Raw genomic sequence first — 44735 nt, 5'->3', positions numbered from 1 at the left:
CTGTAGGGGCGAGCCTGCTCGCGAAAATTTCAAGCGCACCGCGTTCAATCAGGCAGTGCATGTGTTCGTTAACGTCCTTCGCGAGCAAGCTCGCTCCTACAGGGCACTTCAGTGTTCGCAAATGCCGTGTACGCCACAAAGCACTGTAGGGGCGAGCCTGCTCGCGAAAATTTCAAGCGCACCGCGTTCAATCAGGCAGTGCATGTGTTCGTTAACGTCCATCGCGAGCAAGCTCGCTCCTACAGGGCACTTCAGTGTTCGCAAATGCCGTGTACGCCACAAAAAACCGTAGGAGCGAGCCTGCTCGCGAAAATTTCAAGCACGCCGCCTTCAATCAGACAGTGCACGTCTTCGTTAACGTCCATCGCGAGCAAGCTCGCTCCTACGGGGCACTTCAGTGTTCGCAAATGCCGTGTACGCCACAAAACACTGTGGGAGCGGGCTTGCCCGCGATGGCGCCGGGACAGTCAGCTGGTTGCTGGTTGACCCACCGCTATCGCGGGCAAGCCCGCTCCCACAGGGAAAGTACTTGGCAGAAGGAATTAAACGGTCGGCAGGCCCGGCGCCAACACCGCCTGACGCTTGCGATGAACCAGGAAGTACGCGCCATAGCACAGCGCAATGAATCCAAAGCCCCAATACAGCGACGGACGCTGGGTTTCATCCAGGGCCAGGAACACGAACAGCGAGCAGCACAGTGTGATGCACATCAACGGCAATACCGGGAACCAGGGTGCGCGGTACTTCAGGTCGCTGAGTTTGCCGCCGTCACGCAAGTACGCCTTGCGGAACTTGTACTGCGCCAGCGCGATGACAATCCAGGTCACGGTGCCGGACATGCCGCTCACGGCCATCAGCACCATGAACAAGGTATCGGCGGCGACGAAGCTGGTCATCAACGACACCAGCGCGAAGCACAAGGTGATGCTCAAGGCACGCAACGGCACCCCACGCTTGCTCAATGGCGACAGGCTTTTCGGTGCCATGCCGGTTTTCGACATCGCCCACAGGATGCGCGTCGAGGCATACAGGCCGGAGTTGCCCACCGACAGGATCGCGGTAAGGATCACGAAGTTCATCAGGTCGGCAGCGTAGGGAATGCCGACCATGTCGAACACCTGCACGAACGGACTTTCCATCAGCCCCGCCTGCTGCCATGGCACGATGGCCGACAGCACGACAATCGCCAGCACGTAGAAGATCAGCACGCGGAACACCACGTTGCGCACGGCGCGGGGAATGCTCTTTTCCGGCTGATCGGTTTCACCGGCGGCCACGCCCATGATCTCGCAACCCTGGAACGCATAGACCACGGTCATCATCACCGCGAACACGGCTGACAGGCCGTTGGGGAACAGCGAATCGCCGATCAGGTTGGTCGCCATCGGCGCGGGTGCGCCGCTGCTCAGGGGCATCACGCCGAAGATCACCAGCACGCCGACCACGATGAAACCGAGAATCGCCGCGACCTTGATCCCCGAGAACCAGTATTCGGCTTCACCGAATGCGCGGGTCGCCAGGGCGTTGATGCCGAACAGCACCACCACGAACAGCGCCGACCAGTACCAGATCGGCACATGCGGGAACCAGCGCGTCATCAGCATGCCGGCGGCGGTGAACTCCAGACCGACAGTGGTGGCCCAGCTCATCCAGTACACCCAACCGATCATGAACCCGGTGGCCGGGCCGATGTATTTCGTGGCATGGGTCTGGAACGACCCGGACACCGGCATCTGTACCGACAGTTCGCCCAGGCAGACCATTACCAGGTACATCAGGAAACCCGCGACCAGGTAAGCCAGGATCGCCCCCACCGGGCCGCCCTGGTTGATGGTCACCCCGGAGCCCATGAACAGCCCGGTGCCGATGACGCCGCCCAGGGACAGCATGAAGATGTGCCGGCTTTTCAGGGCACGGGTCAGCTGAATGCCTTTTTGATCAGTGCTGCGCTCAGTGTTTTCGTTCATGTCGGCACCTCAGCAGTCAGTGAGGTGTACAGCGCGCGACAGGACGTCACGGCGCAGGGTGGGATCAGCTTTACGGCAATTCATTATTATTATCTCCAATAAGCTTCGAAGACCGCGCTGCGGCGGTTGCGTCGATTATTGGAAAGCCATGTAAGTTCGCGTTGACCGTAAAGATCGAAGTTGTAGAAAGTCGTAACAAACTTGTACGTCAGCTCTGCAACAGGCCTTTCAGGGTGGTCAGCGCGTGCTGCAATTTTTCATCCAGCGTGGTGGTCATGCGGTGGATCGCCGATTCATCGTTGACCAGGGCCGAAGTCTCCAGCGCCCTCAGCGTCGTGGCCAGCGAACGAAAACCCAGCGAATCACAGCTGCCGGCCAGACGGTGAGCCAGTTGCGCGACCTCTGTGCAGTCGTCGGCGGCAATGGCTTCATGCAGCGCATCGCGGTGCTGAAGAATCGAGTCGCGCAGCACCGCCAGCAGGCCCTGGACTTTTTGCTCGCCGAGCAAGTTGCGATGGGTCTGCAACAGCGACCAGTCCATCGTCTCGTCATGCACAAGCGAGTCGGCGACGGGTGTGTGCCCCTCCAGTACCTGGCGCAGGTTATCCAGCTTCAAGGGTTTGGCCAGGATGCCGTCCATGCCGGCCTCCAGATAACCGCGCACCAGTGCCGGCTGTACGCTGGCGGTCAGGGCGAAAATGCGGGTATGGCGGTTCGGCCCGTCGCCGTGGCGGATCTGTCGGCATAACTCGACACCGCTGATGCCCGGCAGATGAACGTCCAGCAGCAACAGATCGAAAGCCTGCGCTGCACAGTGCTCCAGCGCCTGTTGCGCCTCTTCAGCCAGCCACACTCGGTGGCCGTCCCGTTGCAGCAAGCCCATGGCCACCTCGCGGTTGAGCGCCACGTCTTCGACCACCAGGATATTCAGGACCGGTCCTACCGCGCGAACCGGCGCGACTGCCACCACAGCGCTGGCCGGCTGCAGGCAAAGCTCGAACCAGAAGCAACTGCCGCGCCCCACTTCACTGTCCACGCCGATGCAGCCGCCCATCTGCTCCACCAGATGTTTGCAGATCGCCAATCCCAAACCGGTGCCCCCAAAACGCTGCGCGACTTCTTCGCTGGCCTGGGTGAAGCGCTCGAAAATCTTCGCCTGCATCGCCGGAGCAATGCCGATGCCGTCGTCCGTGACACTGACCCGCAAGCGCTGCCCGGCCTGTTCGCCGGTTTCAGCGAGCAGCGCCACCTCGACGCTGACTTCGCCGCCTTCGGTGAACTTGATCGCGTTGGCCAGCAGGTTGCTCAGCACTTGACGCAGGAACTGCTCGGCGCCGTGGTGATACTCGGCAATCCGCTGATCAACGCGGCAACTCAGGATCGTGTCGTTGTTCAGCGCTCGCGGCTCCAACAATGTCAGCACCTCGTCGAGCAACTGGCGCAGCGAGAAATCCACCGGTTCAGGATGGCTGACGCCCTCCTCCAGCCTGGCGAAATACAGCACTTCGTTGAGGATAGTCAGCAAGCCTTCGCCGGCCTTGTGCAAGGCATCCAGACGTTTGCCGTCCTGTGCATCCAGACGTGCGCCGCGCAACAGTTCGGCCATGCCGAGGATGCCATTGAGGGGCGTGCGCAGTTCGTGGCTCATGGTCGCCAGAAACCGCGATTTGGCGAGGTTGGCCGCTTCCGCTTCATCCTTGGCCCGCATCAGGCTGGCGGTACGGCGCTCGACCATTTTCAGCAGTTCGTCACGGTTGTCCTGCAAGGCCAGGCGATCGCTTTCCCGGCGCTGGATGTCCCGCAGGATCGACCGGCGCATGTCATCCAGTGCGTGGGCCACGGTATCGATTTCGTCATTGCCGCGGCGCTTGTCCAGGTGCAAGGGTTCTTGCCATTCACCGGAGGCGATGCGCCGGGCAAACTCGGCCATGACTTTCAGGTGCCGGGTCACCAGTCGATAAAACAATCCCGACAGCGCAACGGCCAGGCCGCAGAGAAACACCGCCATCCACAACAGGCTGGTCAAACCGGTGGCGTAGAGACGCTGGTACACCGCCCCCAGATCCGTGCTGACTTCCAGTTCGCCAAGGTTGCGCAACGGACCGGACGGCGGTTGATAGTCCAGGGCGAACCGCTCGATGCGCAACGGCCCGACCGGCTCGGGGTTGCCCTGCACCAGGTCGAAATCGGCGCTGGTCAAGTGCACCCGGGCGACGTCGGAGAAGTCCACCAGGCCGCGCAACTGTACGTTCAGCTGTTCCTGGTTCAAGTCCCAGAGGCTGCGTTCCAGGCTGGCCAGGTAGCCGGCGCGGATCAGCTCCATGCGTGAATCGATGTCGCGCATTTCCCGTCGATACTCGATGTACAGTTGCACGCTGCTGGCCAGCACGGTGAAGCACAGGCTGAACAACAGAATGAACAGCAGCAGCCGTCGCAGCAGTCCACCGGGACGGGCGCGAATCATTGCGTATCCGCCGGCAGGTTGATCATGTCGCGGTAGGTCACTTCGCTTTCGTTGAGCCAGCGCTCGATGTCACCAGCATCGACCATGCGCTGCAACAGCGCGTTGATCTCGGGCATGCGATTGGCCAATGGCGAGCGCCGTGACACGGCGACCCGCAGGTAGTCCACGCTCAACGCCTTGGGCAAGGCGACGATGTCCTGGCCGCCGGGCAGATTTTCCACGTACAACTGGCCGGTGCGCCGCTCCTGGGTGATGAAATCGATGCGCCCGCGAATCAGCTTGCCGAAGTTCTGGTGGCTGTCGGAGACCCATTCGATGTTGTTGTAGCGCGCGACCATGCGATCGAACGCCACGCCGTAGCTCTCGCCGAACAACAGGCCGCCACGGTAATGGGCCAGGTCGTCCAGCTGTTCGAATTTCACCGGGTGCTGACGATTGATGAACAGCGCCACTTCTTCACGCAATACCGGCACCGTCGAGAACAGCATGCTCTGTTCCCGTTGCGCGGAACTGTAGGCCAGCACCACATCGACCCGGCCTTCGGCGGCGTCCAGCAGGCAGCGTTTCCAGTTGCCCAGCACGACCATCTCGACCTCATACCCCAACTGGCCGAACAAGTGCTTCACCACGCTGGGCGCCAGTCCGCGCACCTGCTTGCCGTCACTCCAGGAGATCGGCGGGTACACCGGGTAATCGCAATAGCGAACCTTGTCCGCCGCGACGGCATGGCCGGCCACAAACACCGCCAGCAGCCAAAGCCAACGCCTCATCAAGTTCAGGCCGCCACACCGGCGGTGAACAGGTAACCGGCGCCGTGAATGGTGATGATCAACTGGGGTTCGGCCGGATCGTCGTGCAGCTTGCGGCGCAGGCGCCCGACCAGCACGTCGATGGAGCGGTCGTTGGGCACCCATTCGCGGTTGCGGATCTGGTCCATCAACTGGTCGCGGCTGAGGGTGTGGCCGCTGTTGCGCAGGAACACGCTGAGCAACTGGTATTCGCCGTGGGTCAACAGCGTTTCACTGCCGGACGAATCGATCAGCCGGCGGCGGTCGGTGTCCAGCGCCCAGTCGGCGAATTGCTTGACCGGCTTGGCCACCGCGACGGCAGGCGCTGGCGTTTGCGCATGACGTACCCGGCGAATCAGGTTTTTCGCCCGGGACACCAGTTCCCTTGGATTGAGGGGTTTGATCACGTAGTCATCGGCGCCGCATTCGAGGCCGACGATGCGGTCGATTTCGTCGTTGCGCCCGGTGATCAGGATGATCCCGACTTCCGAGCGCACCCGCAGCTCGCGGGTCAGGGTCAGGCCGTCCTTGCCCGGCAGGCGGATGTCGAGCATCACCAGGTCCACGGTCTGGCTGGCCAGGAAGGTTTCCGCCAGTTCCGCCGTGGCGGCGCAATGGACGTCGTAGCCTTCCTGGGACAGGTAGGCGTGCAGCAGATCGCGAATCAGCGGATCGTCATCGACGATCAATACCCGAGGAGTCATCGCTTGGTGTCCGGCTCAGGCCCGAAGGCCAGTTTCTTATTAGAGTGTTTTCCTGCATCGGCGCCAGAGAGTATCCATTGCTGAACGACTGATCAACAGTCGCTCGTCTGCAGGCGAAAACGCTGGCGACCACCGGCCTGCAAGCCATCGACCCAGGCCTCGCAAATCTGGATGCCCTGCTCCGGGGTGAAGGTGCCGGGGTTCAGCCCGGACTCCAGCCACAAGCCGTCGAGCAATGCGCTGAGGCTGATGGCGGCAAGGTCGGCGTCGAAACTTTCCCAGCCCTCCTCCTGGGCCAGTTGCGCCAGCACCTTGCGCAGGATGCCGCGATACTCGCCATAGGAATGATCGTGGGCCTGGTTGATGGCCTCGGCGGTTTTCACCGCGCCCCAGAACGCCAGCCACGCATCGATCAGCTGCGGATCGAGCAGTTCGGCGGAAAACGACCCGCGAAAAAATGCCGACAAGCGCTCCCGGGCATTCGGCGCGGCTTGCTCCATGGCGTCGCGCAGCAGGGTCATGACCCGCCCGGTAATCGCCATGTAGGCCTCGGCCACCAGCTCATCCTTGCCGGAGTAGTGATGGCTGATCAGCCCTACCGAGACCCCGGCCTCGGCGGAAATCTTGCGGATCGACGCGCCCTGGAAGCCGTGACGCTTGAGGCACACCAGCGTCGCCTCGATCAGGTTGGCTTTGCGCAACTCCGGTTCCATTCGGGAAAAACGGGCTTCCTGATTCATGGGCGACACGCTCCTTAGGTTCAATCGTTAAAGCCCGCACGGGTAAGCGGCGGGCTGAACGACTGTACAGCAAGAGCGGGCAATACCTCCAGTCATCTGCCAGTCTGATAGACCGTGCTGTGCCCTTCGCGAGCAAGCCCGCTCCCACAGGGGATTTGCGTCGTACACAGAATTTGCGGCAACCCCGGATCAACTGTGGGAGCGGGCTTGCTCGCGAAGGGGTCAGTCTGAGCAACCGAAAAATCGAGATCAGTCGCGATAATCCGGTGCAATGCGCTCCAGCATTCGCAACAACGCCGCCCAGGCCAATTGCATGGCATCCGGGTCATTCAGCTCTCCCTCCTCCAGCGGTCGCCCCGGATCATTGAACTGGCGTTCGGTGTGCGCGCAAACCTCAGCCGATGGCAGCACCAGTTCTCCGGCAGCCATGGCCGCCAACTGGATTTCACAGGCCTTCTCCAGGTAGTACATGCGCAGGAACGCCTGGCTCACCGTCTCGCCGACGGTCAGCAATCCATGATTGCGCAGCATCAGCACCGGCTTATCGCCGATATCCTGAACCAGGCGCTCTTGCTCGCTCAGGTCCAGCGCGACTCCTTCGTAGTCGTGGTAGGCAACCCGGCCATGGAACTCCATGGAAATCTGGCTCACCGGCAACAACCCACACTTCAACGCCGCCACCGCGCACCCGGATCTGGTGTGGGTGTGCAGCACGCATTGCGCATCTTCCCGCGCGCCGTGGATGGCGCTGTGAATCACGAAACCGGCCGGGTTGACCGGGTACGGCGACGGCTCCACGGCGTGGCCATCGAGGTCGATCTTGACCAGTTTGGACGCGGTGATCTCGTCGAACATCAGCCCGTAAGGGTTGATCAGAAAGTGATGTTCCGGCCCCGGAATGCGCACCGAGATGTGGGTGAAGATCAAATCGGTCATGCGAAAGTGCGCAATCAGGCGGTAACAGGCCGCCAATTCCTCACGCAGACGCTGCTCGATTGCGCTGCGCTCAGGGGCCAGATGGCTGGCGATTTTGTTCATTGTTCTGGTTCTCCAGGCTGATCGGCTGAGGAAGACAGCAAGGCTGGACGCTTCGACACGTCCAGCCATCCGCGTTTATTTGCTGGCCCAGGCGTTGAAGCGCTCTTCGAGCTCTTCGCCATGATCGACCCAGAAACCGACGTTCATCGACAGTGCACCCTTGAGATTCTGCGGCGCAGTGGGCACCCATTGCGCCAGTTTGTCGTCCAGTCGCGCGGCGGCCTGGGTGTTGGTCGGGCCGTAAGGGATCTGCTGCACATAGTTGACCTGGGCGTCCGGCTGATTGGCGAAGGCAATGAAACGCTTGGCCTGATCCACATGTTTGGAGCCTTTGATGATCGCCCAGTAGTCCATGCCGTACAGGCTGCCGGGCCAGACCAGGCCGAGATGGCTGCCTTTCTGCGCGGCGTCGGCGATGCGTCCGCTGTAGGTCGAGGTCATCACCACGTCGCCGGCGGTCAGCCACTGTGGCGGTTGCGCGCCGGCTTCCCACCACTGGATGTAAGGCTTGAGTTCAGTGAGTTTGGCGAATGCCCGGTCCACGCCTTGCGGGGTGCCGAGGACCTTGTAGACGTCTTCGGTTTTCACGCCGTCGGCCAGCAAGGCGAACTCCAGGTTGTACACCGCGCGTTTACGCAGCCCGCGTTTGCCGGGGGTTTTCTTCACGTCCCAAAAGTCTGCCCACGAGGTCGGGGCCTGGGCCAGTTTGTCGGTGTCGTAGGCAATCGCCACGCTCCACACCAGCGCGGCGGAACCGCACTCCTGTGCCGCTTCGGGGATCAGCTGGTCGGCGTGCCCCAGGCGCGTCCAGTCCAGGCGTTCGTACATGCCCTCTTCGCAGCCGCGCATCAGGTCCGGGCCTTCGATCTGCACCACGTCCCAATCGACGTTGCCGGTGTCGACCATCACTTTGATTTTGGCCATCTCGCCGTTGTATTCGCTCTGGATCACTTTGCTTTGATCCACGGCGGCGAAAGGTTGAAAGAACGCCACGTCCTGGGCTTTTTGTCCGGCTCCGCCGTAACCGACCACCACCATGTCCGATGCTGCCTGGGCACTGCCCAGGCCCATGGCCACGGACAACACCAAGGGATAAAAACCGTGCTTGAGCGTATTCGATTTCATCAGTGGTTCCTCTGGCAGGTGCCCTGCGGACACATTCCGCCCAGGCCCTTTTTTATTGTTGTGAGGTAAGCCCCAGGAGCAGGCTCGAAGTGAAATTACTGCAAGGCGCAGTAAAAAAACAAGTTGATTTTTTACTGAAGGTAAATTTCTATAGCTGAAAATAACAACACCGAAAACCTTTTGCCTCTGTAGGAGCGAGCTTGCTCGCGATGGACCTGAGGGCGACGCGTTCATCCAGACAACACGCGTTATCGTTAACGTCCATCGCGAGCAAGCTCGCTCCTACAGAGCTCAGCCTGCCTGGAGTACCCGCACCATGCCGACCTCGACACCTGCCTTCGCGCACCTGTTCGAACCCCTGGAGATCCGCGGCAAGCGCCTGAAAAACCGCATCATGTCCAGTGGTCACGACACGTCGATGCCCACCGACAACCTGGTCAATGAGCAATTGATCGCCTATCACCGGGCGCGGGCCGAAGGCGGCGCCGGGCTGATCGTGCTGCAAGTGGCCGGTGTGCACGACAGTGCGCGCTACACCTCCCACGTATTGATGGCCACCGACGATGCGTGCATCGAGGGTTACCGCAAACTGGCGCAAACCTGCCATGCCCACGGCACCGTAGTGTTGTCCCAGGTGTTCCATCCGGGGCGGGAAATCATGGAGTCCAGCGATGGCCTGCTGGCGGTGGCCTACTCCGCCTCGTCGGTGCCCAACGAACGCTTCCGGGTGATGCCCCGCGCGCTGGATCAGGCCATGATCGACGAGATCGTCGCCGGTTATGCCGCTGCCGCCCGGCGACTGCATCAGGCCGGGATCGATGGCGTCGAGGTGGTCGCCAGCCACGGTTACCTGCCGGCGCAATTCATCAATCCGCGGGTCAACCGGCGCACCGATGGCTACAACGGTGAACTGGACCAGCGTTTGCGTTTTCTGCGCGAAGTCATCAAAGCCGTGCGCGGGGCGACCGATGAGCAGTTCATCGTCGGCCTGCGCATTTCTGCCGACGAGCGCGACCCGGAAGGCCTGACCGAAGATGAATCCCTGGCCGCCGTGCAGTCGCTGCAAGCGCAGCTCGATTATGTGCACATCGTCGCCGGCACCTCGGCGTCGCTTGGCGGCGCGGTGCACATCGTGCCGCCCATGGCGATCGAAGCAGCGTACCTGGCCCGGGAAGCCGGAACGTTCAAGGCCAGCCTGAACATTCCGTTGTTCGTCACCGGGCGCATCAACCAGCCCCAGGAAGCCGAGCTGATTCTGGCCCGGGGCCAGGCCGATGTCTGCGGCATGACCCGCGCGCTGATCTGCGACCCGCAGATGCCCAACAAGACCGATACCGGCCGCGTGGAAGACGTGCGCGCCTGTATCGCCTGCAATCAGGCGTGCATCGGGCACTTCCACAAAGGCTTGCCGATTTCCTGCATCCAGCACCCGGAAACCGGTCGCGAACTGATTTTTGGCGAACGTAAACCGACAATCAATCGCAAGCGCATCATGATCGCCGGCGGCGGCCCGGCCGGCATGAAAGCCGCCGCCGTCGCTGCCCAGCGTGGACACGACGTGACCCTGTACGAAGCCGGTTCACAACTGGGCGGTCAGGTGTTGCTTGCACAACTGCTGCCACGGCGCAGTGAATTCGGCGGTGCCAGCACCAACCTGCAGCGGGAAATGGAGCTGGCCGGGGTGCGCGTGGTGCGCAACACACGGGTCGACCGGGCACTGGTGGAACAGCAAAAACCGGACATGGTGATCGTCGCTACCGGTGCCGAGCCGTATTGGCCAGCCTTTGAGCGCGGTGGTGAGCTACAGGTGGTAGACGCCTGGCAAGTACTGCGCGATGAAGTACAGATCGGCCGTTCGGTGGTGGTGGTCGACTGGCGCTGCGACTGGATCGGCCCCGGCATCGCCGAGCGCCTGGTTCGCACCGGGCATCAGGTACAACTGGCGGTCAACGGCACCCATTGCGGGGAAAACCTGCCACTGTACGTGCGCGATCAACTGGCCGGCGAGCTGCATAAACTGGGGGTGCCGATCACGCCGTATGCGCGCCTGTATGGCTGCGATGACAACACGGTCTACCTGCAACACACCGCCAGTGGCGAACCGATGCTGATGGAGAACATCGACACCCTGGTGCTGTGCCAGGGTCACCAGCCGGTGGATACCCTGGGTGCCGAGCTGCAGGGGTTGGTTGAGTTTCGCCGCATCGGCGACTGCCTGGCGCCGCGCACTGTCGAAGAAGCGATATATGAAGGCCTGAAAGTCGCGTGGGAACTTTAAGGCTGTTTATACTCCGGGGCTTTAATGGCTAACACCAACCCTGTAGGAGCGAGCTCTGCTCGCGATGAACCCGAGAACACTGCTGGGTGTCAGGCTTCCAGCGTTATCGTTAACGACCATCGTGAGCAAGCTCGCTCCTACAAGAGACAAGGGATTTGCGCCATTCCTCCGGTTCGGAATTGATTATGAGCAACAACAGCACGACCCCGCCCGCACCCGGCAACGCCGAACCGCATTTTCTCGGCACGCGCATTCGCGGCCTGCGCAAACGTCGGGGCATGACCCTGGCGGAACTGGCGCAACAGAGCGAACTCACCGCCGGTTACATCAGCCAGCTGGAACGCAACCTCGCCTACCCGTCGATTCCGGCGCTGTTCAACATTGCCCGCAGCCTCGGTGTCACCATCCAGTGGTTCTTCGCCAGTGAAGCGGTCACCGCCCCCGAGGACGATGGCGTGGTGGTGCGCAAGAACAGCCGCCTGAACGTGCATTACGAAGACGGCATCGTCGACCAGTTGCTGACGCCGCAAGCCAACCGTCAACTGGAAATGCTCCACTCGCGTTTCCCGCCCGGCACCTACAGCCAGCAAAGCTACAGCCACGAAGGTGAAGAAGCCGGTTTCCTGCTGTCCGGCAGTTTTGAGCTGTGGGTTGGCGAGCGTCACTTCCAGCTCAATGAAGGCGACAGCTTCAGCTTTTCCAGCCAGGAACCTCACCGTTACGGTAATCCCGGCGAGGTGGACGCGGTGGTGATCTGGGTGATTACGCCGCCGACGTTCTAACGCCGGCCGCGCCCGACTGGCTGCGCGACACTCGCACGCTTGAGGGTGTCGCTCGGCAATTCCTTGAACAGCGCACGATAGCTGCTGGAAAACCGCCCCAAATGCCAGAACGACCAATGCATGGCCACTTCGGCCACGGTGGTTTGCGCGGGCGTGCGGCTCAGCAGTTCGCGGCGGGCGCTGTTGAGTCGGCGCAAGCGCAGCCATTGGGTCGGCGCCATGCCGGTGTAGGTCTTGAACGCATGCTGCAACTGGCGCAGTGAAACCCCGGCAACCTGGGACAGCTCCAGCAGGTTGAGGTGTTCTTCCGGGGTGTCCGCCGCCCATTCCCCTACCCGCTTCATGATCGCCCGCTCTCCCGCTCGGCGCTGCAATGCGCCCTGGTCGAGGCCGACACACGCGTTGTCAAGAATGAACAGACAGTCTTCCAGCAGCTGTTGGGTCAGCGCTTCGCGGCTCGGTGGGTCGAAGGTCTGTGACAGCCGCGTCAGGGTACCGCTGAGCCAACTGCAGAACAGCGCATTCTGCTGAGAATTGAGCGGTGCCATGAACAGCCCTTCGAGCCGGGCGATGTCGAGGCTATGGCGTTTTACAAACTCCGGACCGAATACCACGGCGATTTCCTGGTAGTTCTCTGGGGTAATCCAGATGTTGCGACTTTCGCCATTCAACACATACAGCGCGTTGTCGCCGCGATCGAAGCAGAACGACAGCGACCCCTGGGGCGCGCTGAAATTCTGCTCGACCCGGGTGTTCATGTGCTCTTCGTAAATCTCCACGCCCTGTAGATCCAGGTAGCGCACCCTACCTGCGAAATGCCCCGGCGACATCTGTTGGTAATGCTGGACCCAGCCCGGCGTGGCGCGGATTTGCTCGGCGACATCGGCGGTATTGAAGGCTTGGACCCGGAGTGAATTGCACGTCGACATAAGTGACCTTGCGCACTCTTTTGGTGCGCTTTGTGCTGCTTAAAGTGGATAGATGGAACTGCAAGGCTCGCCCAAGATAGACGTCAACGCGCTACAGGGGAAGTGTCCGGCGGATGAAACCGGCCTCTCCTGGCGTTAATAAAACCAATAACGAGGTCTTTATGAATGCCCCTTTCGATCAGCTGTTCACTTGGCTGAAAGATCACAAGATTACCGAAGTCGAGTGCGTCGTCAGCGACCTGACCGGCATTGCACGCGGCAAAATCGCACCCACCAACAAGTTCCTGCATGAGCGAGGCATGCGCCTGCCGGAAAGTGTGCTGTTGCAAACGGTAACCGGGGACTTTGTCGACGACGACATCTACTACGACCTGCTCGATCCGGCCGATATCGACATGGTCTGCAAGCCGGACGCCGACGCCGTCTACGTGGTGCCATGGGCCATCGAGCCGACCGCCATCGTGATCCACGACACCTTCGACAAGTTCGGCAACCCAATCGAACTGTCACCGCGCAACGTGCTGAAAAAAGTCCTGCAGTTGTACACCGACAAAGGCTGGCGGCCGATTGTCGCGCCGGAAATGGAGTTCTACCTGACCCAGCGCTGCGAAGATCCGGACTTGCCGCTCAAGGCGCCGATGGGCCGTTCGGGCCGCGCCGAAAGCGGTCGTCAGTCGTTCTCCATTGACGCGGCCAACGAATTCGATCCGCTGTTCGAAGACGTCTACGACTGGTGCGAACTGCAAGGCCTGGACCTCGACACGCTGATCCATGAAGACGGCCCGGCACAGATGGAAATCAACTTCCGTCATGGCAACGCACTGGACCTCGCCGACCAGATCACCGTGTTCAAGCGCACCATGCGTGAAGCGGCGCTCAAGCACAACGTGGCGGCAACCTTCATGGCCAAACCGGTCGGCGATGAGCCTGGCAGCGCCATGCACCTTCACCAGAGCGTGGTAGACATTGCCACCGGCCAGCCGATCTTTGCCGATGCCGATGGCAACATGAGCGAGCTGTTCCTGCATCACATCGGTGGCTTGCAGAAGTACATCCCGAAAGTGCTGCCGATGTTTGCGCCGAACGTCAACTCGTTCCGCCGCTTCCTGCCGGATACCTCGGCGCCGGTGAACGTCGAATGGGGCGAAGAAAACCGCACCGTCGGCCTGCGCGTGCCAACCTCCAGCCCGGACGCCATGCGCGTCGAGAACCGGCTGCCGGGCGCCGATGCCAACCCGTACCTGGCCATCGCCGCCAGCCTGCTGTGCGGTTACCTGGGCATGGTCGAGCGCATCGAGCCGAGCGCAGCGGTACAGGGCCGTGCCTATGAGCGTCGCAATCTGCGCCTGCCGATCACCATCGAGGATGCCCTGACCCAGATGGAAGAATGCGACACCATCAGCCGCTACCTGGGCAGCAAGTTCGTGCGGGGCTATGTCGCGGTCAAGCGCGCCGAGCACGAGAACTTCAAACGGGTGATCAGCTCCTGGGAACGTGAGTTCCTGATGCTCAGCGTCTGATAAACCAAATCCAGCCTGCAACCGCGTCCCCCTGTGGGAGCGGGCTTGCTCGCGAATGCGGTGTGTCATTCAGCAAAAATGCTGGCTGACCCGGCCCCTTCGCGAGCAAGCCCGCTCCCACAGGGAGAACGCCAACGCCTGAAAATCCAACAATTCGAAAAGGTGTCGATATGCGTCTATTGAAATCCATGGTCCCGTTCGCGCTGGCAGCGCTGTTCAGTGCCGGTGCCCAGGCTCAGGCACAAGTCAGTGTCTACAACTGGACCGACTACATCGGCGAAACCACTCTCGCCGACTTCCAGGCCAAAACCGGGATCAAGGTGATCTACGACGTATTCGATTCCAACGAAACCCTGGAGGGCAAACTGCTTGCCGGTCGTACCGGGTATGACGTGGTGGTGCCGTCGAACCACTTCCTCGCTCGCCAGGTGAAGGCCGGTGCGTTCCTCAAGCTCGATCGCGAGCAACTGCCGAATTTCAACAACCTCGACCCGAAACTGCTGACGCTGCTGGAAAAAAACGATCCGGCCAACGCGCACTCGGTGCCGTACCTGTGGGGTACCAATGGCATCGGCTATAACGTCGACAAGGTCAAGCAGGTGCTGGGCATCGATCACATCGATTCCTGGGCCGTGCTGTTCGAACCGGAAAACATCAAGAAGCTCAGCGCCTGCGGCGTGTCGATGATGGACTCGGCGGACGAAGTGTTCCCGGCGATTCTCAACTACATGGGCATGGACCCGCGCAGCGAAAACCCCGAGGACTTCAAAAAGGCCGAGGCCAAGCTGCTGCAGATCCGCCCTTACATCACCTACTTCCACTCCTCCAAGTACGTCTCGGACTTGGCCAACGGCGACATCTGCGTAGCGTTCGGTTACTCGGGCGACGTGTTCCAGGCCGCAAACCGTGCCAAGGAAGCAAAAAACGGTGTAAACATCGCCTACGCCATTCCCAAAGAAGGCGCCAACCTGTGGTTTGACCTGCTGGCCATCCCCGCCGACGCCAGCAATCCGAAAGAAGCCCACGCCTTCATCAACAACCTGCTGGACCCGCAAGTGATCGCCAAGGTCAGTGCGTCGGTCGGCTATGCCAACCCGAACCCGGCCGCCAAGCAGTACATGGACCCTGAGCTGGTCAGCAATCCCGAGGTTTATCCATCCCAGGCAGTCCTCGACAAACTCTACATCTCCACCACGCCGCCGCAGTCGATCATGCGCCTGATGACCCGCTCGTGGAGCAAAGTGAAGTCCAACAAATGAATCAGTACACCAAGGAACACGCCCTCTCCTATTACGCGGCGTCCGCCAAGGGCATGAAGCAGCGTCCCGCGCTGGCCTCGGACCTTGAAGCCGATGTCTGCGTGGTCGGCGCGGGTTTCACCGGCATCAACACCGCCATCGAACTGGCCCAGCGCGGGCTCTCGGTGGTCCTGCTGGAGGCCCGGCGGATTGGCTGGGGTGCCAGCGGGCGCAACGGCGGCCAGTTGATTCGTGGTATCGGCCATGACGTCAGCGGTTTCGCCAAACACATCGGCGCCGATGGCGTGCAATACCTGGAACACGCCGGGACCGAGTCGGTGCAAGTCGTGGCCAATCGCATCCGCGAACACGGCATCGATTGCGACCTGCGCTGGGGCTTCTGCGAACTGGCCAACACCCCGGCACACTTTGCCGGGTTGAAGGCCGAGCACGCCGAACTGCTTGAGTCCGGTTACGCTCATGAAACCCGCTTGATCGAACCTGACCAGATCCGCGAGCACGTGGTGAACTCCGGCGTTTACGCCGGCGGCCTGGTAGACATGGGCTCGGGCCACCTGCATCCGCTGAACCTGGCACTCGGCGAAGCGCAAGTCGCCGAATCCCTTGGCGTGCAGATCTTCGAGCAGAGCCCGGTGCTGGAGCTGATCCACGGCAGCACCGTGCAAGTACGCTGTGGCGGTGGCACGGTGCGTGCGGGCACGTTGGTGCTGGCGTGCAATGCCCATCTGGAAGAGCTGGAACCGAAACTCAGCGGCAAAGTGCTCCCGGCGGGCAGCTACATCATCGCCACCGAACCCCTGTCAGAAGACGCCGCCAGACAACTGATCCCTCACAACGTCGCTTTGTGCGACCAGAAAGTCGGCCTGGATTACTACCGGCTCTCGGCTGACCGGCGCTTGTTGTTCGGCGGCGCCTGTCATTACTCCGGGCGCGATCCTTCGGACATCGCTGCCTACATGCGCCCGCAGATGCTCAAGGTCTTCCCGCAACTGGCCAGTGCGCGCATCGATTTTCAGTGGGGCGGCATGATTGGCATCTCGGCCAACCGCTTCCCGCAGGTCGGGCGCTTGAGCCAGCACCCGAACGTGTACTACGCCCAGGGTTACTCCGGCCATGGCCTGAACGTGACTCACTGGTGCGCCAGGCTCTTGGGCGAAGCGATCAATGCCGGCCACAGCAAAGGCTTCGACGTGTTCAGCGCCGTGCCGCACATGACCTTCCCCGGCGGGCGTGCCCTGCGCTCGCCACTGCTGGCCCTTGGCATGTTCTGGTATCGGATGCGGGAAATGCTCGGCTGAAACAATCATCCTGTGGGATCGCCGCACCGCCGCTCCCACTCTCACTCGATTCCGTTGTTTCGACTTTCGATTTGCTCAATTGCAAGGCACTTCTATATTGAGGGGGTGCTCTGAATTTCCTGCCTTCTGTTGAGCCTGGCCCATGGCAACTACTGATCAGCTGATCATCTGCGAGCACTGCGACAGCGTGTACCAGAAAGTAACGCTCGCAAAACATCAGAAAACCCTGTGTACGCGCTGCGGCGGTGTGCTTCAACGCTATAACGGCCTCACGGTCGAACAGCGTCTTGCGCTGACCTTCACGGCGTTGATGCTATGGCTGTTCACCAATTTCTATCCGGTGATGAGCATCAGCCTAAAAGGCATGAAAAACAGTGCGACCCTGTGGGACTCGGTGTTGGCCCTGAGCCTGGGGCCCATCACATTCATCGCCATGGTGGCGGCGATCGCCATGATCATTGCGCCGATCTTCCAGTTGTTGCTGCTGATCTGGGTGTTGGGCTTCGCCCTCGCCCGGCAACGCTCGCCCGGGTTCAAATTCTGCATGCGCTGGCTGGAAGCCTTGCGGCCCTGGAGCATGCTCGAAGTCTGCCTGCTGGGCGCCATGGTTGCCGTGATCAAACTCGCCGGACTGCTTGATGTGCTGCCCGGCATAGGGCTGTTTGCCCTGGCTGCGCTGAGTCTGATGATGATCCGCATCGCCGGGCGCGATATCCGCGACTTATGGGACATTTTATGAGCACGCCTCCGTACGCCGACGAGCTCAACCTGTGCCTGTGTCACAGCTGCGGGCTGGCCTGCGACATGACTGACGACCCTCACGAATGCGAACGCTGCGGCGCACCTTTGCACCGACGCAAAACCAATTCGCTGGCCCGGACCTGGGCCTACATGATCGCCGCCCTGGTGTTTTACATCCCGGCCAATTTGCTGCCGGTGATGAACACCGAAATGGTCGGCAACGGTTCCGACAGCACGATCATGAGCGGCGTGCTGGAGTTCTGGGAAGCCGGCGCCTGGGACATTGCCCTGATCATTTTCATTGCCAGTATCGCGGTGCCGGGCGTCAAGTTCGTCGCCATCACCTTGCTGCTGGTCACCGTGCACCGCGACAGCGAGTGGGCGCGCATGGAACGATCGAAGCTGTACCGGTTCGTCGAGGTCATCGGCTACTGGTCGATGCTCGATGTGATCGTTGTCGCCCTGGTGGCCTCGCTGGTGAAATTCCAGGCCCTGGCCGACATCGAACCGCGTCCGGGCATTCTGTTTTTTGGTCTGGTTGTGGTGTTCACCATGCTGTCGGCGATGAGTTTCGATCCACGCATGATCTGGGATAAAGAACGCGAAAACCCAAACAATGAGGAGGTCACGGATGAAGTCACAAGCCACTGACGGGCCGCAAGCCCCCGGGCCGGCGCCGATCAAGACCCGCCGCTTCAGTGTCTCGCTGGTCTGGATCGTCCCGATCGTGGCGGTGCTGGTGGGTATTTCGCTGGTGGTTCACAGCATGCTGCAGGAAGGCCCGACCATCATTGTCACGTTCAAGACCGGGGACGGCCTGACCGCGAATAAAACCGAGGTCAAATACCGTAATGTCGTGATCGGTCATGTCTCCGATGTGGAATTGAGCGATGACCAGAAGAGTGTCAACGCCACCATCAAACTGGCCAAGCAGGCCGAAAGCTTTACCCGCGAAGATTCGCAATTCTGGGTCGTGCGACCGCGAATTGGCGCTGGCGGTGTATCCGGTATCGATACGCTGCTATCGGGAGATTACATCGGTGCCGATATCGGCCAGGCCAACGGCCGGGCAAAAAACTTCAAGGGGCTGGAAAACCCGCCGCCCATCACCTACGGCGAGCCGGGCAAGCGTTTCACCCTGTTCACACAGGACCTGGGGTCGCTGGATATCGGCTCTCCGGTTTACTACCGCAAGATCCCGGTGGGTCAAGTGGTGGCCTATGCACTGGACCCGGACGGCAAGGGCGTGAACATAGAACTGTTCATCCATGCACCCAATGACAAATACGTCACCGAAAACACCCGTTTCTGGAACGCCAGCGGTATTGACGTGAACGTCGGTGCCAATGGTTTTGCGGTCAAGACCGAATCGTTGTCTTCCTTGCTGGTGGGCGGCATTGCCTTCCGCGCGCCAGACTACAGCCCTGACGATAAACCTGCTGCGGCAGAATATGCCTACGAGCTGTTCGACGACCAACAAACCGCCCTCGCCCCGCCAAACGGCAAGCCGCAGTACCTGGCCATGCGATTCGACCAGGCACTGCGCGGGCTCAAGGTGGATGCTCCGGTAGAGTTCCTCGGGGTGGAAATCGGCAAGGTGGTGGCGGTGAATCTGGATTACGACGAGAAAAAACGTTCCTTTCCGGTCAACGTCGGCATTGTGATCTACCCGCAACGCCTGGGCCAGGCCCACATCAAAATGCTCAAGGCGCTCAGTCATGATCCCAATGACGAAGCCGGGGGTGTGCGTCTGATGGGCACCTTTATCGACAACGGCCTGCGGGCCCAGGCCCGCACCGGTAACTTCCTGACCGGCCAGTTGTACATCTCCCTGGATTTCTACCCCAAGGCAGAAAAAGTCGCTTTCGATGCAAACGCACGCCCGGTCGTGATTCCGACCATTCCGGGCAGCCTCGAGCAATTGCAGGAAAAACTCGAATCCATGGTCGACAAGCTCAACAAACTGCCGATCGAGCGTATCGCCGGCAACCTGGATGGCAATCTCGTCGAACTGCGCAAAGGCATGATGCAATTCAACGGCAAGATCCTGCCTGGCGTGCAATCCACCTTGTCGGATGTCAGCAAGACGCTGGAAACGGCCAATTCGACCCTGCAATCCGCCAGCACGACCTTGGCCGAGGACTCGCCGCAACGGGAAAAACTGGGGCAGACCCTGGATGAACTGGGACGCACGTCGAGATCCTTGCGTGATCTTTCGGATTACCTGGGACGGCATCCGGAATCGCTGGTTCGCGGCCGTCCGAACAATGCCGCCCCGATGGATCTGCAAGGGCCACCGCGCAATTGAACACAGGAGCATCACCCATGGCTTTACCGCTGAAGTTAACCCTGGTCACCGCGGTGTTGCTGCTCGCCGCTTGCCGCAGTGACCCGATTCAATTTCACACCCTGACACCGACCCAGTCCGGCGATCATTCGAGGACCACCGTCGGGGTGATTCAGATCGAGACGATCAGCGTGCCGCCCCAGGTCGATCGGGCGCAGATTGTCATTCGCCAGAGCAACAGTGGCCTGGCAATCCTGGAAACCCAGTGGTGGGGTGCGACCCTTGTGGACGAATTGCGCAGTGCGCTGGCCGATCAATTGAGCAACAGTCCGGTACAAGGCAAATATTCAGTGCGGGTCGATGTGCAGCGTTTTGACTCGGTCCCCGGTCAATACGCATTGATGGACGTGAAATGGCGCCTGCGCAGTGCCGGTACAGGCGACACGGAACGGGTGATTTGCCGCAGCACCTTGCAAACGCCGTCAGGCGCGAGCATCGACGACCTGGTGCTTGCCCAGCAAAACAACGTCAAGCGCCTGGCCGCGCTGATCAGCCAGGCTGCCACCAGACCACAGGCGAACTGCCCTTCGCCCTGAACAGCCTTTTCACGCTTCCCGGACTAACGGCGGCAGGTTCGCCGTTAGTCCCATCCCATACGCCCATCTGTTTCCCGCTGTCATTCCACGCTTGAGCAATAGATAACAATTCCCAGTAACAAACTAATTAGCCGCTGGAGTCTCTTCTGCAAATTTTTCACATTCCTTTCACCGTTCTGACAGCTGTGCAGATTTAACTTGGGCCGCAGTTAACTCGCTGAACCTGGTCTCGGCGGTCATTTTTCGCGCTGTTTCAGGGTTTGTTTAACAACACTTCCCCGGCGCTCCAATTGGTGGACAAACTTGGTCAACTCCGTCTCGCGTAAAACATCTTCGCGCCTGTCCAGATCGGTCGTGGCCATTGGTGCACTGACCGTTGCCGTGCTGGTCACCGGTTTTGTCCTGTGGCCGAAATCACCGACCAACCTGGCCCAGGAAGGCGCGCAAGCCCGGGCCCAATTGCTGCAACAATGGGGTGCCGGCGAGATCGCGGTGCTGGTGCGTCATGCCGAACGCTGCGACCGCTCCAGCAATCCTTGCCTGGGCCCGGCCGATGGCATTACCCGAGCCGGCAGTGAGGCGGCGGCGGGTGTCGGGCAAGGCTTGGCGCGCCTGGGTTTGACACACACCGACATCCTGACCAGCCCCGTTACGCGCACCGTGCAGACCGCGCATTACATGTTCAACAGCGACCCACGGCCCCAGGAGTGGCTGGCCACCTGCGGCACGACCCTGCGTAACGACGTCGTGGCGCACAAGGTGGCCCATCGCAACCTGGTGCTGGTGACTCACAGCGGTTGCATCGCTGACTTTGAAAAGCAGACCGGCTTCAAGCATTCGGCGAAGGACGCCGAGTACGGCAGTTCGTTGTTTGTCCGCATCGATGGCAATGGCCAATTGCAAGTTCTCGGCATTGTAAATGCGGAAGACTGGAATACCCTGTTGCAAGAAAAAAACTGAGTCATTACCTATCGAAAACATTAGTAACAAGTTACTTCAATGCAGACTGAATGAAGCCTGAACAGAATAGCGAGAAGTGTGATTAAACTTCTCGCCGTTCAATATCATTCCGTTTTTCTCTCTCGCAAGTTGTACATCACACTTAAACCAGCCATCTAAGCGCCAAGGTCGAGACATGACGTCAAATCAGCCACTGCCAGATTTTGCTGGCCATTCTTCCCGCCTGCACACACCAACAGCACCTGCCAATGAACGCTGGATGCTGTTCGCCTTGGTACTGGCGTTCATCGCGTTCTACTTGCTACCGCTGATGAGCCACGGCTTGTGGATTCCGGATGAAACCCGATATGCCCAGATCAGCCAGGAAATGCTGCAGGGCGGGAACTGGGTCTCGCCGCACTTCATGGGCCTTCGTTATTTCGAGAAGCCGATTGCCGGGTACTGGATGATCGCCATCGGTCAGGCAGTGTTTGGCGACAATCTGTTCGGGGTACGCATCGCATCAGCGCTGAGTACCGGGCTGAGCGTATGGCTGACCTGGCTGATTGCACGCCGGTTCTGGGGCGATCCGCGCAAAAGCTTTGCCTGCGCACTGTTGTACATGAGCTTCGGACTGATTGCCGGTCAGGCCGGGTATGCCAACCTCGACCCGCAGTTCACCCTCTGGGTCAACCTGAGCCTGGTTTCCCTGTGGTTTGCCATCGACAGTCGGACCACTCGCGCCCGCCTGGGATCCTGGGCAGTCCTGGGTATCGCCTGCGGCATGGGCTTCATGACCAAGGGCTTTCTAGCCTGGCTGCTGCCGGCGGTGATAGCCCTGCCCTACATGATCTGGCAGCGTCGCATCGGCGAACTGTTGCGTTATGGGCCACTGGCTGTTGTGGTTGCCGCGGCAGTCTGCTTGCCCTGGGTAGTGGCCATTCATCATCAGGAACCGGATTTCTGGAATTTCTTCTTCTGGAACGAGCACGTACGCCGCTTCGCCGCCGACAATGCGCAGCACGCCCGTCCGTGGTGGTTCTACCTGCCGATGCTGGTCGTTTCCGCCCTGCCCTGGACCGCGTTGTTGCCGACAACGTTCATCCAGGCCTGGAACAACAAGCGTCAGCCCGTCAGCGGTTTTCTCCTGCTCTGGCTGTTGTTGCCATTGGCGATATTCAGCATGAGCAGCGGCAAGTTGCCGACTTACATCATGCCGTGCCTGTTACCGCTGGCGCTGCTGATGGGCAATGCGCTGACCAGCCTGCTGCAACAGGCACGGGGACGGACGATTCGCGTCAACGGATGGCTCAACGTCGTCATTGCCACGACAGCCCTGGTTGCCTTGTTGTACCTGCAACTGAGCAAAGGGATTTTCGAAAAAACCGAGATGTTCAGCCTGTCCCTGGCGTTCATCGTGTTGCTGGGCTGGATCATCGCCAACGCCCTGCAAATCCTGCGGCCATTGACATTATGGGCGATGCCGGCCCTCGGCATCTGGCTACTGGTGGCTCTGCTTCCCGCCGCCATGCCGGGCCAGATTGTCGACAGCAAGATGCCCGACCGGTTTATCTCCGAACACCTGGACAGCCTGAGCCAGACCACCTCGCTGTTGAGCAACGACCTGGGTGCAGCCTCGGCCTTGTCGTGGCTGACCGGGCGACCGGAGGTGGCGCTCTACAATGTCGTCGGCGAGCTCAAATACGGCCTCTCGGATCCGGCCGCGGCCTCGCGCAAAGTGACCCTGCATGACATCGGGCAATGGATGGCCGAGGCACGTAAAAAAGGCTCGGTCGGGGTGGTGATGAGGGTCAACAGCGTCGATGAAATCCAGGAAGTCGAGGCGTTGCCAACCGACGGCAAGCGTTATCAGCGCGGCAACCTGCAGGTCCTGATCTTCCCGCAAATCCAGCCCTGACAACCGAGACGAGAAAAACCGAGTGGCCAAACCGGCCTCTCGGTTTTTTTCGTTTCTGCCAGGTGCCATCGAGCGGATCTTCATGGGCGGGGGTGTTCAGCACAGCGGCAAGGCCGGAGCGGGTCAATCTGCGAGACTTGAAAATCGTGATCAGCGCCATCCATGACCTGAATCAGGCGCTACGCTTTGCCGATCAGCTATTGGTCATTGCCGAGGGCACGACAAAAGGCAGCCAGGGGCAGCGTCATATTCTGCTCGGCGACATCGTTTGATCGACGAGTCGAACCACAGTGGGCTCAGTGCTGCTAATCTGAATGAAAATTACATGTATTAACGGTTTTTTTTACGTTATTTTCTCATTTGGATCTCTACATTCCCTGCAATTCAAAATATGCAAATGATTCGCATTGGTCTACAGGCGATTCAATGCCCATGATTTTTCAAAAAAACGCACCAGGAGCAGCCCGCAGAATGTTTCCCAACATCCCTTCGTTCTTGAAAAAGGCCCTGCTGGCCACCGCTTTGCTGAGCGCTGGCCAGGCCTATGCAGCCGACTCCGTCGGCATCGTAGTGTACAACGCGCAACACGAAGGCCTGACCAAGGCCTGGGTCGAGGGTTTTACCCAGGAAACCGGTATTCCCGTTACCTTGCGTAATGGCGACGACACCGAGATGGGCAACCAGATCGTACAGGAAGGTGCAGCTTCTCCGGCGGACGTGTTCCTGACCGAAAACTCCCCGGCCATGGTCCTGGTCGACAACGCCGGGCTGTTTGCGCCTGTCGAAAAGGCCACGCTGGAGCAGATTGACTCCGCCTACCGTCCGGCCCACGGCAAATGGGTCGGGATTGCCGCGCGCTCCACGGTGTTCGTGTACAACCCGAGCAAACTGTCGGCAGCCAATCTGCCGAAATCGATCATGGACCTGGCCGATCCAAGCTGGAAAGGTCGCTGGGCCGCATCGCCAGGCGGTGCCGACTTCCAGGCCATCGTCGCTGCCATCCTGGAACAAAAGGGTGAAGCCGCCACGCTGGATTGGCTGAAAGCGATGAAAACCAACTACGCCAACTACCGTGGCAACAGCTCCGTACTCAAGGCGGTGAATGCCGGGCAGATCGACAGTGGCGTGATCTACCACTATTACAGCCTGGTGGACCAGTCCAAGACTGGCGAAAACAGCAAGAACACCGCCCTGCACTATTTCAAGCACAAAGATCCGGGCGCTTTTGTTAGCATCTCCGGCGGCGGCGTCCTCGCCTCCAGCAAACACAAAGAACAAGCCCAGGCATTTCTCAAATACATTACCGGCAAGGATGGCCAGGCCGTCCTGAAAAACGGCAAGTCGTTCGAGTACGCCGTGGGCAAGAACGCTGAATCCAACCCTAAACTGGTGCCTCTGCAGCAACTCGATGCGCCGACTGTCGATGCTTCCAAACTCGACAGCAAAAAAGCCGTGGAGCTGATGACACAGGCCGGACTGCTCTAATTGATGCCTGAAACCCTGCCTGTGGGTGTCGCCGAGGCGACACCCACACAATTGCGCCGACGATCCCGCGGAGTCTTTGCGGGACGTGGCGGTGTATGGGTGATCGGTTTGTCGGTGCTGGTTTCCTTACTGGCACTGCTACCGATCGCTTACGTTATTGGCGTGTCCCTGCAGACAGGCTGGTCAACCGTGGTGACCCTGGTGTTCCGCCCCCGGGTGGGTGAACTGCTGGTCAACACCGTGTTGCTGGTGCTGCTGACGATTCCCTTGTGCGTGGCGCTGGGGGTGACGCTGGCGTGGCTCACGGAACGCACGAATTTGCCGGGGCGGCGCTGGTGGTCGTTGCTGGCCACCGCACCGCTGGCGGTGCCTGCGTTCGTTCACAGCTACGCCTGGGTCAGCCTGGTGCCACCGATTCACGGCTTGTTTGCCGGTGTCCTGGTCTCGGTCATCGCTTACTTCCCGTTCTTGTATTTGCCGGTGGCGGCTACCTTGCGCCGACTTGACCCGGCCATCGAAGACGTCGCCGAATCCATGGGGCTCAAACCCTGGAAAGTTTTTTTCCGCGTGGTGTTGCCACAATTGCGCCTGGCGATCTGCGGCGGCGCCCTGCTGGTCGGTCTGCACCTGCTGGCCGAATATGGCCTGTATGCCATGATCCGCTTCGACACCTTTACCACCGCGATCTTCGATCAGTTCAAGTCGACCTTCAACGGCGCAGCGGCGCACATGCTGGCCAGTGTGCTGGCACTGTGTTGCCTGGCAATGTTGACGGCCGAATCCGCCGCCCGGGGCTCCGCACGTTACGCTCGCGTCGGATCGGGAAGCGCCCGGGAACAACGGGTGGTCATCCTGAAAACCACTTCAACGATGCTGTCGTTGGCCCTGCAAACCGTGACCTGCGCCCTGGCCCTGGGTGTTCCACTCATCACCCTGGGCAAATGGCTGATCGCCGGCGGTGCGGAAGTCTGGGACATGGCCGAGTTGTTGCCCGCCTTGGAGCAAACCCTGCTACTCGGCGTCGCCGGCGCGGCGCTGACCACCTGCGCGGCGATCCCGATTGCCTGGCTGTCGATCCGCTACCCCGGCCGAATGCAGCGGGTACTGGAAAGCTGCAACTACATCACCAGTTCCTTGCCCGGAATTATCGTGGCGCTGGCGCTGGTGACCGTCACGATCCATTTTGCCCGGCCGATTTACCAGACCACCTTCACCGTGCTGCTGGCGTACCTGTTGATGTTCTTGCCCCGCGCCCTGGTGAGCCTGCGCGCAGGCATTGCCCAGGCCCCGGTGGAACTGGAAAACATCGCCCGCAGCCTTGGCCGCTCGCCAGCCCGGGCCCTGTGGCTGATCACCTTGCGCCTGGCCGCTCCGGGGGCTGCCGCCGGTGCGGCGCTGGTGTTCCTGGCAATCACCAACGAACTGACCGCCACCCTGCTGCTGGCCCCTAACGGCACGCGCACGCTGGCAACCGGATTCTGGGCCATGACCAGCGAAATCGACTATGCCGCTGCTGCGCCCTACGCCTTATTGATGGTTGTGCTGTCGCTTCCGCTGACCGGACTTCTTTATCACCAATCGAAAAAAACGGCTGGCCGATGAACACTCTTGAATTGAATGCCCTCTACAAGTCCTATGGCGCCCATTGCGCTCTGGACAACGTCAGCCTGTCGGTGCCAAGCGGCAGTCGCACAGTCATCGTCGGCCCTTCAGGCTCTGGCAAGACCACGTTGCTGCGGATGATTGCCGGCTTCGAATTCCCCGATTCCGGGCGTCTTTCGCTCAATGGCCAGACCCTGGTCGACGGCACCCACGAAGTGCCGGCGCATCAACGCCTGATCGGCTACGTGCCACAGGACGGCGCACTGTTCCCGCACATGACCGTGGCGGCGAACATCGGCTTTGGTTTGTCCATCAAGGGCAATGAAAAGCAACATCGGGTTGCTGAACTGATGGACAGCGTGGCACTGGACGCGAAGATGGCCGAGCGTTGGCCTCACGAGTTGTCCGGCGGCCAGCAACAACGAGTGGCCCTGGCCCGGGCGTTGGCGCAACAGCCACGGCTGATGCTGCTGGACGAACCGTTCTCGGCGCTCGACACCGGATTGCGCGCCGCTATGCGCAAGATGGTTGCGCGGCTGCTGGAAGACGCGGGCGTCACCACCATTCTGGTCACCCATGACCAGAGTGAAGCCCTGTCGTTCGCCGACCAGTTGGCGGTGATGCGTCATGGCCGACTGGTCCAGTCAGGCCATCCACTGGACCTGTACCGCTACCCCGAAGACGAACAGACCGCCCTGTTCCTGGGGGATGCCGTGGTCATGCCCGCACGCATCGAGGCTGGCTGGGCCCATTGCGACCTGGGGCGAATCCCGGTCAACAACCACCGCAACAACAAGTCCGCGCAAATCATGCTGCGCCCTGAACAGTTGCAACTGGCCAGCATCCTCCCCAGTGACCCGGAAGCCAGCGGTTGCCGGGCCGTGGTCACCGATCGGGACTTCAGCGGCAACACCTGCACGCTGACGGTGGAACTCCAGCCACTGACCAGCCGCGAGCAACCGGGTCGATCACTGCTGGTGCGCAGTTCAGGCATGTATGCGCCACCCGCAGGCAGCTCGGTTCAGGTCTCGACCATTGGCCACGCCCATGTGCTGAGCGAGATGTGATCGGTCACAGATCGAATCGGTCCACCGCCCGACGCCGCTCGTTGTCGTCGCGCACATCGTAGTTGGCCGTGGTCTGGATGTTGCTGTGGTGTGCCAGTTTCTGCGCAATCGACAGGTCATGCTCTTCGATCACCCGGGTTATGAACGAACGCCGGAAATCGTGGGGCATGATTTTCACCCCGACCTGCGCGCCCCGTTGCCGGGCGATGTAGTAGATCGCATGTTTGGTGATGCGCTCACGGGTGATATGGCTGCCACGGCGGATGCGGTTGAACAGGAACGGGTCATCCGATTCTCCTTCCTTGAGCAACGAACGGCGCAGCTCAAGCCAGGCTTCAAGCTTGGCGAAGGCCCAGGCCGGGGCGTACTTGATCAACTGTTTGTTGCCCTTGGCCGTCACCCGCAGGCTGCGCTCGGTGAAATCGACCTGATTCAACTCCAGGTTCACCGATTCGGACTTGCGCATCCCCGAGCCGTACAGTATCCCGATGATCGCGGCATCCCGCAGGCCTTGCGGCCTCGGGTCGGCGGCGCAGACCGCCATCAGTTCCTGAATCAGCGTCCGCCTGAGATTGCGCCCCTGGGACAGCCGTGTACCGGCCATGCCCTTCACCGTACGCATCTTCAACAGATGTTCCTGGGAGATCAGGCTCATACGCCACGCTTCGTTCATCACCCCACGCACCGCGTTGACATACAGCGAGGACGTGTTGGGCGCATAACCGTCGGAACGCAAAGTGGCCACCAGTGCGATCACGTCTTCGGGCTGCAAGTTGTGCCAGGGTATTTCCTCGATATCGTGGTCTTCGAAGCCCAGGCGGTCGGCGGCATCCTGCAGCACGTAACGCATGGTCAGTTGGCTGGACGGCGCCAGTCGCGCCAGATACAGGGTCAGCGGATTGGTGAGGGGTGTGCGTGAATCAGTTACAGGTAAGTCAATCAAACGAAACGGCCTTGAGTGAAAACAGTTCAATGAAACAACTAAGAAGTAAAATAACAATCATGTAAAAGACATTATTGCTGTAGGACTTTTCCTAAAAAACACCATAAACGGTGGAAGTCTGAACAGCGGCTTAATAGCTTTCAGATAAACGATTCCCCAACCGTTTTTTCATGTTCCTTTCACAAAATTCGGCATAACCTTCCATAAAATCGGCGCAAGCCAAATGGCTGCCCAACCTGCCGGCCATGACAAAAAAAGTCAACTGATGCAGTTTTTCACCTCCATCCAGTAACTGGTTGATTTGATGCAGATTCTGATTTAGCGTCTATGCTGATTTTTGGATCCCTTTTAGCCTCAAAGGCTATTTACGTTTTCAGCCCCTGAGGTGCCCATGAGTCAGGCGTTTCTCCCTTTCTCCCGTCCCAGCATCGGCGACGAAGAAATCGCTGCCGTAGAGCAAGTATTGCGCTCCGGGTGGATCACTACCGGTCCGAAAAACCAGGCACTGGAAGAACACTTCGCCAACTACGTCGGTTGCCGACATGCCGTGGCACTGTCCTCGGCCACCGGCGGAATGCATATCACCCTGCTGGCATTGGGCATCGGGCCCGGCGATGAAGTCATTACGCCGTCGCAGACCTGGGTGTCCACCGCCAACATGATCACCCTGCTGGGTGCCACGCCGGTGTTCGTCGACGTCGACCGCGACACGCTGATGACCGACGCGGCCACTATCGAAGCAGCGATCACGCCGCGTACCAAAGCCATCATCCCGGTGCATTACGCCGGTGCGGCATTCGATCTCGATCCACTCTACGCGCTGGCCGACAAACACGGCATTGCCGTGATCGAAGACGCCGCGCACGCCGCCGGTACTCTCTACAAAGGTCGTCACGTCGGCGCCAAAGGCACGGCGATCTTTTCGTTCCACGCGATCAAGAACATGACCTGCGCCGAAGGCGCGATGTTCGTCAGTGACGATGAAGCCCTGGCCTCGCGGGTACGCATGCTCAAGTTTCACGGGCTCGGGGTCGATGCCTACGACCGCTTGACCCATGGCCGCAAGCCCCAGGCCCAGGTGGTCGAACCCGGCTTCAAGTACAACCTGGCCGACATCAACGCGGCCATCGCACTGGTGCAACTGGAACGCCTGGACGAAATCAACGCCAAACGCACTCAACTGGCCCAGACCTACCTGCAGCGCCTGGAAGGTTTGCCGGTTCAACCGCTGACCGTCCCTGCCTATTCGCAAAAACATGCCTGGCACCTGTTCATCCTGCGCATCGACGCCGAGCAGTGCGGGCTGGATCGCGAAGCGTTCATGAAAGCCCTCCAGGAACAGAATGTCGGTACCGGTATTCACTTCATTGCAACGCACCTGCACACTTACTACCGCCAGCGTTACCCCAACCTGTACCTGCCCAACACCGAATGGAATTCGGCGCGGCTGTGTTCGATCCCGTTGTTCCCCGACATGACCACCGATGATGTCGAGCGCGTCGTCGGTGCCATCGAAAACTGTATGGACAGAAGCCTTTGAGACCTTACCCAATCAACTTCGTTTCGATCGTCATTCCGGTCTACAACGAACAGGACAGCCTGCCTGAACTGCTCCGACGCACCGAAGCGGCTTGCCAGCAGTTGCACCAGGCCTATGAAATCGTGCTGGTCGACGACGGCAGTCGAGATGACTCCGCGCAGATCCTGGAAGACGCCGCCTCCCGCGAAGGCAGCCCGGTGGTGGCGGTGATCCTCAACCGCAACTACGGCCAGCATGCGGCGATCATGGCCGGTTTCGAACAGTGCAAGGGCGATGTCGTCATCACCCTCGATGCCGACCTGCAAAACCCGCCCGAAGAAATCCCGCGGCTGGTAGCACAGGCTGAACTCGGCTACGACGTCGTCGCGACCGTGCGCAACAACCGCCAGGACTCGGCTTTGCGCCGCTGGCCATCGAAGCTGATCAACCTTGCCGTGCAACGTTCCACCGGCGTGGCCATGAGCGACTACGGCTGCATGCTGCGCGCCTACCGCCGCACCATCGTCGACGCCATGCTCGCCTGCCGTGAACGCAGCACCTTCATTCCGATCCTGGCCAACAGCTTTGCCCGCCACACCACGGAAATCCTCGTGACCCACGCCGAGCGTGAACACGGCGACTCCAAGTACAGCCCCATGCGCCTGATCAACCTGATGTTCGACCTGGTCACCTGCATGACCACCACGCCGCTGCGACTGCTGAGCATCGTCGGCGTCGGCATGGCGGCCCTGGGCATGCTGTTCGCCATGGCCTTGATCCTGCTGCGCCTGGTGTTCGGTGCCGGCTGGGCCGGTGGCGGTACCTTCGTACTGTTCGCCGTACTGTTCGTCTTCACCGGTGGACAATTCATCGGCATGGGTCTGCTGGGTGAATACCTGGGCCGCATGTACAGCGACGTGCGCGCACGTCCGCGCTTCTTCATTGAAAAGGTGCTGCGTAGCCAGCCCGCCTCCCCCGCTTCCGTTGTTACCGTCGACGGCCTTACTTCCACTTCTTCAGATCAGGTTCCTTCATGAGTGCAAAAGCTGTTGTCTTCGCCTATCACGATATTGGCTGTGCCGGCATCGAATCCCTGCTCTCCTCCGGTTTCGAGATCGCTGCGGTGTTCACCCACGCCGACGATCCGAAGGAAAACGCGTTCTACGGCTCCGTCGCACAGCTGTGCGCCCGCCACGGCATTGCCGTGCATGCACCGGAAGATGCCAACCATCCGTTGTGGATCGAGCGTATCGCCAAGCTCGATCCCGACTACATTTTCTCCTTCTACTACCGTAACCTGCTGAGCGAAACGCTGCTGGCCACGGCCCGTAAAGGCGCGTTCAACCTGCACGGTTCCCTGCTGCCACGCTACCGTGGTCGCGCACCGGCCAACTGGGTGCTGGTCAACGGCGAAACGGAAACCGGCGTGACTCTGCACCGCATGGTCAAGCGTGCCGATGCGGGCGCCATCGTTGCCCAGCAAAAGGTTGCGATCGAGCGCAGCGACACCGCGCTGAGCCTGCACGGCAAACTGCGCCTGGCCGCCTCTGACCTGCTGCGCGACACCTTGCCGGCGCTGCTGCAAGGCAAGGCCGGCGAAACCCCGCAAGACGAATCCAAAGCCACGGTGTTCGGCCGTCGCACCCCGGCTGACGGCAAACTGGTCTGGGCCAAACCGGCCGAAGAACTGTTCAACCTGGTCCGCGCCGTGACCCAGCCATATCCGGGCGCCTTCTGCGCGGTGGGCGAGCACAAGCTGATTGTCTGGAGCGCCGAAGTCGCCAAGGGCAACGAAGGCCTGGCACCGGGCCGCGTCATCAGCGTCGACCCGTTGCGCATCGCCTGCGGTGAAGACTCGCTGATCATCAATGCCGGCCAGCGCAACGACAACGGCCTGTACCTGAGCGGCCCGCAACTGGCCAACGAACTGGGCCTGGTGGACGGTTCCGTCTTGCGCGGTGCCGAATCCGGTCGTGCTCCGCGTCGCACTCGCGTGCTGATCCTCGGCGTCAACGGCTTCATCGGCAACCACTTGTCCGAGCGCCTGCTGCGCGACGACCGCTACGAAGTCTACGGCCTGGATATCGGTTCGGATGCCATCGAGCGCCTGCGCAGCCACCCGAACTTCCACTTCGTCGAAGGCGACATCAGCATCCACTCCGAGTGGATCGAGTACCACATCAAGAAGTGCGACGTGGTGCTGCCGCTGGTTGCCATCGCGACGCCAATCGAATACACCCGTAACCCGCTGCGTGTATTCGAGCTGGACTTCGAAGAAAACCTGAAACTGGTTCGCTACTGCGTCAAGTACAACAAGCGCGTGATCTTCCCGTCGACTTCGGAAGTCTACGGCATGTGCCAGGACCCCAACTTCGACGAAGACAGCTCCAACCTGGTGGTCGGTCCGATCAACAAACAGCGCTGGATCTACTCGGTCTCCAAGCAACTGCTGGACCGCGTGATCTGGGCTTATGGCCAGAAGGGTCTGAACTTCACCCTGTTCCGTCCGTTCAACTGGATGGGACCACGCCTGGATCGCCTGGATTCCGCCCGTATCGGCAGCTCCCGCGCGATCACCCAGTTGATCCTGAACCTGGTGGAAGGTACGCCGATTCGCCTGTTCGACGGTGGTGAGCAAAAACGCTGCTTCACCGACATCGCCGACGGTGTGGAAGCGCTGGCACGGATCATCGACAACGACAACGATGTCTGCAACGGCCAGATCATCAACATCGGCAACCCGGAAAACGAAGCCAGCATCCGTCAGTTGGGCGAAGAGCTGCTGCGTCAGTTCGAAGCTCACCCGCTGCGCGCCAACTTCCCTCCGTTCGCCGGTTTCCGCGACATCGAAAGCAAGGCGTTCTACGGCACCGGTTACCAGGACGTGTCGCACCGCAAGCCAAGTATCGCCAACGCCAAGCGCCTGCTGGACTGGACGCCAACCGTGGAGATGAGTGAAACCATCGGCAACACCCTGGACTTCTTCCTGCGTGAAGCCATGCTCGAAATCGCGGACAAGCGCTGATGCAGGCAGGACTGCGGATCGATGTCGACACCTACCGGGGTACCCGTGAAGGGGTGCCCCGGCTGCTGGAAATCCTTGATGAAGCTCAGGTCAAGGCGACGTTCTTCTTCAGTGTCGGGCCGGACAACATGGGGCGCCACTTGTGGCGCCTCATCCGTCCACAGTTTCTCTGGAAAATGCTCCGGTCCAACGCAGCCGGCCTGTATGGCTGGGACATTCTGCTGGCCGGCACCGCATGGCCCGGAAAACCGATCGGCCGCGACCTGGGGCACTTGATGCGCCAGGCCCGGGATGCCGGGCATGAGGTTGGCCTGCACGCCTGGGATCACCATGGCTGGCAAGCCAACGCCGGGCGCTGGAGCGACGCACAACTGGTCGAACAGATACGCCGTGGCGTGGACACCCTCAGCGACATTCTCGGGGAAAAGATCACCTGCTCGGCGTCCGCTGGCTGGCGTGCCGACGAGCGCGTGATCGAAGCCAAGCAGGGTTTCGGCTTTCGCTACAACAGCGATTGTCGCGGCCTGAGCCTGTTCCAGCCACGATTGGCCTATGGTCGCCTGGGCGCGCCACAAATACCGGTAGACCTGCCGACCTTCGATGAGGTGGTCGGGCCGACTGTCGCCGCCAAGGATTTCAACACGTTCATCCTGGACCGGTTCACCCCGGAAAAACTCAATGTCTACACGATCCATGCCGAGGTAGAAGGGATTCTGATGGCTAACGATTTCCGTCAACTGCTGAGCGATGCACATCAGCGGGACATCCGTTTTCAACCCTTGGGCGACTTGTTGCCCGAGGCCCCTGACAGTTTGCCGATCGGCCGCGTGGTACGCGGTGCGCTCGAAGGTCGCGAAGGCTGGCTGGGAGTGCAAGGCGCATGAGCAAACGCTGGGCTTTGCCGATATTGCTGGCCATGGTGGCGCTGGCCTACCTGCTGCCACTGGGCAGTCATGGCTTATGGATTCCCGACGAAACCCGCTACGCCCAGATCAGCCAGGGCATGCTCCTGAGCGGCAACTGGGTGTCGCCGCATTTCATGGACGTGCGCTATTTCGAAAAACCCGCAGCCGGCTACTGGATGATTGCCATCGGTCAGGCGCTGTTCGGCCAGAACCTCTTCGGGGTGCGCTTCGCCTCGGCACTGAGCACCGGTTTGAGCGTGTTGCTGTGCTACCTGGTCGCCCGCCGGATGTGGAACGAACCGCGCAAGAGTTTCGCTTGCGCGCTGCTGTACATGAGCTTCTCGGTCATTGCCGCTTCGGCGGGGTATGCCAACCTCGATCCGCAATTCACGTTCTGGGTCAACCTGAGCCTGGTGGCCCTGTGGTTTGCACTGGACAGCGTCGGCCGCGGTCAGCGCCTGATCGCGTGGGCGGTGCTGGGACTGGCCTGCGGCATGGGTTTCATGACCAAGGGCTTCCTGGCCTGGTTGCTGCCGGTGCTGATCGCCCTGCCCTGGATGATCTGGCAAAAACGCTGGCGTGAACTGCTGGTCTACGGCCCGGTGGCGGTCGTGGTCGCCATCGCCGTCAGCCTGCCATGGGCCCTGGCGGTGCATGCCCAAGAGCCTGACTATTGGCGGTTTTTCTTCTGGCACGAACATATCCGCCGTTTTGCCGGGGACGACGCCCAGCATGACGCGCCGTGGTGGTACTACCTGCCGCTGCTGGTGGCTTTCAGCATGCCATGGGTTGCATTGCTGCCGCCAGCGCTGAAGCAAGCCTGGCAGACCCGACGCCAGTCCGATATCGCATTCCTGCTGCTGTGGCTGTGGATGCCGTTGTTCTTCTTCAGCCTGAGCAAGGGCAAACTGCCTGCCTACATCCTGCCATGCCTGTTACCTCTGGCATTGTTGCTCGGCCATGCACTGGCCGACCGATTGAAGCTGGAGCAAGGTCGAGCCCTTGGCATCAACGGCCTGCTGAATCTGGTGGTGGGCGTGGTCACTCTGCTGGCCCTGGTTTATCTGCAACTGAAAAAGCCGATTTACGATCATGAACTGCACAACCTGGTGTTGGTGTTCATCGGTTTGATCGGCTGGATCATGGCCAACCTGCTGCAGGCCTTCCGCCCGTTGCAGTGCTGGGCAGCCCCGGCTTTTGGCAGCCTGTTGCTCATCGGCCTGGTGCCTGCCGGATTGCCCAATTCCGTAGTCGCCAACAAAACCCCTGACCAATTCATCCTCGATCACGCCCAGGAACTCGGCCAGACCGCGAAGTTGTTGAGCAACGACCTGGGTGCAGCGTCGGCGTTGTCCTGGCGGGTGAAACGGCCGGAAGTGGCTTTTTTCAACACGATAGGCGAATTGAAATACGGCCTTGCCTATCCTGACTCGCTCAAGCAGCGCGTTGGCCCCGAACAGGTGCAACAGTGGATGCACGATGCTCTCCAGCTTGGCTCGGTGGGTGTCGTCATGCGGGTCAAGGGCGAGGAAGAGCTGCGCGAACTTGATCAATTGCCCAAAGAGGGCAAGCGCTACGAACAAGGCAACCTGGTGATTTTGATTATCCCTCAGGCGACGCTATGAGCCTGCTATTGCTACTGGTCGCCTGCCTGCTGACCTGCCTGGGCCAGATCGCCCAGAAATATGCGGTGGAAAGCTGGCGCGGCAAAGCCTCCGGGTGGATGGACAAACTGCGTTCGCCCTGGCTTTGGCTGGCCCTCGCCTCTTTGGGACTGGGCCTGCTGGTATGGCTGCTGGTGCTGCAACGCCTGGAAGTCGGGATTGCCTACCCGATGCTCAGCCTGAACTTCGTGCTGATCACCCTGGTTGCACGTTTCGTGTTCCACGAAACCATCGACCGCCGTCACTGGCTGGGTGTGGCGCTGGTGATCGGTGGCGTGGCATTGCTGGGGCAACACACATGAATCTGAGTCGAGGTATTACCTTCGCACTGGGCAGCGTGTTGCTGGTCAGCGCCGCCCAATTGGGCATGCGCTGGAGCATGAGTCACCTGCCGCAACCCGAACAATGGCTCACCGCTCACATCGACCTGACGGCCGTTGCCGTGGTGCTAGTGGCCATCTGCGCCTATGCCTTGTCGATGCTTTGCTGGCTCGCCGCCCTGCGGGACCTGCCACTGGGCCGAGCCTACTCGTTGCTGAGCATCAGCTACGCGCTGGTGTACCTGCTGGCCGCCAGTCTGCCGCTGTTCAACGAAACGTTCAGTCTTACAAAAAGCCTTGGAGTGGCATTGGTCATCCTCGGCGTCATTACCATCAATTCTCGACCTGCTCGTGCGCCTGAATTAAGGAGTGCCCCATGAAAATAAGTGTATTTGGTAGCGGTTATGTTGGCCTGGTGCAGGCAGCGGTATTGGCGGAGGTCGGCCACGACGTGGTCTGCATGGACGTTGACGAGAAAAAAGTCGAATTGCTCAAGCAGGGCCACGTGAGTATTTTCGAACCCGGGCTGGCAAGCCTGGTACGCGAAGGCCTCGACGCCAAGCGGTTGCAGTTCACCAGTGACGAAAAATTCGCGGTCCAGCACGGACAGGTACTGTTCATCGCGGTCGGTACTCCGTCCCGGGACGACGGTTCAGCGGATTTGCGCTACGTGATGTCGGTGGGCGAAGCCGTGGCACGGCATCGCGAGCAACCGGCGATCCTGGTGGAAAAATCCACCGTCCCGGTCGGCACCGGCGATGCCTTGCGTGCACACATCGACAAATGCCTGCTCAATGCCGGGCGTGTATTGCAGTTCGATATCGTCTCCAACCCGGAATTCCTGAAAGAAGGTTCGGCCGTTTCCGACTGCCGACGCCCGGACCGTATCGTCGTAGGCTGTGAACGCGATGAAGTACGTGACGTGATGCGTGACCTGTACTCGCCATTCAACCGCAATCATGAGCGCATCATGTTCATGGACCTGCGCAGTGCCGAACTGACCAAGTACGCCGCCAACTGCATGCTGGCGACCAAGATCAGCTTCATCAACCAGATCGCCGAGCTGGCTGAACACCTGGGGGCCGACATCGAATCGGTACGCCTGGGCATCGGGGCCGACTCGCGCATCGGTTACCACTTCATCTACCCCGGTTGCGGCTACGGTGGCTCATGCTTCCCCAAGGATATGCGCGCCCTGATCCACAGCGCCGAAGAGGCACATTGCTCCAGCGACCTGCTGCAAGCGGTGGAAGCCATCAACGAGCGGCAGAAACACAAACTGTTCGAGCGCATCAACGCGTTCTACAAGGGCGACTTGCGTGGCAGGACCTTTGCCTTGTGGGGTCTGGCGTTCAAACCGAACACCGACGACATGCGCGATGCTCCAAGCCGGGTGTTGCTGGAATCGTTGTGGGCCGCCGGGGCGAATGTCCGTGCGTTCGATCCGGAAGCCATGCAGGAAACCCAGAAGCTGTATCCCGATGAATCGAAACTGATGCTCATGGGCACGCCTGAGTCGGTCCTGTCCGGTGCCGATGCACTGATCATCTGCACCGAATGGCAACAGTTCAAGGCTCCGGACTTCGAGCTGATCCAGCAGCGGCTCAATGCGCCGGTGATCTTCGACGGCCGTAACCTGTACGACGCCGACCGCCTGGCACGCATCGGTTTCACCTACTTCCCGATCGGCCGGGGCGAATCGCGCAAATTGCCGATGCCTTACCAGCAATGGTCAGCCGAATCAGTGGTCGCCTGAACCTCATGATCCCTCACATCCGCCAACAGTCCCTCGCGCTGGGTCTGTTGGCGCTGTTGTTGTTCTGCGCCGGGATGTATCAGCAGGCCGCCATCGGTTTCGATTCGCGCTTCGTGCTGTTCGCCCAGGAGATGCTGCGCAATGGGCCGTCGTTTTTTCCAACGACCTATGGCCAGCCCTACGCAGACTATTCGGGACTTTCTACGATATTCATCTGGCTGCTTTCACTGCCATTCGGCCAGGTCACCAGCCTGACCGCGTGGCTGCCAAGCGCCATCGCCGCAGCGATCATCGTCACATTGATGTACCGCCTGCTGGCGCCCTATTCCACGCGCTGGGCATTGCTGAGCATCGCCTTGATGCTGCTGACCAACACCTTCATCACGGAAACCCGCGCGGTTTCCCTCGACCTGATGCTGGCAGCCGTGTCGTTCAGCGTGTTCTACCTGGGCTATGCCGCCGATCACTTCGCGGCGCCGCGCCGCCACGTTCTGATCTTTGCCTTGCTGATGCTGGGCTTCTGGATTCGCGGGCCAATCGGCCTGGTCATTCCTACGGGGATGCTCTGCAGCTATTTTCTGGTCGATCGCCAATGGCGACGCCTGATTGTCTTCGGATTGCTGGCATCGGCGCTGCTGGCGCTGTGCGTTGGACTGTTGCTGTGGCTGGCGGACGTCAGCGGCGGCCCGGACTTCTTGCAGGACGTGATTCGCATGCAGTTCATGGGGCGCATGGACGGCACCGAGGGTTCCAACGATTTGCTGTATTACTTCACCAGTTCGGTAGGTAATTACGCATTGGCCTGGCCCTTGGCGGTGCTGGCGCTGTTGGCGGTCGGAGTCTCCGGCCGCCGGGAAACCGGCCCGGCATTGCGCCTGCTGCAATACTGCGTCGCCGCCGGACTGATCGTGATGATCGGCCTCTCGATCCCTCAGGCGAAAAAAGCCCGCTACCTGCTGCCGATGCTGCCCATGGCGGCAATCGTGGCGGCCTATCCGTTCTACGCCACACAGGGTCGATTGTTTGCCTGGCTGCGCAGGTTGATGCAGGGACTGTGGCTGCTGATCCCAGGGTTGCTGATCGTGACCTTGCTGGTTGTGCGACGAAAATTTCCCGATGAAGTGGCTCACCTCACTTCGTTGTTCATTATTCTCGGTGTGCTGCAAGTGATCGCTGTGGCAGCGCTCAAGCAGCCCCGCTGGCGAACAGAGGCACTGGCCCTTTGCGCGGTCCTGGCACTCTGGTCGTTCTACATCCTGCAATTCGAGCCTGTTCAACGACAGCTCTACGATACCCGGACCTTCAGCCACGAGGTGTTTGAACGGGTGCAAGAAGCCCCGGCACCGCTGGTTATGCACGGCATGGGCAAAGATGCGAAGGCCATCAAATTCATGGTCAATATCCCGCAGGAACTGCACCCGGTTTTCACCGACTCCCCCGCAGAACTTGAAGCCCTGCAGGGCCCGGCGTGGCTGATGATGGACCTGAACGCGTACGAGACATTGCAAGGCACGGCTATTGGTGCATTGCCGCCCGTACTGAGCGGGCGTTTCGACAAGAATGATTTCGTGCTGCTGCACCTCAAGTAAATCCCGTGGCAACAATCGAATCGTCCGACTGTTAGAGTAGCGCCCATGATCGGGCTGATGCCGGCCCGATCGAATAAGGACATTCACGCCGTGACCACCTACTCCCCTCTGATCCGCCGCCTGCTGATCTGCTCGCTGACCATCGTCGTCAGTCGCGCCATTACCAGCCCGCTGCTCACTCTGTTCGTCAGTGACAAGCTTGGCCTGAACCAGCAGGACGTTGGTTTGCTGCTCGGCATCGCGGTGTTCGTCGCCACCCTGCTCTCACTCTACGGCGGCTACATCATCGATCGCTTCGAAAAACGCCGATTGCTTATTCTCTCGATGGCGTCCAGTGCTATCGGCCTGGTGTTGCTGACCTTTGCTGAAAACCTTTACCTGACAACAATCACCCTGATCGTCACCGAAACCGCCTCATCGCTGTTCTTGATCGGTTCGAAAGCGATCCTCAGTGACAACCTTGCGGTGGGTCAGCGCGCCAAGGCGTTTTCCCTGAGCTACACACTGACCAACATTGGCTACGCTGTCGGGCCGATGCTCGGTGTATTGATCGCCGGCGTCTTTGCGAGCGCACCGTTCCTGGTGGCCGCGGCCATCGCTTTTTTCAGTATTTTCTTGATGACCAGTATTCCCGGGGGCCCGGCCAGTGTTTCTCTGACCGGTCAAGCGCAGAGTTTTCTCAAAACCCTGGTCACCCTGAAAAACGACCGCACCCTGATCACGTTCACCGCAGGTTGCCTGCTCAGCACGGTAGTGCACGGGCGATTTACGTTTTACCTGTCGCAGTACCTGCTGGTGGTCAGCAATCCCCGCCACACCATGGAAATCATGGCCGCCCTGCTCGCCTGCAACGCCATCAGCGTGATCTTGCTGCAATACCAGATCGGGCGCTTACTCAAGCGCGAGCAACTGCGGCAATGGATCGTTGCCGGCACCGGCCTGTTCATCCTCGGGCTGATCGGTTTCAGCCTGGCAGACAGCCTGGTGAGCTGGTGCGTGGCGATGTTTATCTTCACTCTCGGCGAAATCATCATTTACCCGGCCGAGTTTCTCTTCGTCGACACCCTGGCTCCGGAAGAACTGCGCGGCAGCTACTACGGCGCGCAAAACCTTGCTGCGCTTGGCGGCGCGTTGAGCCCGATGATTTGCGGTTTCATGTTGATGCACACCCCGGCACCGACGATGTTTTATGCCTTGAGTGCACTCGCTGCCGTGGGTGGTTTGCTGTGCTACATAAGCGGCCGACGGGGTCATTCAAAGCAAAATTAATGCACTGAAAGCTCATTAATATGAATTTGTCAGCAGCAGGATTGAACGGCACACTGTGCGCGTTCCTCCCCCAACAGTTGGAACACCTTCAAGGGCTTTCTGGTTATCCCAGCCAAGCCCTTTTTTTTGCCTCGCTTTTTTCTGCCGGAGTTTTTCTCGAAATGCTTGCTCGCTGGTTGCCCGCTGCCATCAACACCCGCCCTACCGAATGGAGCCGCGCCGCCATTGGCATGGCCTTGGGAACGCTGCTCAGCGTGTGGCTCTGTGCCCAGGTGTTCGGCATTGAGGTGGCCCAGCACCTGATCGGCCCGCTGGGGGCGTCGGCGGTGCTGCTGTTTGCCGTGTCTTCGGGAGCACTCGCCCAACCCTGGTCAATTCTGGGCGGCTACCTGAGCGCCGCGGTGATTGCGTTGCTGGTGGCCCATGTGCTGGGCCGAACCCTGGGTAGCGCTTGCCTGGCCGCTGGCATGGCGTTGATCCTGATGTGCTGGCTGCGGTGCCTGCATCCACCGGCCGGAGCATTGGCCCTGACCCTGGTACTGGCCGATCCGGCCACCATTGCCATGGGCTGGAAAGCCATTGAACCGGTAATGCTAAGCGCAGCGACGATGCTGATCTGCGCCCTGGCCTATAACAACCTGACGCGCATTCGTTACCCAAAAAGTGCCAGCGAACCGGGGGTCATGATCCCCGCCGATCACCCGCCGGTCGACCGTCAGGCCATCACCGCCGAAGACCTGAAACTGGCGTTGGCCGATATGGAAGCGTTCTATGACGTCACACCCGAGGACCTCGAACAGTTGATCCAGGCCAGCCAACTGCACGCCAAACGCCGCAGCGTTGGCGAGGTGCTCGCCCCACGACTGTAAACCACTGTTTTTGAGGTTCTTTTGCCGTGGCCGGGCGGTTCTGGCATCCTGCGCCTCCATTTTCTGACCCGGCCCGCCTTCTGGCACGCAAACCACCATGACCGCCTCCGAAAAAGCCCCTGCTCCACGCCACAATGATCTGATTTATGGCCTCGATGACCGCCCGCACCTGACCGCCACCGTCTTCGCCGCCCTGCAACATGTGCTGGCGAGCTTCGTCGGCATCATCACCCCGACGCTGATCATGGGCAGCGCCCTGGGGTTGCAAAGCGAAATCCCTTACCTGATCAGCATGGCGCTGTTCGTCTCCGGCCTGGGCACCTTCGTGCAGGCGCGGCGCTTCGGCCCGGTGGGCTCCGGCCTGTTGTGCCTGCAAGGCACCAGCTTCTCGTTCATCAGCGTGATTCTCAGTGCCGGCTTCATGGTCAAGGCCCGGGGCGGCGGCACCGACGAGATTCTCTCGACCATCTTCGGCGTGTGTTTTTTTGCCGCGTTCATTGAAGTGGTGTTGAGCCAGTTCATCGGCAAACTGCGCATGCTGATCACCCCGGTGGTGACCGGGACGATCATCACGCTGATGGGGTTGTCGCTGATCAAGGTGGCCATGACCGACATCGCCGGTGGCTTCGGCGCCCCGGACCTGGGTGCTGCCAGTCACCTGGCCCTGGCGGCGCTGGTGCTGGGAACCATCGTGGTGTTGAACCGGGTGGACGTGCCGTTTCTGCGCCTGGGCGCGATTGTCATCGGCCTGACCCTGGGTTACGTGGTGGCATGGCTCATGGGGCAAGTGGATTTCACCAGCCTGCCCGAAGTCCCGCTGGTGAGTGTACCGGTACCATTCAAGTACGGATTCGCCTTCGATTGGGTGGCGTTCATTCCGGTGGCGGTGATTTTCCTCGTTTCGCCGCTGGAGGCCGCAGGTGACCTCACGGCCAACTCGATGATCTCCCGGCAACCGGTCAAAGGCCCGGTGTACATTCGAAGGATCAAGTCCGGCCTGCTCGCCGACGGCCTCAATTCGGCCATGGCGGCGGTGTTCAACAGCATGCCGATGGTGACCTTCGCCCAGAACAACGGGGTGATCCAGCTCACGGGCGTGGCCAGTCGCTACGTGGCGTTTTTCATTGCCGGCCTGCTGGTGGTGCTTGGTCTGTTCCCGATGATCGGGGCCGTGCTGCAGTTGATGCCGAAACCGGTGCTGGGTGGCGCGGAGCTGGTGATGTTCGGCACCGTCGCCGTGGCCGGGATCAAGATCCTCGCCGAGGCCGGCCTGCACCGACGCAACATGCTGATCGTGGCGATTTCGCTCGGCATGGGCCTGGGTGTGGCCGCCGTGCCGGAAGTCTTGCGCGAACTGCCCAAGGCCCTGCACAACATTTTCGAATCGCCCATCACCGTCGGCGCGCTGTGCGCTATCGTTCTTAATATCTTCCTGCCTGAGGAATTCATCGAGCTGGAGGAAGACGAATTCGATCCGGAGGCCTCCGTGCTTCAGGTGATGCAGAACCCCGACGTGACCGCCAGGGATGAACCGGCAAAAGCTGCGGTCGTCGCACAGTCAAACCGCTAGACGGGCTCGAGGGCTGAGCCGCTGGCGGTTCAGCCCTTTTCAGATGAGAGCACGTCCATGCGCAGCGTCCACGCGGTCCTGATTTCCCTCCTGCTCTGCCTGAGCGCCTGTTCCTCGCTGCCCTATAGAGACCCGGTGAAAGTCAACGTCGTGGGTATCGAGCCCCTGCAAGGTGAAGGCATGGAAGTGCGTTTTGCCGTGAAAATCCGCGTGCAGAACCCCAATGACATCAACCTTATTTATAGCGGCGTCGCCCTGGACCTGGACATCAACGGCCAGCCATTCGCCTCTGGCGTCACCGATGAGCGGGGCGAAATCGGGCGTTTTTCCGACACCGTCGTGAGCGTGCCGGTCAGCGTTTCGGCGCTTTCGGTGGTCCGCCAGACCTATGGCATCAGCCAGATGAAAACACTCGACAACCTGCCTTATATCCTGCACGGCAAACTCTCGGGCGGGGTGTTCAACACGACGCGTTTCGTGGACAGTGGCACGCTCAATCTGCCAAGGCCGATCACTGGCAGCCGTTGAAAGGCTGCACTTGATCCGCACCGATGCCATTCAATTTGCCAGCGGGACTTCCCCGACGTAGATCCGCGAAATCACCCGTGAAGAATGGTCATTGCGTCGCCGGGCTCACTCGACGTCATTGAGAATCAGGCTGCGGTAATGCCCCGGATTTGACCCCGACCATTTGCGAAACGCCTTGTAGAACGAACTGACGTCGGCGAACCCGAGCCGCGTGGCGATTTCACTGAAGCTGATCGCCGGCTCGGCCAGCCAGACAATCGCCAGTTCCTTGCGCACGCCGTCCTTGAGGCCTTGATAGGTCTGCCCTTCTTCGGCCAGTCGGCGGCGCAAGGTTGAGGCCGACATGCACAGGCGTTGCGCGAGGGTTTCGGTTTCCGGCCAGTGTTCGGCTGGCAGGTGGCGCAGATCATGTTTGATACGGCTTGCCAGGCTCTGCGGATCGCGGTATTTCACCAGAATGTTCGCCGGTGCATGGGCCAGGAATCGCTTGAGTTCCTCGGGGCTGCGCTTGATCGGCAAATCCAGACAATCGGCGGAGAAAATCATCCGCGTGCGCGGACGGTCGAAACGCAGGTTCTCGGAAAACATCACCTGATAGTCATCGCAGAAATCCGGTTTCGAACAGCGCAGCTCGATCGCCAGAATCGGAATCCGCCGCCCTGCCAGCCAGCAGGCAACGCCGTGCACGATCATCCAGTAGGTGAAATAGGTGAAGGCCCGGCGCGGGTCTTTGTCGTCCTCCAGCAGGACGATTTCCGCCAGGCTTTGCTGATGCACCAACTGCGCCGGCAGGTGTTCGAGGATCAACGACAGGAACGCCAGGCCGCTGGCCAGCCCCGCCGCCACGTTGGGCTGGAGCATGGCGCTGCGACACAGGAACGCAAAGCTGCCGGATTTCAGTTTGCGTGGGTCCATGCCAAAAAACTCATCATCCCCGCGCCGTGCCAGCAACCGCCACAGGCGCGCATAGGCAGCGGCCGGAACACGGGCGTCGGCGTTGCTCAACAGCTGTGGGTCGATGCCAACCTTGATCAGCACCTCGTCCGTGGCGATGCCTGGCGCGCAGCTTTGCAACAGTGCTTCACGCACCAGTTGGATGGAGATGGTGTCTTTTTCCGACATGGATCGCGGCAAGCCCTGTTCTTGTTCGAGTGGGGGCATATTAGCCGAAACCGCCCACCCAACGCAGATCACCTTGTAGGAGCGAGCTTGCTCGCGAAAAACGCCGGGACACCGCGGGGATTCAGACAG

37 protein-coding genes and 1 pseudogene are annotated in these 44735 nt (G+C 60.5%); 28 read left to right on the top strand and 10 right to left on the bottom strand.

The annotated features are described in order from the left end of the window. Positions 1-542: 542 nt before the first annotated feature. From ACCD00_RS18745 to ACCD00_RS18715, 7 genes are all read right to left on the bottom strand, one after another. Entirely contained in the window at positions 543-1967 is a 1425-nt protein-coding gene (locus ACCD00_RS18745; RefSeq protein WP_413426737.1) for an amino acid permease, read from the bottom strand. Positions 1968-2175: 208 nt separating this feature from the next. Continuing rightward, on the bottom strand, positions 2176-4431 hold the full coding sequence (locus ACCD00_RS18740) for an ATP-binding protein (RefSeq protein ID WP_413426735.1): 2256 nt from the start codon (positions 4429-4431) through the stop codon (positions 2176-2178). Further along, positions 4428-5201, bottom strand: coding sequence for a substrate-binding periplasmic protein (locus ACCD00_RS18735; protein WP_413426733.1), 774 nt, complete (start codon positions 5199-5201; stop codon positions 4428-4430). Before ACCD00_RS18735 ends, ACCD00_RS18740 begins: the two co-directional genes overlap by 4 nt. A gap of 5 nt (positions 5202-5206) precedes the next feature. Beyond that, positions 5207-5923 (bottom strand): response regulator, encoded by a 717-nt coding sequence (locus ACCD00_RS18730; protein WP_413426731.1) that lies wholly within the window; start codon positions 5921-5923, stop codon positions 5207-5209. A 92-nt stretch (positions 5924-6015) separates the two neighbouring features. After that, positions 6016-6663 carry a TetR family transcriptional regulator C-terminal domain-containing protein gene (locus tag ACCD00_RS18725; protein WP_413426729.1) on the bottom strand — a complete coding sequence of 216 codons (648 nt, stop codon included), beginning with the start codon at positions 6661-6663 and terminating at the stop codon, positions 6016-6018. Positions 6664-6912: 249 nt separating this feature from the next. Beyond that, positions 6913-7701 carry a class II aldolase/adducin family protein gene (locus ACCD00_RS18720; protein WP_413426727.1) on the bottom strand — a complete coding sequence of 263 codons (789 nt, stop codon included), beginning with the start codon at positions 7699-7701 and terminating at the stop codon, positions 6913-6915. Between the two features lie 75 nt (positions 7702-7776). Then, entirely contained in the window at positions 7777-8826 is a 1050-nt protein-coding gene (locus tag ACCD00_RS18715; protein ID WP_413426725.1) for an ABC transporter substrate-binding protein, read from the bottom strand. A 316-nt stretch (positions 8827-9142) separates the two neighbouring features. Between ACCD00_RS18715 and ACCD00_RS18710 the strand changes: the two genes are divergently transcribed. Together ACCD00_RS18710 and ACCD00_RS18705 are read left to right on the top strand one after the other, a co-directional pair. After that, positions 9143-11104, top strand: a complete 1962-nt coding sequence (locus ACCD00_RS18710) for an FAD-dependent oxidoreductase (protein ID WP_413426723.1) — start codon at positions 9143-9145, stop codon at positions 11102-11104. A gap of 185 nt (positions 11105-11289) precedes the next feature. Beyond that, entirely contained in the window at positions 11290-11886 is a 597-nt protein-coding gene (locus ACCD00_RS18705) for a cupin domain-containing protein (protein ID WP_413426721.1), read from the top strand. On the opposite strand, the gene ACCD00_RS18700 is transcribed toward ACCD00_RS18705, so the two are convergent. Next, positions 11883-12815, bottom strand: a complete 933-nt coding sequence (locus ACCD00_RS18700) for a helix-turn-helix domain-containing protein (protein ID WP_413426719.1) — start codon at positions 12813-12815, stop codon at positions 11883-11885. The two genes, ACCD00_RS18705 and ACCD00_RS18700, sit on opposite strands and share 4 nt — an antisense overlap. Positions 12816-12976: 161 nt before the next feature. On the opposite strand from ACCD00_RS18700, the gene ACCD00_RS18695 reads away from it, so the two are divergent. The 13 genes and pseudogenes from ACCD00_RS18695 to ACCD00_RS18635 all read left to right on the top strand — a co-directional run bounded on the left by ACCD00_RS18695 (position 12977) and on the right by ACCD00_RS18635 (position 27527). Further along, a complete protein-coding gene (locus ACCD00_RS18695) occupies positions 12977-14335 on the top strand; it encodes a glutamine synthetase family protein (protein ID WP_413426717.1) in 1359 nt (452 codons plus the stop codon). 170 nt (positions 14336-14505) lie between these two features. Next, entirely contained in the window at positions 14506-15594 is a 1089-nt protein-coding gene (locus ACCD00_RS18690; RefSeq protein ID WP_413426715.1) for a polyamine ABC transporter substrate-binding protein, read from the top strand. Beyond that, a complete protein-coding gene (locus ACCD00_RS18685) occupies positions 15591-16892 on the top strand; it encodes an NAD(P)/FAD-dependent oxidoreductase (protein ID WP_413426713.1) in 1302 nt (433 codons plus the stop codon). Before ACCD00_RS18690 ends, ACCD00_RS18685 begins: the two co-directional genes overlap by 4 nt. A gap of 142 nt (positions 16893-17034) precedes the next feature. Beyond that, positions 17035-17631, top strand: a complete 597-nt coding sequence (locus ACCD00_RS18680) for a paraquat-inducible protein A (RefSeq protein ID WP_413426711.1) — start codon at positions 17035-17037, stop codon at positions 17629-17631. After that, the gene (locus ACCD00_RS18675; protein ID WP_413426709.1) at positions 17628-18284 is read left to right on the top strand and encodes a paraquat-inducible protein A; all 657 of its coding nucleotides are present in this window, start codon (positions 17628-17630) and stop codon (positions 18282-18284) included. Before ACCD00_RS18680 ends, ACCD00_RS18675 begins: the two co-directional genes overlap by 4 nt. Beyond that, positions 18265-19941, top strand: coding sequence for an intermembrane transport protein PqiB (locus tag ACCD00_RS18670; RefSeq protein ID WP_413426707.1), 1677 nt, complete (start codon positions 18265-18267; stop codon positions 19939-19941). Before ACCD00_RS18675 ends, ACCD00_RS18670 begins: the two co-directional genes overlap by 20 nt. 17 nt (positions 19942-19958) lie before the next feature. Beyond that, complete coding sequence (locus tag ACCD00_RS18665) at positions 19959-20516, top strand: membrane integrity-associated transporter subunit PqiC (RefSeq protein WP_413426705.1); 558 nt, start codon at positions 19959-19961, stop codon at positions 20514-20516. A 303-nt stretch (positions 20517-20819) separates the two neighbouring features. Beyond that, positions 20820-21476 (top strand): histidine phosphatase family protein, encoded by a 657-nt coding sequence (locus ACCD00_RS18660; protein ID WP_413426703.1) that lies wholly within the window; start codon positions 20820-20822, stop codon positions 21474-21476. A 175-nt stretch (positions 21477-21651) separates the two neighbouring features. Then, on the top strand, positions 21652-23373 hold the full coding sequence (gene arnT, locus ACCD00_RS18655) for a lipid IV(A) 4-amino-4-deoxy-L-arabinosyltransferase (RefSeq protein WP_413426701.1): 1722 nt from the start codon (positions 21652-21654) through the stop codon (positions 23371-23373). A 143-nt stretch (positions 23374-23516) separates the two neighbouring features. Continuing rightward, positions 23517-23645, top strand: a pseudogene (locus ACCD00_RS18650) (ABC transporter ATP-binding protein); the annotation flags it as partial. A 199-nt stretch (positions 23646-23844) separates the two neighbouring features. Further along, entirely contained in the window at positions 23845-24858 is a 1014-nt protein-coding gene (locus ACCD00_RS18645; RefSeq protein ID WP_413426699.1) for an iron ABC transporter substrate-binding protein, read from the top strand. Positions 24859-24861: 3 nt separating this feature from the next. Continuing rightward, positions 24862-26460: an ABC transporter permease gene (locus tag ACCD00_RS18640; protein WP_413426697.1), complete on the top strand. Its 1599-nt coding sequence runs from the start codon at positions 24862-24864 to the stop codon at positions 26458-26460. Further along, positions 26457-27527 (top strand): ABC transporter ATP-binding protein, encoded by a 1071-nt coding sequence (locus ACCD00_RS18635; RefSeq protein ID WP_413426695.1) that lies wholly within the window; start codon positions 26457-26459, stop codon positions 27525-27527. The genes ACCD00_RS18640 and ACCD00_RS18635 overlap by 4 nt, the downstream gene beginning before the upstream one ends. A 4-nt stretch (positions 27528-27531) precedes the next feature. Here the strand turns inward: ACCD00_RS18635 and xerC are convergent, their stop codons facing one another. Further along, on the bottom strand, positions 27532-28470 hold the full coding sequence (xerC, locus tag ACCD00_RS18630) for a tyrosine recombinase XerC (RefSeq protein WP_413426693.1): 939 nt from the start codon (positions 28468-28470) through the stop codon (positions 27532-27534). Between the two features lie 391 nt (positions 28471-28861). Here xerC and arnB point away from each other — a divergent pair, with 391 nt between their 5' ends. The 13 genes from arnB to ACCD00_RS18565 all read left to right on the top strand — a co-directional run bounded on the left by arnB (position 28862) and on the right by ACCD00_RS18565 (position 43484). Beyond that, entirely contained in the window at positions 28862-30010 is a 1149-nt protein-coding gene (gene arnB / locus ACCD00_RS18625; RefSeq protein ID WP_413426691.1) for a UDP-4-amino-4-deoxy-L-arabinose aminotransferase, read from the top strand. Then, positions 30007-31026 (top strand): undecaprenyl-phosphate 4-deoxy-4-formamido-L-arabinose transferase, encoded by a 1020-nt coding sequence (gene arnC / locus ACCD00_RS18620; protein ID WP_413426689.1) that lies wholly within the window; start codon positions 30007-30009, stop codon positions 31024-31026. The genes arnB and arnC overlap by 4 nt, the downstream gene beginning before the upstream one ends. After that, entirely contained in the window at positions 31023-33014 is a 1992-nt protein-coding gene (arnA, locus tag ACCD00_RS18615; RefSeq protein ID WP_413426687.1) for a bifunctional UDP-4-amino-4-deoxy-L-arabinose formyltransferase/UDP-glucuronic acid oxidase ArnA, read from the top strand. The genes arnC and arnA overlap by 4 nt, the downstream gene beginning before the upstream one ends. Then, a complete protein-coding gene (gene arnD / locus ACCD00_RS18610) occupies positions 33014-33898 on the top strand; it encodes a 4-deoxy-4-formamido-L-arabinose-phosphoundecaprenol deformylase (RefSeq protein WP_413426685.1) in 885 nt (294 codons plus the stop codon). Before arnA ends, arnD begins: the two co-directional genes overlap by 1 nt. Beyond that, positions 33895-35544 (top strand): lipid IV(A) 4-amino-4-deoxy-L-arabinosyltransferase, encoded by a 1650-nt coding sequence (gene arnT / locus ACCD00_RS18605; RefSeq protein ID WP_413426683.1) that lies wholly within the window; start codon positions 33895-33897, stop codon positions 35542-35544. Before arnD ends, arnT (ACCD00_RS18605) begins: the two co-directional genes overlap by 4 nt. Beyond that, positions 35541-35885 carry a 4-amino-4-deoxy-L-arabinose-phosphoundecaprenol flippase subunit ArnE gene (arnE, locus tag ACCD00_RS18600; protein ID WP_413426681.1) on the top strand — a complete coding sequence of 115 codons (345 nt, stop codon included), beginning with the start codon at positions 35541-35543 and terminating at the stop codon, positions 35883-35885. The genes arnT (ACCD00_RS18605) and arnE overlap by 4 nt, the downstream gene beginning before the upstream one ends. Further along, positions 35882-36283, top strand: coding sequence for a 4-amino-4-deoxy-L-arabinose-phosphoundecaprenol flippase subunit ArnF (gene arnF, locus ACCD00_RS18595; protein ID WP_057397666.1), 402 nt, complete (start codon positions 35882-35884; stop codon positions 36281-36283). Before arnE ends, arnF begins: the two co-directional genes overlap by 4 nt. Continuing rightward, entirely contained in the window at positions 36280-37659 is a 1380-nt protein-coding gene (locus ACCD00_RS18590) for a UDP-glucose dehydrogenase family protein (RefSeq protein ID WP_413426679.1), read from the top strand. Before arnF ends, ACCD00_RS18590 begins: the two co-directional genes overlap by 4 nt. A 5-nt stretch (positions 37660-37664) precedes the next feature. Beyond that, on the top strand, positions 37665-39248 hold the full coding sequence (locus ACCD00_RS18585) for an ArnT family glycosyltransferase (protein ID WP_413426677.1): 1584 nt from the start codon (positions 37665-37667) through the stop codon (positions 39246-39248). Positions 39249-39338: 90 nt separating this feature from the next. Beyond that, positions 39339-40517: an MFS transporter gene (locus tag ACCD00_RS18580; protein ID WP_413426740.1), complete on the top strand. Its 1179-nt coding sequence runs from the start codon at positions 39339-39341 to the stop codon at positions 40515-40517. A 161-nt stretch (positions 40518-40678) separates the two neighbouring features. Next, positions 40679-41386: an HPP family protein gene (locus ACCD00_RS18575; RefSeq protein WP_413426675.1), complete on the top strand. Its 708-nt coding sequence runs from the start codon at positions 40679-40681 to the stop codon at positions 41384-41386. Positions 41387-41483: 97 nt separating this feature from the next. Next, positions 41484-42956 (top strand): nucleobase:cation symporter-2 family protein, encoded by a 1473-nt coding sequence (locus ACCD00_RS18570; RefSeq protein ID WP_413426673.1) that lies wholly within the window; start codon positions 41484-41486, stop codon positions 42954-42956. 57 nt (positions 42957-43013) lie between these two features. Further along, positions 43014-43484 carry an LEA type 2 family protein gene (locus ACCD00_RS18565; protein WP_413426671.1) on the top strand — a complete coding sequence of 157 codons (471 nt, stop codon included), beginning with the start codon at positions 43014-43016 and terminating at the stop codon, positions 43482-43484. Between the two features lie 105 nt (positions 43485-43589). Here ACCD00_RS18565 and ACCD00_RS18560 read toward each other — a convergent pair whose 3' ends face one another. Next, complete coding sequence (locus tag ACCD00_RS18560; RefSeq protein ID WP_413426739.1) at positions 43590-44606, bottom strand: AraC family transcriptional regulator; 1017 nt, start codon at positions 44604-44606, stop codon at positions 43590-43592. Positions 44607-44735 lie beyond the last annotated feature (129 nt).

It is taken from the genome of Pseudomonas sp. Pseusp3, assembly GCF_047304225.1.
In the GTDB taxonomy this organism is placed as follows: Bacteria; Pseudomonadota; Gammaproteobacteria; order Pseudomonadales; family Pseudomonadaceae; genus Aquipseudomonas; species Aquipseudomonas fluorescens_CD.
The sequence above is the reverse complement of the archived record's forward strand: the minus strand, read 5'-3'. Positions and strand labels throughout refer to the sequence as shown.

What these genes read in the sequence shown, in the direction of transcription:
- ACCD00_RS18745 (WP_413426737.1), bottom strand. Translation starts at nt 1,967, where the DNA reads ATGAACGAAAACACTGAGCGCAGCACTGATCAAAAAGGCATTCAGCTG.
- ACCD00_RS18740 (WP_413426735.1), bottom strand. Translation starts at nt 4,431, where the DNA reads ATGATTCGCGCCCGTCCCGGTGGACTGCTGCGACGGCTGCTGCTGTTC.
- ACCD00_RS18735 (WP_413426733.1), bottom strand. Translation starts at nt 5,201, where the DNA reads ATGAGGCGTTGGCTTTGGCTGCTGGCGGTGTTTGTGGCCGGCCATGCC.
- ACCD00_RS18730 (WP_413426731.1), bottom strand. Translation starts at nt 5,923, where the DNA reads ATGACTCCTCGGGTATTGATCGTCGATGACGATCCGCTGATTCGCGAT.
- ACCD00_RS18725 (WP_413426729.1), bottom strand. Translation starts at nt 6,663, where the DNA reads ATGAATCAGGAAGCCCGTTTTTCCCGAATGGAACCGGAGTTGCGCAAA.
- ACCD00_RS18720 (WP_413426727.1), bottom strand. Translation starts at nt 7,701, where the DNA reads ATGAACAAAATCGCCAGCCATCTGGCCCCTGAGCGCAGCGCAATCGAG.
- ACCD00_RS18715 (WP_413426725.1), bottom strand. Translation starts at nt 8,826, where the DNA reads ATGAAATCGAATACGCTCAAGCACGGTTTTTATCCCTTGGTGTTGTCC.
- ACCD00_RS18710 (WP_413426723.1), top strand. Translation starts at nt 9,143, where the DNA reads ATGCCGACCTCGACACCTGCCTTCGCGCACCTGTTCGAACCCCTGGAG.
- ACCD00_RS18705 (WP_413426721.1), top strand. Translation starts at nt 11,290, where the DNA reads ATGAGCAACAACAGCACGACCCCGCCCGCACCCGGCAACGCCGAACCG.
- ACCD00_RS18700 (WP_413426719.1), bottom strand. Translation starts at nt 12,815, where the DNA reads ATGTCGACGTGCAATTCACTCCGGGTCCAAGCCTTCAATACCGCCGAT.
- ACCD00_RS18695 (WP_413426717.1), top strand. Translation starts at nt 12,977, where the DNA reads ATGAATGCCCCTTTCGATCAGCTGTTCACTTGGCTGAAAGATCACAAG.
- ACCD00_RS18690 (WP_413426715.1), top strand. Translation starts at nt 14,506, where the DNA reads ATGCGTCTATTGAAATCCATGGTCCCGTTCGCGCTGGCAGCGCTGTTC.
- ACCD00_RS18685 (WP_413426713.1), top strand. Translation starts at nt 15,591, where the DNA reads ATGAATCAGTACACCAAGGAACACGCCCTCTCCTATTACGCGGCGTCC.
- ACCD00_RS18680 (WP_413426711.1), top strand. Translation starts at nt 17,035, where the DNA reads ATGGCAACTACTGATCAGCTGATCATCTGCGAGCACTGCGACAGCGTG.
- ACCD00_RS18675 (WP_413426709.1), top strand. Translation starts at nt 17,628, where the DNA reads ATGAGCACGCCTCCGTACGCCGACGAGCTCAACCTGTGCCTGTGTCAC.
- ACCD00_RS18670 (WP_413426707.1), top strand. Translation starts at nt 18,265, where the DNA reads ATGAAGTCACAAGCCACTGACGGGCCGCAAGCCCCCGGGCCGGCGCCG.
- ACCD00_RS18665 (WP_413426705.1), top strand. Translation starts at nt 19,959, where the DNA reads ATGGCTTTACCGCTGAAGTTAACCCTGGTCACCGCGGTGTTGCTGCTC.
- arnT (WP_413426701.1), top strand. Translation starts at nt 21,652, where the DNA reads ATGACGTCAAATCAGCCACTGCCAGATTTTGCTGGCCATTCTTCCCGC.
- ACCD00_RS18645 (WP_413426699.1), top strand. Translation starts at nt 23,845, where the DNA reads ATGTTTCCCAACATCCCTTCGTTCTTGAAAAAGGCCCTGCTGGCCACC.
- ACCD00_RS18640 (WP_413426697.1), top strand. Translation starts at nt 24,862, where the DNA reads ATGCCTGAAACCCTGCCTGTGGGTGTCGCCGAGGCGACACCCACACAA.
- ACCD00_RS18635 (WP_413426695.1), top strand. Translation starts at nt 26,457, where the DNA reads ATGAACACTCTTGAATTGAATGCCCTCTACAAGTCCTATGGCGCCCAT.
- arnB (WP_413426691.1), top strand. Translation starts at nt 28,862, where the DNA reads ATGAGTCAGGCGTTTCTCCCTTTCTCCCGTCCCAGCATCGGCGACGAA.
- arnA (WP_413426687.1), top strand. Translation starts at nt 31,023, where the DNA reads ATGAGTGCAAAAGCTGTTGTCTTCGCCTATCACGATATTGGCTGTGCC.
- arnD (WP_413426685.1), top strand. Translation starts at nt 33,014, where the DNA reads ATGCAGGCAGGACTGCGGATCGATGTCGACACCTACCGGGGTACCCGT.
- arnT (WP_413426683.1), top strand. Translation starts at nt 33,895, where the DNA reads ATGAGCAAACGCTGGGCTTTGCCGATATTGCTGGCCATGGTGGCGCTG.
- arnE (WP_413426681.1), top strand. Translation starts at nt 35,541, where the DNA reads ATGAGCCTGCTATTGCTACTGGTCGCCTGCCTGCTGACCTGCCTGGGC.
- arnF (WP_057397666.1), top strand. Translation starts at nt 35,882, where the DNA reads ATGAATCTGAGTCGAGGTATTACCTTCGCACTGGGCAGCGTGTTGCTG.
- ACCD00_RS18590 (WP_413426679.1), top strand. Translation starts at nt 36,280, where the DNA reads ATGAAAATAAGTGTATTTGGTAGCGGTTATGTTGGCCTGGTGCAGGCA.
- ACCD00_RS18585 (WP_413426677.1), top strand. Translation starts at nt 37,665, where the DNA reads ATGATCCCTCACATCCGCCAACAGTCCCTCGCGCTGGGTCTGTTGGCG.
- ACCD00_RS18575 (WP_413426675.1), top strand. Translation starts at nt 40,679, where the DNA reads ATGCTTGCTCGCTGGTTGCCCGCTGCCATCAACACCCGCCCTACCGAA.
- ACCD00_RS18570 (WP_413426673.1), top strand. Translation starts at nt 41,484, where the DNA reads ATGACCGCCTCCGAAAAAGCCCCTGCTCCACGCCACAATGATCTGATT.
- ACCD00_RS18565 (WP_413426671.1), top strand. Translation starts at nt 43,014, where the DNA reads ATGCGCAGCGTCCACGCGGTCCTGATTTCCCTCCTGCTCTGCCTGAGC.
- ACCD00_RS18560 (WP_413426739.1), bottom strand. Translation starts at nt 44,606, where the DNA reads ATGTCGGAAAAAGACACCATCTCCATCCAACTGGTGCGTGAAGCACTG.